Raw genomic sequence first — 56,120 nt, 5'->3', positions numbered from 1 at the left:
GGAGTAGATGATGAGTCCGTCACCGCTGGGGACCCTTTCCGGCTCGCCTCCGGTGATCGGCACGCGGTAGAGGTCGCCGCCCTCAGTGGACCAGAAGACGTGTTCCGCGTTCGACCCGATCCGTACGATTCCGGCGCTCGCGCCCTTCACCAGAGTGACCCGGGTGGCCTCGCCGCCTTCCCGGGGCATCACCCAGATGTCGGCCCAGGCGGTGTCGTCGTTGGGGGTGGTGCCCCACCAGGCGAAGTGGGTGGGCCCGATGTCGACGGCCTGGGCGTAGTAGCCGGGGATCCCGGCGGGGGCGCTCATCTCACCGAGGATGGTCGTACGGCTCGACGCGGTGTCATAGATCTCCAGGCGTCCGGCCTTCTCGAAGTCGGACTCGGCGCTGAGCAGGATCTCCGTCGGGCTGAGCGCGGTGACCGGGCGATATCTCCACCCGTCGGCCGCCATCGCCGGAATCGTGCTGACCGCCTCGGGCCACACGTCGGCCGCGACCGGGACGGCGGCCTGAGCGGGGAGTCCGGGCCGCAGCGCGACCTCGGAGGTCGCCTGGCCGCGGAAGCCGGAGGCCGTGCCGTCGCCGGTTCCCGGCCTGGCGGCGATCGCCGCCGCGCGCTCTTCGCCGCCCCCGTGGGGGAAGAGCCGCCCGCTGAGCGCCGTGCCGCCGCCGACGATCGCGGTCACGGCCATGACCGCGGCCAGCGCGGCGAGGGCCCGCCTGCGGCGGCGCGTACGGCTCTCACCGCGTTCGCGCACCAGCGTCACCAGGTCGCCGTCGGGCACCGGGGCCCGGTCGGCCATCACGGTCAGGAGTTCGGTGAGGTCCCGTTCGGTGAGGTCCCGTTCGATGTGCTCTCTCATGATCGGCTCCCGGTGTCGCTCACGCCGGCGATGTCACCGCAGGTGATGTCGCTGAGGAACGCGGCTCTGCTCGGCCGGCGCACCCGCAGTTTGGACAGGGCCCGGGACGCCTGGCTGCGGACCGTCCCGGCGGAGATGCCGAGGGTGGCGGCGATCTCGTCGTCGGAGAGGTCCTGGTAGTAGCGCAGCACGAGAACCGTCCGCTGCTTCCTGGGGAGTGCCCGCAGTTCCTGCCACAGCGCCGAGCCGGCGCTCTCCTCTACCCGTTCGAACCGGAGGTCCCGGTATCCCACCTCGGGGACCTCGCTGGTCAGGTCCTCCCTTCGGGTGCGGCGCCACCAGCTCACGTGCTGGCGGGCCATGATCGTGCGCACGTAACCTTCGGGATCGTCTTTCTTACGCACCCGCGCCCACGCTCCCTCCAGCCGTAACAGCGCCTCCTGCACGAGGTCGTCCGCGTCGTCGGCGTTACCGGTCAGCACGAAGCCATATCGGTACAGCGCGCCGCCGCGTGCGCGCACGAACTGCTCGAATTCCACATAATGTGGACGCACCACGGACCCCTTTCTGTTGCAAACAGGTGCGATGTGCACAATGGGGCGTGCCATCGATTTTCCTCATCACCGGGATCCAGGCGTCCGGTAAGTCAACCGTCGCGGAACTGCTGGCCGGATCCGATGCCCTGCCCAAGTCCGTCCATATCCGGGGTGACCTGTTCCGCCGGATGGTGGTGAACGGCCGCGCCGACATGACGCCGGACCCGTCGGCCGAGGCCGTCGCGCAACTGCGGCTGCGCCACCGGCTGACCGCCGAGACGGCGAACGCCTACTTCCGCGCGGGCTTCGACGTGGTCGTGCAGGACGTGATCCTCGGCGAGCACCTGCCCGCCATGGTGGCCGCGATCGACGGCAGGCCGCTGCACGTGGTCGTGCTGGCCCCGAGCGTGACGGCGGTGGCCGAGCGCGAAGCGGGCCGGGGCAAGGACGCGTACGACGAGTGGACCGTCCGGACGCTCGACCGCGTGCTGCGCGAGGAGACCCCTCGGCTCGGGCTCTGGCTGGACACCTCGGCCCAGACGCCGGACGAGACCGTGGCCGAGATCCTGAAGAAGACGACGCCCTCCCCATAAGTCCGCGATTCGGTGACCTCTCTGTAATGCGCGGTCAACCGTTGACCCTGGCCGGACGTCTTTCCGGCGAGGGATGCCTGCCCTATGGGAGGCCCGCGATGCACCACCTCGCGAGCGACCTCCTCGACGCGGAGACCCGTCTGGAGCTTCTCCTGACGTGGGCTCTGCACGAGGAGGCCGAAACACTGCTCTCCGGGTGACCGAGGCCCCGGGTCCCGCGAGGGGGGACTCGGGGCTGGGTGTCTCGGCTGGGTGTCTCGGCCGGGTGTTCTGCTGGGCGTCTCGGCCGGGTGTTCTGCTGGGCGTCTCGACGTCTCGGCTGGGTGTCTCTCCAGGATCGCTCTGGCGGTCACCGGCGCTCTGCGGCATCGTGGTCGGAAACCCCGGCCCCGGCCGGGGAACCATTGACATGAGGATGGACATGGCCGTGACGAGTGGGATGCGTGAGGCGCTCCTCGCGGAGATCCGGCGGCGCACCTCCGTGGACGACGCGGTGGCGGAGGCGTTCCTCAAGGTTCCGCGACACATGTTCCTGCCGGAGACGCCGGTCGACGAGGCGTACCGCGACGAGGCCATCGTGACCAAGCGCGCCCCGGACGGCCTGCCCACCAGTTCCTCCTCCCAGCCGACGATCATGGCCGCCATGCTCGGCCAGCTCGGCGTGCGGCCGGGCGACCGCGTGCTGGAGATCGGCGCGGGGACGGGCTTCAACGCGGCGCTGCTGGCCACGCTCACCGGGCCGGAGGGCGAGGTGGTCAGCGTGGACATCGATCCCGACCTGGTCGCGGGGGCCCGCACCCACCTGGCGAACGCCGGGTTCACCGGCGTGAACGTGGTGGCGACGGACGGCGCGGAGGGGTTCGCGGCGGGCGCGCCGTACGACCGGATCATCGCGACCGTCGGCGCGTGGGACCTCGCGCCCGCCTGGCTGGAGCAGCTCGCCCCGGACGGCCGGCTCGTCGTCCCCCTCGACCTGTACGGCGTGCAGCGGTCGGTGGCGCTGGAGCGCGCCCCCCGCCAGACGTCACGGCGCTGGCGCAGCGTGTCCGCCGTTTCGTGCGGGTTCATGCGGATGCGCGGCCCGTCCGCCGGACCGGAGCGCTACGAGGTGCTCGACCCGAAGACCGGCCTGATGGTCTTCCTGCCCGACGGCCGGGACGCGGACGGCGTGCTCACCGCCCTGGACGGCCCGATCGCCGCCCGCGCGGTCGGCACCGGCCTGCCGTCCGACCCGGGGCCGCTGTTCGACGGGTTCACCCTGTGGCTCGCCGTCCACGAGTCGCGCTGGTGCACCCTTTCCGAGACGTCGGGCACCCGTCTGCCGTCCAGCCCGCTCGAACTGCACGGCGTCTCCCCCTCGCTGGGCATCCTGGACGGCCGCAGCCTCGCGGTCCTCACCACCGACCGGGGCGAGGTGGTCGCCCAGGGCTACGGCGCGGACGGCAGGCGGCTGGCGGACGAGCTGGCCGAGCACGCGCGCGCCTGGCGCGCCGCCGGACGCCCGATGACCGACACCCTGCACATCGACGCCTACCCGGCGCCCTCCGCGGTCTCGACGGCCCCGCGCACGCCGGTGATCGAGAAGCGCCACACCACGCTGGCGATCACCTGGCCGTGACCGAGCCCCGGTCTCAAGGCACGACCTCAAGGCACGACCTCAAGGCACGACCTCAAGCTGGGCCATCATGCCGAGCGAGGAATGGTCCAGGAAGTGGCAGTGGTACACGTACTTGCCCAAATACTCGGTGAACCGGACCTTCACCCGGGCCGACTGCCCCGGCGGAACGTAGATCGTGTCCTTGCGCCCCCGGTCGCTCGGCCACGGCGCCGCGCCGTCTCTGTCCAGCACCCGAAACTGCTCCAGGTGCAGGTGGAACGTGTGGTTGATGCCACCCAGCTCGACGTCGGCGTTGTGGATCCGCCAGATCTCCGTGGTCCCGCGCCGGACCCTGAAGTCCACCCGGTCGTGGTCGAACACCTGGTCGTTCATCAGGTACTTGGGCTGCGGCGGGGTCAACTGGAGGTCGAAGACGACATCGCGGGTGACCGTCGGCTCCGGCAGGTCCGGCAGCGGGCGCAGTTCGTCCGGGACGCGGCTGGGGTCCTCCACCCGATGCACCACGTCGAAGCACATCACCGCGCCGCTCGTGTCGTACATGACCACCCGGCGTCCCGGGCGGAACCGTCCGAAGTCCACCACCACGTCGGCGCGCTCGCCCGAGCTGATCAGCAGCTCGCGCATCTCCTGCGGTGCGGGCAGCAGCCCGCCGTCCGAGCCGATCTGGATCATCGGCACGCCGCCCAGGTTCAGCCGGAACAGGCGGTGCGTGGTGCCGTTGAGCAGCCGAAACCGGTACTTCCTCGCGGCCACCCGGAAGTACGGCTGCGGCCGTCCGTTGGCGAGCAGCATGTTGCGGGTGTCCGGCACGTCGTAGGCCAGCTTGCCGGTCGGCGTGATCAGCGCGTCCCTGATCATGATGGGCACGTCGTAGCGTCCGGAGGGCAGGCCGTACCGCCGCTCCGACGGGTCGTGGATCAGGTAGAACCCGTGCAGGCCCGCGTAGACGTGCTGGGCCTCGGTGTGGTGGCTGTGGTCGTGGTACCAGAGCGTGGCGCCCTGCTGGCCGTTCGGATAGACGTACTCGCGCACGCCGCCGGGCTGGATCACGTCCATCGGATGGCCGTCGCTGCTCGCCGGCACGTGCAGGCCGTGCACGTGCACGTTGGCCGGTTCGTCCAGCTCGTTGCGGTACTTCACGATCACCTTGCGGCCCGTCCTGGCCATGATCGTGGGGCCGACGAAGCCGCCGCCGAACGACATCACCGGCGTCAGCAGCCTCGGGACGACCTCGACGCGCGCATTCCTGATCCGGATCCGGTAGACGTCGGCGTCCCGCCGTACCGCGACGGGCCGCGCGACCGGCGGCAGCGGCATCTCCACCGAGAACGGCGGGACATGCACCCGGTCGTCGGGGCGCGAGCCGCGCCGCCGCCGGGCAGGGTCCCCATCGGGTGCGAGGGCGGCGACGGCGGCGTCGGGGGGGAGCAGTATCGACGCGCCGGTGAGTCCGCCGAGCGCGAGCATGTTTCGCCGGTTGAGCATCTGTTCCCCAATGAGACGGCCGAGCGCACGGAGCTTCCGGCGCATACTCTGCCTGTCCAGGCCATGCCCGGAAATTGCGACCCGGACGGCACGGCAATCATTGGCGAACACATTGAGCTTTGGACACCGTCCCCGCACCTAACCCGCGCCGCTGTACCGAATCCGCGCCGCCGCGTGGAACGCGTAGCATGAGTCGGTGAAGGCGGCGGATCTGGCGGCGGCGCGAGAGCGCACGCTCGACGACGTGATCGGGTCCGGCACCCGTGTCATGTTCTGCGGCATCAACCCCGGCCTGTACTCCGCCGCCACCGGATGGCATTTCGCCCGCCCCGGCAACCGGTTCTGGCCCGCGCTGCACCTGTCCGGCTTCACGCCGAGGCGGCTGCACCCGGCGGAGCAGCACCTGCTGCCGTCCTACGGCCTCGGCATCACCAACCTGGCCCCGCGCGCCACCGCCAAGGCCGTCGAGCTGACGGCCGACGAACTGCGGCAGGCCCCGGCCCGCCTCGCCCGCCTGGCGGACGAGGCCCGGCTGCAGGTGATCGCCGTGGTCGGCGTGACGGCCTACCGGACCGCGTACGGCAGGCCCAAGGCCCGCATCGGCCCCACCGAGCACACGGCGGGCCCGGCCCGGCTATGGATCCTGCCCAACCCGAGCGGGCTCAACGCGCACTACACACTGCCCGCGCTCGCCGAGGAGTTCCGCGCGCTGCGCGAATCACTCGGCTGAGCGCCGCGTTCGCCGTCAGATGTGAAACCAGTGGATACGACGGCAGACCGCGAACTTGACCCTGCCGATGCTCGGCGTCCCCTGGTCCGTCATGCCCAGATGCTAGCCAATCGCCTCGCGTGCGATCCTTGGTAGAGACCCCCGGAAAGGGGGTCGGCGTGCCCGTCGGGCGGATCGACATCGGCGGCGTCATCTACACGACGCGCGCGGCGCCAGGCGACAGCGCGTACACGCGCGCCCTGGCCCTGCTGCGCGCCACCGACACCCCACGGGGCCGCAGGATCGTCGCCTCCCTGGTGGTCGTCGAGGCCCGCCTCGGCTCCGCCTCGCTCAACGAACTGCTCGACCGGATCGACGACGAGGCCGACCCGCTCGACTGGTCCGCCTTCCTCACCGCCGCCAGCCGTCTCGCCGACGACGGGGCCATGCCCGGGTGCGGACGCAACTGAGCGCACGCGCGCTACGCGTTGCGGCGGGCGATGGAGGCGTTGAGCGCGGTGGCGAAGGCGGTCCACGCGGCGTAGGGGAGCAGGAGCGCGCCCGCCGTCCGATCGGATCGGGCGGCCCGGCGCACCAGCGCCGCGTTCGACGCGTTGAGCAGGGTGATCTCGGCCAGGGCCAGCCGGGGCGAACGGGCGCGGAAGAACAGCGCGGGCCAGGCCGCGTTCAGTACCAGATTGGCCGCCAGGGCGCGGGCGAGCCCGGCGCGTTCGGCGTCGCGGGCGCCGTCCAGGGCACGGGCCCCGCCGTAGGCGATGAGCCCGTACAACGGGGTCCACACCAGCGGGAACGCCCGGCTCGGCGGCTGCCAGGACGGCTTGCGCAGCCCCTGGTACCAGGCGGTGCGCGGGGTGGTCCCCAGGGAGCCCGCGAGCGCGGCGGCGCCGGTAGCGAGGGCGGTGAGGAGGAATGTCTTCTTCGTGGTTCGTTTGCCGCGTGCTCTCATAGTGCGTGTCCTGCCCGATGTGGATGGGGTCAGGCGGGAATGTGGTGGCGCAGCCCGAGTTCCTCTGGGTAAGGCGCGAAGTAGGTCTGCTCCCTGACGTAGGTCGCCGCCTCGCCCCTCGCGTGGTGGCGCAGCAGCGCCAGCGGCACGCTGAGCGGCACCTCGTGGGCCCCGTAGGCGTCGATGACCTCGGCCAGGTCGGCGCGGCGCACCGGGTCGAGCCGGTCGCTCACCATGCCCAGGCAGTGCTGCAGGACGTTGACGTTCCGGCCCACCGACGCCCGTACGGCCAGCGCCGCGCGGAACGCCGCGCCGTAGGCGTCCAGCACGCCGGGACGGTCGGGCCCGCCCGACTGGGCGACCAGCCGTCCGGCCTCACGGTAGCCGTCCGGGGAGTGGGCCAGGAGCTGCATCTTGTGCCGGGAGTGGAATTCCACCAGGTCACGCGGGCGGGGCTCCCGCCGCAGCAGCTCCCGCAGCCGGGCGTGCGCGAACACCCGCTCCACGAACGCCTCGCGCAGTACCGGATCGCGCAGCCGCCCCTCGTCCTCGACGGGAAGCCCCGGGTACGCGCGGATGACGGCGTCGGCGAACAGGCCGCGCTGCCGCCGGTCCACTGCGTTGTCTCCCACGTAGAGCGGAATGCCGTGAATGCCACAGCTTGGGCTCTTCGCCTTGAACACATACCCGTCGACCTCGGTGAGGTTCAGGCCGGCGATGCGTTCCGCCGCCAGCGCGGTCATCTCGGACGTCAGATCGCGATGGCTCCGCCGCGTCATCAGCCGCGGCCCCTCCGGCGACCGCTCCAGCCGCAACGACTCGCGAGGCGTCCCCAGCCCGATCTCCATCTCCGGACAGATCTGGACCCAATCCACGAACGGCGTCAGCGCATCCGTGAGGAACCGGTCACGACTGTGATTGCCGTTGTGCCGTACCGGCTCCCCCAACAGGCAACTCGACGTCGCCACCCGCGGCCTGCCGTAGCCCACCCGTCACCACTACCCTGACCGATGGTCATCACGCGCTGTCATACCTCCAAACTACCGCGCGCATCGCGTGGACCCGTGCCGGTGGCCGTTCTGAACGGGATACAGTCATCCGCCATGACCCATGCCCCCACCTACCTAGCCGAAACGGCGCAAGCCTACGACGCGATCGCCGTCATCTACGAAGAGTTCGTCAACGGCTCGCTCGACCGCCTGCCCCTCGACCGCGCCATGGTCGCCTCGTTCGCCGACATCGTGCGGACGACCGGCGGCGGCCCCGTCGCGGAGGTCGGCTGCGGCCCCGGCTACATGACGGCGCACCTGCGCGACCTCGGCCTGGACGCCCACGGCATGGACCTGTCCCCCACGATGATCGACCTCGCCCGCGCGGCCTACCCCGACCTGCGCTTCCACGTCGGCTCGATGGACGCCCTGGACCTGGCCGACGGCGAACTGGCCGGGCTGGTGTCGTGGTACTCCGTGATCCACACGCCGCCGCAGGAGCTGCCGTCGTACTTCACCGAGTTCCAGCGCGTACTGGCCCCCGGCGGACATCTCCTGCTCGGCTTCTTCGAATCGGAGGGCGGCCCCGTCGTGGCCTTCGATCACCGGGTGACCACCGCCTACCGCTGGCCCATCGACGAACTCGCCGAACTCGCCCGCGAGGCGGGCTTCACCGAGCTCGCCCGGATGCTGCGCGAGCCCCTGGAAGACGAACGCTTCCGCCGGGGTCACCTCCTAATGCGCAAGGGGTAGAACTGCCTGGCGCGGCGTTTTCGGATCGGCCGGCGTTGGAAAATTAAGAGAACCGAAATCGCGCGTCCGTAAAGTGTGGCACCCGAAAGCGACTCAAGATCATGGGATGGTCATGCTGAAGAAGCTCTCCGGTGCCGCCGTAACGATGTTCGCCGTCATGCTGGCCTCGTCGCCCGCCACCGCCGCGACGTCATCACAGACCACGAGACTCGCCTGGGACTGCGCCAACGAGTTCGAGCAGAACGACGGTGACGCGGGCGGCTCCTCCGGCGAGGTCAGAGGCTATTGGACGGGACTACCGGCGACGCTGACTGCGCGGTTCCGGGCCTACGGCGAGGTCCTCACCGTGAAGAATGATTTCGCCCCCAGATGGGTGAACGTCACGCTCTACCGGCTCACTCCCAATGGGAACATTCTAATCGCCGACGCGACAACGGACCAGGAGTCCAAGACCCGTGACCTGAACCTGGCGGAAGGACTCAAGGTCTTCATCCGGATGTCGTACAACGGCAACCGATGCAACAGCAACGTATTCACCACCTGAGCAGGACGCGGCCGACCTGATGGGAAATCGCCCGCACGGCCGAGGCCCCCGCCGACCGCACCAGGTCGGCCGGGGCGGGTGCATGAGCCATGACCGCTACGCCTTGGCGTCATCGGGCCCAGCCGACGAAAAGCCGCCGAACATCCGGCCCTTCGCGCTCGCCGGCGCGTCGAGCGCGTGCAGCGCCCGCCCAAGCGCACCTTCCTCATAGCCGAAATGGGCCTTCATGTTGGCCTTGATATTGTTGATCTGCAGAAACAGCTCCTGCGGCGTCGCTTCCGGCGACTCCAGGCTCCGCTGAAACTCGGCGAGCAGCCGCGCGAGAATCTGATGCTCACGCCTCAACCGCGCGATCTCGGGCTCCAGCTCCGGCATCCGCTTCAGCAACGCCGGAAAGAATTCGGCGTCCTCACTGCGGTGATGGCTCCCCAGCGCGGAACAGAACGTGTAGCAGAAGGCGAGCAGTTCGCCATTCAGCGCCTGGGCCCGCAACCCGGAACGAATCGCCTTCCGAGCGTCCTCCAGCGCCTTCTCCAGCCGATGATGCACATTCTGCAGCTCAAGGTGCCAGGCGAAGACCCGATCACGGAACATGGTGGTCACTCCGGCTCCGCTCGGGCAGCGCGAGCACGAGCGCGAAGGCGACGATCACGAACGCGACGCTGACGACCATGTTGGGCGGGATGAAGAGCCCGCTGCCGACACCGCCGGCCAACAGCGGTACGACCAGGATGCCGGTGAACGCGGCGAAGTAGACCAGAGCCGGCACGACACCGCCGGTGAAGGCCCGGCTCCTGAAAAGCCGCGGCGGAACCAGGGGTTCACCGCCGCGCCCGGCCACCCGGCGCTCCCACAGGGCGAAGCAGACGAGCACCGGCGGGCTGGAGAGCATCAGCAGGTACGACCACAGCGGCCAGCCCCGCTCCTGCCCCTGGATGAGCGGGACGAGCATGCTCACCAGGCCGGTGGTGAGCAGGACGAACCCGATCCAGTCCGTGCGGACGCGCCGCTCGTTCCGTGGAACAGGAGGAAGCAGCCACAACGCTGCGATGACGGCGAGAACGCCGATCGGCAGGTTGACGCCGAAGATGTAGCGCCAGCCGTCCCGTGCGCCGAAGTGCTCGCTGATGAGACCGCCCGCGAGCGGCCCCAGAGCGGTGGAGACGCCGATGGTCGCCCCCATGACGGCGAAAGCCCGGCCGCGGAGCTCTCCGGGGAACATCAGCTGGATGAGCGCGGTGATGGCGGTGTAGAAGATCCCGGCCGCGAGCCCCTGGACGGCACGGGCGAGGATGAGCTGCAGGTCGTCCTGGGCGAGCGCGCAGGCCGTACTGGCGGCCGTGAACAGGATCAGCCCCGCGAGAAAGACCGGCCGGTGCCCGTACCGATCTCCGACGCGCCCCGCCGGGACCAGCGCGAGACCGTACGCGAGCAGGTAGCCGGAGAACACCCACGACAACGTGGACCCCGACGCCCCCAGCCCGGTGTACATCGCGGGCAGTGCGACATCGACGATAGTGGTGTCCAGCAGCGCCATGAGCGCGCCCGTCAACAGGACGGCCAGCGCGAGCCGGGCGGAGCGCGGCGCCGACCGTAACTCACTCGGCTCGGTCATGGGTCCCCCTCCGCGCCTTCTCGTCAACGATCACCTCGGCCAGCCGCCCCGCCAGCCCCTCATGCCAGTCGACCTCCGCCCGCAGGCGGACCACCCGGTGCTCCATGGCGAGCGACTCGGCCACGGAGAGGTAGCGGGAGATCGCCCGCATGAGCGTCTCGTACTCGGTGAGCATCGCCTTCAGCGACGTGACCCGAGCATCGATGACGGCCGGCAGATCATCCAGATGCTCCGGCCCGAGCCGGGTGAGGATGAGGTCGAATGGATCGGGTTTCAGAACGATCTCCCGCAACCCACTCAGCCGCAGCGCCGACAGCGTATGCGCCCCGTCATCGGTGATCCTCCAGACCTTCCGCTGCGGATACAGCCCGACCTGCTCCGTCCGCACCTCCTCGATCAGCCCCTCCGCGTCGAGACGCTTGAGCGCCCCATAGAGCCCTCCAATGGTGATGTCGGTCCACAGATCGAGATGCTCCTCCTCCGCCAACAACCGCAACTGATGCCCATGCATCGGCCCACGCCTCGCGAGCGAGCCCAGGATGAAGATTCGAATTGACGACACAGGACTAGTCTTGCAAGAGTAGTCCTCCAAGGGCAACCCCGGCCATCGATCCCCCACACCCTCGAAGATCGAAAAGGCCCTCGCCCCGAAGCCGGGAGAGGGCCTTCGAAGTGCGGAGGCTCCTGGAATCGATGGTCTCTCTAGAACAGAGTGGTGCGACGATTACCGCAACCAGCGCGTCTAAACCAACCGTTCCTGAATCTGGGTGAACCCTCCGCCGGAGAATCCCGAAAGCGACGACCAGGCGCCGTTGGTCGCCCAGTTACCGTTGTGCCATGTGCATGAGCCGGGACGGCAGTACTCGGCTTCCACTCGATAGGTCTGGCTCGTCGCGCACGACACTCGGGCGTACGTCACCAGGTCGGACCGCCGCTCGCACGGCTGGTCAGCCGAGGCGCTCACCACCCGGATACCGGCGATGTAGGTGGAGGAGGCCGATGCCGAGGCAGGGGCGGCAAGCGAAAAGGTTGCGGCGAGCGCGACGATTCCCAGGCCGAGACGACTTGACATAGCTAAATCTCCGTTCGAAACGGGTCTTGTCGACCTCCTGTATCGTAAGCAGGCAAAAGGTAAGACGTACCTTCTCGCGAGGAGTTTGGCGGCAAACATGAGACTTCTGGCAGGAAACATGCGATTGCGAGTTTCTCGATTCCAGAGTTCTGCGACGATATAAATGGCAAAGACGCGAGTTTTGGGCCTCGGCCTTGGCCTCGGTCTTGGACACGATGGTCGTGCGATCGAGGTGAGACCCGACAAGAGCGGCCGGCCTCAATGGCGCTTGGCGGGCTCGCTACAGCGCGCCGCCCGGCCCGGACGGCAAGCGCCGTCAGCCCTGACTCGGCCCCTTCAGCACCGAGGATGAAGCGGGTAAGCCCTCCGCAAGGCGTCCCCGTACTCAACGAGGACGGCATCGTTCCCGACCGGAGCCTGACCTTCGGCGTCCTGCGCCAAGCGGAACCGCCTGCTGCGGGTGGCCCAGTGCCGTGCGGGCCGGTACCTCGCAGAAGAGCCGCCGTCACCCCTGAAGATCGAAAAGGCCCTCGTCCCCGAACAGGGGAGAGGGCCTTTGAAGTGCGGAGGCTCCGGGATTTGAACCCGGGATGGGCGTGAACCCAAACCGCATTAGCAGCTCGCCACCCACCCATCCCAACCCATCCCAACACGTCCCACCTGGACGAACTCGCACTTGGTGGGCTGTCTGGAACCTGGTGGTACGGAGCGGAACTGCAACCCAAACTGCAACCGCGACGATCTTTGGCCGCGCCAACGAACACCCCGCCGTCTGATCACCCCGCCTACCTCGACCTGCCGCAAAGTGGCAGACCGTCGACGGAGGGGCAAGCCTGTCTTCGCGGTGTCCGTTCACCCGTCGCCGTTCCTCGGTCATGGGATGCCAACCGTCAAAGCCGAGTCCGAGCCGGAAGGTCGGCCTGCTGGGCTTGCCTGGATCACAACAGACGGAATTAACAGGCCCACCTCCGCTAAATGTGGCTCCGCGATGCGCTCTAGCCCCCATTGGTCCCCTCCGAACGGGCACGCAGGTCCACGGCCTGTCATTCAACTATTCCACACCGGCGCGTTTCGTCACCCTTGGTACACTTTATCCCTTATGTACGACTTGTGTGACTATTGCGTGGCAGAGACAGATCTGAAAACCCATGACTAGCACGGGAGGCGCGGATAGGCTTGTCGTATCGGAACTTCGTACGGTTGGTGGAAGGTTATTACATGTCGTTCATTGAGGGGATTATAAGTGGTCTCATTGTAGAAGCGGCGACTCTGATGGGTCGGCGCCTGAGGGTGGCCATAAGAAGCACAGGAAACGCACGCAAGGCGGACCTGGAAGTTGTGCGCTGGTTCGATACCTACAAAATGGTGAACTCTGGACCGGAAATCACGGTTGATGAAACTTTCACCCAACAGCTCGCGCAAGCACTCCGTTCGTCCACCGTTCACGCAATCATCCACGAACTACTTGCGGCGCGTCTAACAGATGCTCCAGAAAATGAAGTAGAGCGGTTGGAGGTCGCACTACATGACGCGCTCTCAGCCGAGGGGTGTGGCGAAATTTCGGAAAGTGTATTTGCTTCCTTCGATCATCATATCTGTACACTTGTCGGCCAACTGTCCACTGATAAAAGCGGTGCACTAGCGCAGCTTCGTCAGGAGGCTTTCCTGGGTAGATTGAACGCTACCCTGTCAGCTATTGAGCGCCACGCAGCGGTACTGGCACGGCGGCATGACCCCGAGGCGGCCAGACAGTTTATCGCCCGTTATCGCCGCCAGGTTCGGGAGCACCATGGAAAGCTAGAGCCTCCTGACTTCCAGCGTCGCCGCCGAGTGCCACTAGAGCGTCTCTACGTTCCGCCAAAGATTGTGTTCACGGAGCCCAACCCAGGCGAGTCGAGCGGAATCGACGTGCAGGCGCTCGACGAGCTAATCGACCGTGTTGTCCTGCTCGGTGATCCTGGAGGCGGCAAGACGACCTGCACTCAATTTCTAATGCATAGGCACGCGTCCGATGAACTTTCACTGGTGCCATTGCTGGTCACACTGCGAGACTTCGCGGCGGATGACCCGCCAGCCCGATCCGTCGTGGGATTTTTGGAGCACCGACTTGAGACGTTTTACCAATGCCGTCCCCCGGAAGATCTAGTAGAAAGGCTACTGCTCGATGGCGCAGCCCTGGTCGTGTTTGATGGACTGGACGAGCTCGTGGACACCACGCGTCGGGCGGAAATCGCCTCGATCGTGGAACTTTTCTGCTCTGAGTTCCCATTGACGCGCGTGCTGGTGACTTCGCGTGTAGTCGGCTACGAGCAGGCTCGGTTAGACCCAAAACAGTTCACAACGTATAAGGTCGCTGGATTCGATGAAGGTCGAGTCAAGGACTATGTGCTGCGATGGTTCGGAGAGGAGGACAACACCACGCCAGAGCGAGCGGCCGAGCTGGCCAAGGTGTTCATGATCGAGAGCGCCAGCGTACCCGACTTACGCGCCAACCCATTGATGTTGGCTCTCATGTGCATCCTGTACCGGGGTGAGGGCTCGATCCCGCAAAATCGACCAGAAGTATATGAGGAATGCGCCAAGTTACTGTTTACAAAATGGGACGAACGCCGAAAGATTCATATGGAACTGCAGGCTAAGCACCTCATCGAGCCTGCCCTTCGCCATCTGGCCTATTGGCTGCTGACTAGGGATGAGGCAAGGGCTACAGTATCGAAGCGGCAACTTATCGACGAGACGACGCAATTTTTGGGCAGCCACCGGTTTGAAGATCCAGACCAGGCACTGGCGGCGGCCGACCAGTTCGTAGAGTTTTGCCGCGGACGCGGATGGGTGTTCAGCGACGCGGGCACGACTGCCCATGGGGAAGAACTCTACACCTTTACACATCGGACTTTCATGGAATACTTCGCAGCTGCACATTTGGCTGCTGACTGTGACACGCCCGCTGACTTGGCTAAGCGGCTTGCTCCGCGCGTCGCCAGACAGGAGTGGGATGTGCCGGGCCAGCTCGCAGTACAAATAAAGAATAAGAACACCAACCGTGGTGGCGAGCGAGTAATAGAGGCCCTACTTAACGAGCGTCGCTACCGCGCTGCTGAGGGCAGGGGAAATGTGCTCGGCTTTCTGGCTCGATGTCTATCATTCATCGACCCGCCACCAAGGCTCGTGCGTGCGCTGACCGATAGAATTCTTGACCATGCATTGCGCGACACATACTCAACTGATTTAACAACTCCTCTACAGTGGCTTCTTACAAGCGCCGACTCAACGAGAGTTGATGTATCCACTCAGATAGAAAGCTGGCTTTCCGCCATCCTTAAGACGACGGATGAAAATAAGCGCATTAACGGCCTCCGACTTATTTTCGCTATTGAAATTCTCGGCGAAGGTCGCCATTTGCAGGACTACTGGCGCGAACAGAAAAGCGCTCTATGCGTTCAGCATCGCTCGACACTCATCTCATACGCTCACATCCCTGAAATCGCTGTGGGCACCTGGCACGAAGAGCAAATTTCGGCAGAGGCAGTCCTGGCAGCACACGACAATAGATTAGACTTCCTGTTTCAAATGCCGAATATCGGCATCCGCAATGTGCGCTGGATTAGTATTGCCTGGTCTTGTCTTCAGACTGTACTCAAGGATGAGAATGTTACAGAAAATGTCCGCGTCTGCGAAGCGCTAAATATTATACAACGCCGCATATCGGACCCCTCCGAGATTCCTAGGTTTGATTTTACGCTCCCAGTGAGCTCTTTGAGTTTACTACTGAATGAGCGACTTGAACCTGCTTCCTACATTCTTCCAGCCGAGCTGTACGGGCCTGCAGCGTTTATTGTTGCGATTACGGTAGAGTTATCGGACAAGAGGGAGGATATTCCACCTTCACTCCTCGGACCGTTGAGTGATTTCTCGCCATACCTTGTCCGGCGTGTCGCCAACGGCCATACTGGCGAGCTTCCTCCGCTACCTATTGACATGCACTTACAAGAACTTCTCGCCAGTTGGGCTCGCAGGGAGATTGACTTAACCGGCGCTGGCTGACTTAAAATGCGAGGCGGCGCAGAGAGCCCTATGTAGCCCGGTGGGCCAGGGCTGAGGAACGAAGCTCTGGCCCTGCGATCGCCCCCAACCACGACAAGAGCTCGGCCACTCCGTGGCGATCGTCGTGCTGCATGGTGCGGTGGCGTGACCAGTGTGTCGGTTCCTCGGGACCAGTCGGCGTGTCGGCCGCAGCGCGGCCCGAGCTGCTGGCGGCTGGGACCGGCCTCCAGGCCGCATGCCCGGCCGCCGAGCGGGCGTGGGGCCGCGCGGCGGCGCGGAGCGCTGCCGCCTTGATCTACATGAGGGGAATTCGGCAGTATCCGAGCACTGGCTGGTGGATGCCGTGTACGGAGGGTGGCTCAGCCGGTAGCTTCGCGGTGTGGCTTCCAATGAAGAGCGGTCGCGCTGGGTCGTCCATGGGGAACGGCTGGTCTATGACAACCGGTGGATCCGGGTGGGGCTGGCTGATGTGCAGATCCCGGATGGGGAGCGGTTCGAGCACCATGTGGTGCATCTGGATCGGGCGGCGATCGCGGTGGTGGTGGACGAGCAGGAGCGGGTGCTGATGATGTGGCGGCATCGGTTCGTGTTCGACCGGTGGGGGTGGGAGCTGCCGGGCGGGCTGATCGACGGGGATGAGGACGCGCTGACCACTGCGGCACGGGAGGTGGAGGAGGAGACCGGGTACCGGCCCAAGGAGGTCGAGCATCTGGTGACCTATCAGCCGATGGCCGGGATGGTGGACGCGGAGCATCACATCGTGTTGTGCCGTGGGGCGGACCTCATCGGGGCGCCTACCGGGGATGAGGTGGAGGCGGACCTGATCGAGTGGGTGCCGATGGCGGAGATCCCGGGCATGGTGGCGCGCGGGGATGTCTGGACGTCAGGGACCTTGATCGGGGTGTACGCGGCTCGCGAACGGCTCAACGCAGAGCGCGGTTGACCGCCTGGAGCAGTTCGTCCACGCGTCGGCGGAAGCGGCGGGAGCCGGTCATGTCGGCGAGCTGGCGGGCGCGGTGGATGTGCGGTTGGGCGGCTTCGGCGTCACCGGCGGCGAGCAGGGCGAGGCCCAAGTCGCAGCGAAGGCCGGCTTCGGCGCGGTTGTAGGTGCCGTCCATGCCCGCCAGGGACGAGCGGAGGTCTTCGACGGTGGCGGCGTCGCCGAAGTTGATGAGGCAGGCACCGCGCCAGCGGCTCAGATGGTGGGCGTTGATCGACAGGTAGGGCATGCCGGGGTCGGCGTCGCCTTCCGGCAATAGGGCGGCGGCCTGGTCGAGTGCGCTGCGACAGGCGGCCTCGTCTCCGAGGATCGCGGCGGCTTCGCCCTCTGCGGCCGACATCCAGGTTCGCAGCCTGGCAGGGATCCGGTCGGCGTGAGATCGGTGGACGTGGCGCAGTACTTCCGCGGCTTCGCCGGGCCGTTGCAGCTCCATGAGCACGTAGGCCTGTTCGCCGGAGACGTAGGCCAGGACGGCGGGGTCGTCGGCTTCGCGGGCGGCGGACTTGGCCTGTTCGTAGAGATTCCAGGCGTCGTTGAGCGCGCACCGGTGTGGATGGCCTGCCATCCGGCCAGTGAGGCGGTCTCGGCGTAGACGTGCGCGAGGCTGCTTCGAATGCCGGGCCGTACGGCGTGGCGGTGGGCGCGTTCGATCTGGTTGAGCTGAGCGCGCATCTTGTCGGCGATGGCCGCTCCCCCGAGGCGACGGTCCATGAGCCGCAGGTTATTGGTCTCGGTGGTGAGGATCATGACCATGGTCGGGTCGATGGCGGCAGCGGCTTCGAGGCGGGCGGTCAGCTCGGTGCTCTGCTCCTGGTGGGCGTTGGCGTGATCATCTCTGGGTGAGGCGATATCGCGCGGGGCGAGGCCAAGCAGGATGCGCGCGTGGTCGGGTAGTCCGAGCCCGGTGGCGATGCGATCGAAGACCTCCAGCTCGCTGATGGCGAGGTGCCTGCGCATGATCTGGCTGACCCGCCCTTGAGACAGGCCGGTCGCCGTGCCGATGCGGACCTGGCTGGCACCGCAGTACTTCGCCACAAGCCCGAACAATCCGCCTATATCGCGGCTCTTCAGAATTTCCCGAGTATCATCGCGATCCCATAGCCAATCCGGCAGATTAAGCGGATCGAAAGCATTATGCTGCATTCGACCCTCCCAAATGCCGGTTTCCGCAGGCACGGCATCGCCTCACTCCTCTTTATATCTCACCGTGCAATATCACCGTGTAATTGGCGGGCCTGTGCGCCGCGTTCATCCTTTACGGCATGAGCAAGCCGATCAAGTGCACCACATGCGACGGACGCGGGTGGATGATTGTCATGCGTCGCGGATCTGTGGGAGCGGCAAGTCTGGGCATCGCCCCGTCCTCGCGCGAGGACTGCCTGTACTGCGATGGTCCGGCTGAGCACCCGTGCGAGATGTTCGAGTGGGAGGTCCAGGTCATCGTCGGGAACCCGGTCGGCCTGGGGGCATGCGGGGCCAGTTCTGGGCACGCCACGGCGATGGACGCCCTCCGTACCGCCCTCCGTAAGCTCGACCCGGAGACAGTGGCCTGGGGCCGGATCATCCACCGCGTCTACGAGTTCGGGGCGGCTCCGGACGGCTGGCGCAGACAGGTGATCTTCCACGCGAGCAGAGGCCCCGCCGGCACGGTTGTTTTCGACCGCATCCAGACATGAGCGCCCGTATCTGGTTTGAGGGTATGGAGTGCGTGGCTCCGCACCCTTCACCACCTAAGCCAAATTACACGCTTCTGGCATGGCATGAATTCTGCCGCTTCACCCACATTCATGTGGTCAAATGGACGTGCCACGAGCACCGCACTACGTTTTACGAGTTGTGCACTTCTGGTGGATTGGGATTCATTCGCCGGACCACCGTGCGCGACGGACGGCGGACCGTGGCCTATAGCGACGCATGGTCGCTCGCCAACTGTGAAACGGTCTGGACTTTCCTGCTGATGGGATTGGCGAGATAGGTAGGCACCTCTGCCTGCACAGCCCATGACACACTCACGGTCAACCGCTAGTCTGCTTATGCAGACAAGTGCAAGAGCGATCGGGCGGTTGACATGAGCATGGAGTTCGCCCCACCGAAGTACGCCCAGGTGATGACCGCGCTTCAGCGGCGCATCGAAGCGGGCGAGTACTCCCCCGGTGACATGCTGCCCTCTGAGACGCAGCTCGTCCGGGAGTTTGGTGTGGGAAGAACGACCGTCGTCCGGGCCCTTCAGACACTTGCCATGCAAGGGTGGATCGAGCGTGAGCACGGGCGCGGGTCCTTCGTGAAGGGCCGCCCGGAAGCCGCCGTCGATCGGATCCGCCCCGGCCTCGGTACTGCGGAGCGTCCCGAGGACCAGACGAACGTCATGGATGTCCGGCGCGTGGCCGCCCCGCGCCACATCGCACGCCTTATGGGAGTCGCCGAACGAACGCCCGTCATCGCCCGCACGCGCGTGGCCATGCAGGGCGGCAGGCCCTCGGCCGTGGAAACGCTGTGGTTCCCGCTTGAGATCGCGGTCGGCACCGACGTGGACAAGCCCGCCCCCTTGCGGCAGGGCATCCGGCAGCACCTCCAGGCGGTCAAGCATCTCCGTTTCGACCACATCACCGAACGGCTGACCGCCCGCAAGCCCACCGAGGAAGAGGCGGAACTGCTGGGAAGCGCCAACGCCGTCCTCGGAGTCCTGGCGACCGTGCATGATCCATCAGGAGCCGTGGTGCTGACCTTGAGCATTGCCTTGCCCGGCTCCCTCCATGAGCTGGAGGACGTCTACCAAGTGAGGTAGATCTTACTTCTCCGACACGCTCAATCACTTGTCCGGACGAGTCCCGTTCAGCTACTCTCAACTTGTCCGCACAAGCGGATGACCGCACAAGAATGTAAGGAGACAGATCATGGCCATACAGGGCCCCATCCCGGTCGCCTTCGACCAGGTGTTCCCGCACGGCTGCTACATCGTCGGGGAGGTCGAGAAGGTCAAGGACTTCGACGCCTCCACGCGGGAGCGCTTCGTGCAGGCACGCGACAAGCAGAGCGGTGAGCCGGTCTGGCAGGTCGCGGTCATGGACGCCGATCCTGCGCTGAAGGCGGCTCAGAAGACGGTCGCGGTGAAAATCCTCGGTAGCGACGAGCCGACCGTTCCACCGGCGGCCCCGGGATCGCCGTTCACGCCGGTCGAGTTCGACGGCCTCACCGTCACGCCGTACGTCAACGCGGCCGGACGGCTCGCCTACTCCATCCGGGTCCGGGCGATGCGCGCGCCGCGCACTGCCAAGCCCGTCAAGGAGGCGCAGTGACCGCCCGCGAGCCGTACACCTACGTCACGGTGTCGCTGCGCGAGGGCGGCGAGACGGACGTGTCCGTCTCCTTCCTCACGCCCGACATCAGCGTCCGCGCGCTCGTCATCGACGATGCCCGGCCGTACCTGAGCCTCAGCACCACGGAGGCCAACGTGTCGATCTCGACATCGGGCGGCGGACAGGTCAGCGCCCATGACGTGGCGCTGGCCCGGGAGATCGCGGACAACGCGACGCGCTACCTCGCCGACTGCGAGCGGCTCCACATCCAGGCCCCTCCATGCGACGAGGCGGCCTGAGAGACAAGGCGGGGCCGCTGGAAGCGGCTACTTCCGGCGGCCCCTGGTTTCTCCCCTGATGCGATCACGAGAGAGGTCACCAGCTTATGCTCAGGAAACTTCCGGGAGACGAGACCCGAAATCTCGTCTCCACCACTCCCGACACGGCCGTGGTCTTCCGCCCGGCCGTCGTCCGGACACCCACGATCGTCGTCGTCACCGTCTTCGTCTGCCGCGCACTGGCGGCCGTCGTCCGCACGGTGTGGCGGCATCCTCTCGCCTCGACCGGGGTCGTGGCGCTCATGTCGGTGTCGATCCTGTACGGCTGGCGGTGGGGCCTCGGCCTGGCCGTCTCCCCCATCCTCGGCCTGGCCATCTGGAGCCTGGTCGACCGGGCCTCGTTCCTCCGGCTGACCGGCTGGCGGCTCCTGGCCTTCTGGCGCCGCTTCCGCATCTACCGGCGGCACTGGCAGCCGGTCATGGTGGTCTCCGGCCTGGGAAGACACCTGCGTGGCCGGGACTACCTTCCGCACCTGGTGGGCGTCACGTGCACTTCGTGGGCCGACCTGGTCACGGTGCGAATGCTGACGGGGCAGTCGGTCAAGGACTGGACCGATCGCGTCGATCACCTGGCGCACGGCTTCGGCTCCCGGAGCTGCCGCGTGGCGATCGCTCGTGCCGGTCGGCTCGTCCTGACCTTTCCTCGGCGGGATCCGCTCGCCACGCCGCTGCCCGCCGTACCCATCTCGGATGTGGTCTCCGTAGGTCCGGTAGAGGTCGGGGCACAAGAGGACGGCAGGCCGTGGCGGCTACGCGTCCACGGAACCCATGTCCTCGTCGCGGGTGCGACCGGGGCCGGCAAGGGGTCGGTCATCTGGTCGCTGATCCGTGGGCTGCTGCCCGCCGTCCGGGCAGGGCTGGTTCAGGTATGGGCGCTGGACCCCAAGCGGATGGAGCTGTCCTTCGGGCGGGCGCTCTTCGGTAAGCGTTACGCCGCCACCCCGGCCGAGTGCGCCGACCTGCTTGAGGCGGCCGTGGCCGTCATGCAGGAACGAGCCGACCGGTTCGCGGGCCGTCAGCGTACGCACACACCCACCCGGCACGACCCGTTCGTGCTCGTCGTGGTGGACGAGGTGGCGTTCCTGACCGCCTACCAGTCCGACAAGGGCCTCAAGCTGCGGATCTCCGCCGCGCTGGCCACCCTCACCACCCAGGGCCGCGCGGTGGGCGTGGGCGTCCTCGCCGCCCTCCAGGACCCGCGCAAAGAGGTCATGAACATCCGCAACCTGTTCCCCGACAAGATCGCCCTCCGGCTCGACGAGTCCGAGCAGGTGGACATGGTCCTCGGCGACGGCGCACGGGATCGCGGCGCACTGGCCGACCACATCTCTCCCATCCCGGAACAGGGCGCGGGCATCGGGTACGTGCGGCTGGAATCCGAACCCGACCCAGTGCGGGTGCGAGCGGCCTACGTCTCCGACGAGGACATCGCAGCCATGGTCGCCGAGTACGCCCCTGCCCAGCAGGCGGCTCCGGATGTTCGGAAGGGCGGCACCCGTGGTTGAGATCGGGCACATCCTGACCGGCCTGCGCTGCGCGGCGTGCGGCGCGATGGACACGCTGTGGTTCGACCTGGCGCGCCTGCTCATCGAGTGCCGTGAGTGCGGCACCGGAGCGCTCCTCGACGTCGGCGACGAGGAGGTGGACGAATGACCGCGCTGACTCGCGCCGAACGCCAGGCGATGCCGCTCGCGCTCGATGTCGCCGTGGAGGTCGCCAAGCAGCACGGTGTATGCGTCCGCCCGGTCACCGTGCGACGCCTGGACACCCTGACGGGGACGTCAGAGAACATCGACATCCCGTGCGGCGCGACCCTGGACGCCAAGTGTCCCTCCTGCGCCAAGCGGAACCGCCTGCTGCGGGTGGCCCAGTGCCGTGAGGGCTGGCACCTCGAAGAAGAGCCCGTCATCACTCCCGATGAGCCCAACGAGGAACAGCGCTGGCTCGTCGCCTTCCGAGCGGACACACAGGCCGAACGGGACATCGCCGCTGCGGCCGGGCAGGACACCTCCGAGCTGGACGAGCTGATCAGCGCGCTGGACGCGGAGATGCATACGGCGGGCCTGCGCGGCAACGTGCTCGGGCGTACGGCGGGCAAGCGCTCCCGCTCGACCAGGCGGCGACAGGACGCCCCCGACCTTCCGCGCCGGAAGATGACCGACTTCACCCTTGGCCGGACCTACGCCAGCCCCGACGGCAAGGTCTACCGGCCATCGCTGTTCGTCACGCTCACCCTGCCGTCCTACGGCAAGGTCCGCGAGGGCGCACCCGTCGATCCCGGCACCTACGACTACGCGCGAGCCGCCCGGGACGCGCTGCATTTCTCCAAGCTGGTGGACCGGTTCGTGCAGAACCTGCGGCGGGTGGCGGGCTATGACGTGCAGTACTTCGCCACCGTCGAGCCACAGAAACGGCTCGCGCCGCACCTGCACATGGCGATCCGCGGGACGCTCCCCCGCGCCGAGCTGAAGCAGATCGCTGCGGCCACCTATCACCAGGTCTGGTGGCCCGCCGTGGATCGGGTGGCGTTCGAGGGCGATCACCTGCCCGTCTGGAGCGACGACGTCGGCTACCTCGACCCGGCGACCGGCGAAGTCCTGCCCACCTGGGAACAGGCCCTCGATGACGTCACCGACCCGATGCACGTCCTGCGGTTCGGTGACCAGCTCGACGTGCAAGGCGTGCTCGCCGGAACACCGGACGCCGACCAGTGCATCCGGTATCTGTCCAAGTACCTCACCAAGTCGATCGGCGACACGCTCGACTCCGATGACATCAGGAGACGCGACCACGCGGCCCGCCTGATCGAGGCGCTGCGCTACGAGCCCTGCTCGCCGTCCTGCCCGAACTGGCTGCGCTACGGCGTCCAGCCCAAGAACGCCAGCGCGGGCATGACACCGGGCCGCTGCCGTGGCAAGGCGCACAAGCCGGACCACCTCGGCTACGCGGGCCGCCGCGTCCTGGTCTCCCGCAAGTGGTCCAACAAGACCCTCGCCGAACACCGGCAGGACCGCCGCACCTGGGTCATGGAAGCCCTCGGTCTCGACCGGGAGCCGACCGACCCGCACCGCTACACCTGGAAACCCGTTCCGGCCGGAGACGCCAGCCTGCCACCCCTTGCCCTGCGCCTGCTGCGCATGGTCGCCGAACGCCAACGCTGGCGCGCGAGCCTCCAAGCCCTGGAGTCACGGGCCGGGCTTTCGGCAACCGGCGCTACGGAGAGGCGGGTGGCCTGAGATGGAGAAACTCTTCTATCGCCCCAAAGAGGCCGCCCTCGCGCTCGGCATGAGCCGTACGGCCGTGTTCCGCCTGATCAAGTCCGGTGAGCTGCGGTCGATCAAGTACGAGGGCTACCGGCTCGTACCTGCTGCCGCGCTCGAAGCGTTCGCGCGCGCCTTGGAAGGGGTGGCGTGATGGGCGACCGGAAGCCCAACGGACGCTCCTCCATCTACCTCGGCGCGGATGGCTTCTGGCACGGCTGGGTCACCGTCGGTCTCAAGCCGGACGGCTCACCTGATCGTCGCCACCGCAAAGGCAAGACCGAGGCGGACGTAACGGCGAGGGTCGCCGCCCTGGAGCGACAGCGGGAGTCCGGGAACGTCAGCAAGCCTGGACGGGCGCCCACCGTCGCCGAGTGGATGGGCGAATACCTCGACGTCATCTGTGAACGGCTGGTGGCGTCGGGCAAGATGGCCCCTCGAACGTTGGATGACTATAGATCGAAGACCCGCCATTGGGTCATTCCGCTTCTCGGCAGGCATCGCCTCGACAAACTCGCGCCCGAACACCTGGATCAGGCTTACACGACCATGCTGGAGCGTGGGCGTTCGTCGAGCACGGTTCTCAAGGTCCACCGGATCATCGCCCGAGCGCTGAAGATCGCCCTGCGGCGTGGCAAGATCACGCGGAACGTCGCGACACTGGTGGACGCTCCGGCGGCCAATGATCCCGATCTCACTCCGCTTACCCGGGAAGAGGCACGGAAGATCCTGGAGACCGCGAAGTCCAGGAGGAACGCGGCACGCTGGTCGGTGGCGCTCGCGCTGGGCATCCGGCAGGGAGAGGCGCTTGGGCTCCGGTGGTCGTTCGTCGATCTCGACGCGGGCGTGATCAAGGCTTGGTATCAGGTGCAGCGCAAGCCGTGGGAGCACGGTTGCGAAGACCCCCATGAGTGTGGCAAAGGCTGGCACCGCTGGCCGTGCAAGGCAAGCTGTCGCGAACACCAACACCACGCGGGCTGTACCAAGCAGTGCAAGCGGCATGGGCACAACTGCCCTACACGGACGTGCCCCAAGGGCTGCACCGGGCATGCCGACCGATGCCCCAAGCGCACGGGCGGGGGCATGGTCTTTCGGCAACGCAAGGGGAAGAGCAAGCTCACTCTTCAGTGCCCGCCCGAACTCCTGCCTGTCCTGCGCCAGCACCGAGCCGAGCAGGCGGCCGAGCGCGGCAGGGCTGGTGATCAGTGGGAAGATCATGACCTGGTCTTCGCGACGCGGCGCGGCAGGCCGATGGAGCGGAGTGAGGACTACAAGGCATGGAAGGCGCTGCTCAAGCGGGCCGGTGTCCGTGACGCCCGACTACACGACGCACGGCACACCGCCGGGACGCTGCTCGTCGAGCAGGGTGTTCACATCCGCGTGGTGCAGGAGATCCTCGGGCATGCCCGGGTGACCACCACCGAGCGATACGCCCATGTGGCGAGTCCCCTGATGCATGACGCGAGTGCCCGCATCGGGGCTGCTCTCTGGGGCGATGCCGAGCAACTGCAACCCGAACTGCAACCCTGACGGTATTGAAGATCGAAAAGGCCCTCATCCCGGAGACGGGAGAGGGCCTTTGAAGTGCGGAGGCTCCGGGATTTGAACCCGGGATGGGCGTGAACCCAAACCGCATTAGCAGTGCGGCGCCATAGACCTGACTAGGCGAAGCCTCCTGGTAGCCACTGTGGCTCACGACAGCGTACCGGCAGCGGGGCCGGGCGGCAAAGCGGATTGCCAGGTGGAGAGGGAAGTGAGGCGCGGAAGACCGTCAGGTGGTGTTGGCGAGGGGGTTACATGAGGTTTGCCCGGTCGTTGGGGAACCGTCCCGACATCCTTTGTCCACAAGCTGTGGACAAAGGATGTGGGTAAGCCAAGGGTGATCAGGAGGCCGCGAGCTGGGCTTCTCCCTCGATCTCGACCTTGACCTTCTTGCCTACGAGGACGCCGCCGGTCTCCAGGGCCTGGTTCCAGGTGAGGCCGAAGTCCTCGCGGTCGAACTCGGTGGTGATGGAGAAGCCCCAGACCTGCTGGCCCCACGGGTTGGTGCCGCTGCCGCCGTACTCGACGGTGAGCTCGACCTCGCGGGTGACGTCGCGGATGGTCAGGTCGCCGGCGACCTTGAACTCGTCGCCGGACTGGCTGATGAAGCGGGTGGTCCGGAAGGTCATCTCCGGGTACTTCTCCACTGCCAGGAAGTCGTCGCTGCGAAGGTGGCCGTCACGGTCGGCGACGCCGGTGTCGATGCTCGCGGTCTGAACGGTGAGTTCGGCGGTGGAGTCGACGGGGTTCTCCGCGATGGTGACGCTTCCGGCGAAGGTCCCGAAACTGCCGCGGACCTTGCTGACCATCATGTGCTTGACGACGAAGCCGATCGTCGTGTGGGCGACGTCAAGGTTGTAGGTGCCGGCGGCCGGGATCGTGAGCCCTTCCCAGGTACGGGTGCTCATGGTGTTCTCCTCGCGGGGACTGTTGCGGTGTGGATGGTTGCGTCAACAGATTTCTACATGAGGAATATTCCGCTCGTCAACTAGTGTCCCCTACACTATGAGTGTGATTCAGTTCGATGACCCCCGTCTGACCGCGATGGGCATGTTGACGGAAGTTCAGACCGGGCTGACCGCGAAGATGAGCCCGGCGTTCACCGCCGCGGGGTTGTCGGAGATGGACTTCGAGACGCTGATCCGGCTGGCCCGCTCGCCCGGTCACGGCCTGCGGATGAGCGATCTCGCCGGGCAGACCGGCCTGTCCACCAGCGGAGTCACCCGCGTCGTGGACCGGCTGGAGCGTGATGGGCTGGTCCGGCGGCAGGCGTGCGCGACCGACAGGCGGGCGTCGTACGCGGTGCTCACCGAGGTCGGGTCCGAACGGCTGGCGGCCGTGCTCCCCACCCACCTCGACGACATCGAGCGCTGGTTCACCGGCCTGCTCAGCCCGGAGCAGCTCGACGCGCTGCTGTCGGCGCTGCGCGTGATCCGCGACGTCGTACGGCCGTGCGCCACCGCCGGCGCGACCGGCCGGGACAACGGCGAGGGCGACGGCCCCTGCCCCGCGTGAACATCCACAAAGCAAGGCCCCCTCAGCGTGGGGAGCCCTGCGGTTCCGGTTCCGGGCGGCGCTGCGCCGGGACGACCAGGTCACCGCGCAGTTTGGCCATCGCCCGCGACACCGTGCTCTTCACCGTGCCGACGCTGATGCCGAGCGCCTTGGCGATCTCCGGCTCGGTCATGTCCTCGTAGTACCGCAGCACCACCGCCGCGCGCATCCGCTCCGGCAGCCGGTCGAGCGCCTGTTCCAGCAGCTCGTAGGCGTGCTCGTACTCGACGGGGGCGAACGCGGGCGGCTCGGGCAGTTCCTCGGCCGGATACTCCTCCAGCTTGCGCCGCCGCCACCAGGAGATGTTGATGTTGACCATGGCCCGCCGCACGTAGCCGTCCAGCGCCGCCCGGTCGTGGATGCGGTCCCAGGCGAGGTACGTCTTGGCCAGTGCCGACTGCAGCAGGTCCTCGGCGTCGGCGGGGTTGCCGGTCAACTGGCAGGCGGTGCGGAGCAGCGCGGGACCGCGCGCCTCGACGTACGCGCGGAACTCGTCGGTTTGCAGGTCCATCGCGATCACCAGCCGACAACAGAGGGGCTGCCCGTGCCGGGGCCGTGCCGGGCGACCGGCCCGTGTCGGGCTTTTGCCAGACACTTCCCTTGTGCTCAGAATCGCAGCTGGAGCACCTGATACGGCTGAACCAAAATCCAGGTTTCGCCCCTTCGACAGCAAAAATAGGCCAAGCTCGAAGACATGGACCGCAGGACCCGGTTCACCGATCAAGCCCGCCGCGCGTCCCGAGACGGTCTGCGCGGCGGCGCCGTATGCGGTGTCGCGTCGGCCCTCATCCCTTTCCGACGCTCTCGTCCATTCACCACCGCGCGGCGTGAGATCATCGAGTATCGCTGCGCCACAGGCGTTTCGGCGGCTTCACTCCGGGGTCGTCCGGGTACGCCGGGCGTCCGGTCATGGTCATTACCCGCCCTGGTCACGGTGCAGATTGCTGAGACCCGGTGGGCGTCCGCTAGCACCTGGGAACGGAAAACCGCACCCGCCGATACATCTGTCGGGAAATATCAGCAGAACACCCGAAGAACTCCCTCTGCCCGTGTGAGGCTATGCCCTACGAGGCCATGGAGGAGTCTCGCCCGCAGGCCTTCACCCAAAGGCCCGAACCAAGGGGTAGGCGCTCACCAGCACCTATGAAGGGGCCTCGCGGTCCGCCCGTCAACCAAACGGGAGCACCGCGAGTATGGACGACGAAGAGACGATTGGGACAGGCGAATGACCTACCCGACCACTGTTCACCGGCGTCGCACCCTCGCAGCAGCCGCACTCGGGCGTACCCTCAGTACCCCCGGTGCCCCTGATGCCCCCAGCGCCCTTGATGCCAGTAATGCCAGCGATGCCCGTGCCGCCCCTGGCGTCCGCGGCGATGCCGGCGCGTCCGCGGATGCCGTCGACGGCGACGGCCCGGAACCACTGCGTGCCGTCACCGGGCAGGTGCTCGACACCAGCCCGCACCTGATCATCGTCGAGACGCCGGAGGGAACCGAGGAGCGTCTGGTGGTCGCCCCATGGGCGACCACGTGGCGCGGCGAGAACGTCGCGCTGACCGACCTGCCCCCCAGGACAAACGTGATCATGCGCACCCTGCACGGCGGCAAGGTCGTGGACCGGGTCTGGGCGGACATCACCAGGATCACCGGCACGATCCTCGCCGTCGGCAAGGAGGGGCGCGACCAGCTCGTCGAGCTGGACGCCGGTCCGCACCGGGGGCGGCGCACGATCGTCATCCCCTACCGGGTGTCGGGACGGCTGCGCGTGCGGCACCCGATGTTCGAGCCCGGCTACCTGTTCGACGCCATCGGGATCCGCGAGGACGGCCGGGCCTCGGCGCGGCTGCCCGCCACCTCGCAGCCGCCGTACCGGGCGCGTGCCGTACCGGCTCCGCCTCCCGCCTACGGCGGGGCGCAGTCACGCGTCGCCGGCACGATCACCTGGTCGGACGGGTTCGACGAGGACGAACACGGAGCGGCCTACCCGATGCTGGAACGGTCCGACGTGGGGTGCCGGGACGCGGAGACGTCGTGCGTCGGCCTGCCGTACCTCGCGCTGGGCTCGATGCTGCACGTTGAGAACACCTGCACGGGACGCACTCAGGTCATTCCCATCGTGACCTGCGGTTGCGTCGCTGGGAGGTTTTGCGACCGCTGCGTGGAATGCGACACTTCACCGCGGGGCAGGATCGCGGAGGTGTCACCGGTCTCCTTCGTCGAGCTGGGCGGGGACCTGATCAAGGGTTGTTTCAATGCCAGGATCGGATTGGGGTGACATGCTGGCGACGATCGCCGCAGCGCAACTGCCGCTGATGGTGTTATTGCTGGTCATGGGGAGCGCCGCGAAAGTGGCCACGATTCGCGCCGACGCCGAGCCCGGAGGGCTGACCCGCCTCGGACCGGCCGTGCTGATGCCGGAGCGGCTGCGGGGGGCGGCGCTCGTGGTGTGCGCGGCCGGCGAGCTGGTGCTCGCCGTCGGCATCGCGTTCACGGCCTCTCCGCTGTTCCGGTGGGGGTCGCTCGCGTTCTTCGCGCTCTCCACCTATGTGCTGCTCGAACTGCGCCGACGCCGTCCCGATGTCGGGTGCGGCTGCTTCGGCGAGGTCAGCTCCCGCCCGATCGGGGCGCGATCGGTGGCCCGCACGGTGACGCTGGCGGTGATGGCCGCGGGCATGCTCTCGGTGCCGACGCCGGGCTGGCAGGTGGTCGCCGGCATCACCTGGACGACGGCCGGGTTCATGACGGCCGGGCTGGCGCTGCTCGTCGTCCTGTCGCCGGAGCTGGAGGAGGCCATCGACCGGGTACGCCACCGCGCGCCGTGCGAGCAGCGCGCGCTGTCGCCCGGCACCGCGCTGAGCCGCCTGCGGGCCAGCGCCGCCTGGGACGATCATCGGCCGCTGCTGACCACGCCCGAGCCTGCCGACAGCTGGCGGGAGCTGTGCTGGCGGTTCTTCGCCTTCGACGGCCGGACCCCGGACGGCGTGCCGGTGGACGTGGTCTTCGCCGTCTACCTCAGCGGTCGGCGCCCGCCGGTGCGGGCGGCAGTGGTCACGGCGGACGGCATGCCGGTGCTAGCCGAATCTATCGCCGTATCGGCATGACGCTAGACATGCGTATAGAAGCCGATGCGGACGGCTTGATTTAGCTCTATACGGCTCTCTAGCTTCCCCACTAGAGAGCCGTATAGAGGCATAGGCGTTCCTCACACGGGTTGGGCGCGGAGGAACTTTCCGAAGTGGGGCACTGTGAAGGCGATCAGGCCCCGCTCGGCGCTGTAGATCAGACCCTTCTTGATGAGGCTGTCGCGAGCCGGGGACAGGCTCGACGGCTTTCTGGTGAGGACCTCGGCGACCTGGGCGGTGGCCACCGGCTCGTCGCCGACGGAGGCCATCGCGTGCATGTAGTCTCGCTCGGCCGGGGTGGCGCGCTCGTAGCGGCTGCCGAAGAAGCCGACGGCCAGCTCCTCCTCGGCCTCGGGGGCGGCCAGCCGTACGTCGTCGGCGGTGATCGGTGACCGCAGCGCGAGATCCCAGGTGACCTTGCCGTACGCCTGGACGAAGTAGGGGTATCCGTCGGCTGCGGTGTAGAGCGCGTCGAGCGCTTCCTGGGTGAACTCGACGCCCTCACGCTCGGCCGGGGCGATCAGTGCGAGATCGGCCGCGGTGCGGTCGAGACGGTCGATGCGGGCGTAGCGGAACAGCCGCTCGGAATAGCTCTTGCTGGCACTGAGCACGCTCGGCAGGTGTGGCAGGCCGGCGCCCACCACGATCAGCGGGCCGCCGCTCTGCGACAACTCGTGACAGGCGGCGCACAGAGCCGAGACGTCGGGCGCCTGGACGTCTTGCATCTCGTCGATGAACAGCGCGATGCCCACCCCGAGGTCGGTGGCCACCGAGGCGGCGTCGACGAACAGCTCGGTGAGGTCGATCTCCAGGTCGCCGGAGTCGGCCCGGCCCCGCCCGGCCGGGACGTCGATGCCGGGCGACCAGTGCGAGGTGCCCTTCGCGGCCGACGGGTCGCGCATGGCGAACGCCTTGAGCACGCCGAGGAACTCCTCGATGCGCTCGGGCGCGCGGTGGCGCGGGGCCAGCTCACGCACCGCCATGTGCATGGCGGCGGCGACCGGCCGCCGGATGGACTGATCGGGGCGGGCCTCTATCTTGCCGGTGCCCCACAGGCGCTGCATCGCCATCGATTTGAAGGTGTTGAGCAGGACCGTCTTGCCGACGCCGCGCAGCCCGGTGAGGACCATGCTCCGCTCCGGACGGCCACGGGCCACCCGTTCCAGAACCACCTCGAACTGCTGCAGCTCACGATCGCGGCCCGCCAGCTCGGGCGGGCGCTGCCCGGCCCCGGGGGCGTAGGGGTTGCGCACGGGATCCACGCTCTCGGACTTTATGACGGAATATAGCGGCCGTCTTATATCTGCGTAGAAAGAGCTACGGCGTGTCGCGCGCCGCGAGGCCGACGAGCGGTGGACGGGCGCTCGCGCCCCGGCGGGAAGGGCGCTCGCGGGCATGCTGAAGGTCGCACTTCCCATGCCACACCCCTCGCCGATAAGATCGTTGGCCCGAACCCGTGTTCGATCCGATTGCCTTCAGACTGTAGCGCGGCCTCGAACACCTGCGCGAGATTTTCGCGGATTTCCAGGTAAAGATCTTGCCCGCGGCGTCAGCGTCGCATCGGCGCCCGCAACGGCGCTGGTCACAGCCGCCTAGCCCTTCACCACGAGTCCCATCGACCTCGCCGTGCCCGCGATGATCTTCTCCGCCTCGGCCGGGTCGTCGGTGTTCAGGTCGGACAGCTTCACACGCACCACGTCCTGAAGCTGCGCACGCGTGATCGTGCCCGCGGGCGTGTGCCCCGGCCGGGCGCTCCCCGCCGCCAGGCCCGCCGCGTGCCGCAGCAGCGACGCGGTGGTCGGCTTCTTCGTCACCATCTCGAACGAGCGGTCGTCGAAGACGGTGAGCACCGCCGTCACCACGAACCCGCGCAGGTCCTGGGTCGCGGCGTTGTACTGCTTGCAGAACTCCATGATGTTGACGCCCAGCGGCCCGAGGTCCTTGCCGACCGCCGCCGGGTTCGCCTCACCCGCCTTGGACTGGATCTTCACGACACGACTGATCTTCTTCGCCATGGACGGCACGCTAAAGTCTCCAGTAACAGGAGGCTCAAGCGAATATGTACACGATCGGCCAGCTCGCCAAGCTCTCCGGTCTGCCGGTGAAGACGATCAGGTTCTACTCCGACAGCGGGGTGCTCCCCGAACACGAACGCACCGCCGCCGGCTACCGCCTCTACCGCGAGGAGGACCGCGCCCGGCTGGAGGTCATCCGCACGCTGCGCGAGATCGGCGTGGACCTCGCCACCATCCGCGGCCTGGGCGACCGCGACCTGCGCGACGTGCTCACCCTCCACCTGCAGGCCGTCGAGACCCGGCTCCGCGCGCTGCAACGGACCCGCGCGGTGCTGCGCGCCACCCTCGACAAGGACGACCCCACCGACGACGACCTGCACCGCCTCAACGCCCTTGGCCGCTACGGCACCGAGGAGATGGGCCTGCTCCTCGACGACTTCATGGACGACGTCGCGGGCGCCAACGGCGCGCGTGAGGAGTGGCTCGAAGGGCTGCGCTGCGGCATGGCCGTCGAACTCCCGGACGAGCCCACGATCGAACAGCTCGACGCGTGGCTGGAGATGACCGCGCTGCTGGCCGACGACGGATTCCGCGCCGCGCTGAGAGGCCAGAGCTCGGACTTCTGGGAGAACACCGACCAACTGGACCTGGACGCCCTCCGGGAGACCACCATGCGGTCCATCGAGGACGCCATGGCGGCGGTACACGCGGGCGTGACCCCCGACTCCCCGGCGGCGCTCCCCGTCCTGGACGGTGTCCTGTCGCTGATGGCGAAAGGGCGCGGCGTGCTGTGCGACGCGGAATTCCGGAACCAGGTACGCCGCGAGTACGACCAGCACGACCAGCGCTCCGAACGGTACTGGGAACTGGTCTACGTCATCCGCGAGTGGTCATGGCCGCCCGAACAGGTCGTCGCCAACCGCTGGATCCACGACGCGCTGCGACACCACGATCACTTTCCGCCCTGATCCGCCGACGGATCGCTTAAGCTGACGTATGGCCTCACGTGGGAAAACGTCCGTGCCGGGAATCCGCCGCGCGCTTCCGGCCCTGCTCGTCTCCGGCTGCCTCGCGACCATCTCCGCCTGCGGCGACGCCGGCAACGCGACCACCCCCACCCCGGCTCCGCCGTCCACGTCACCACCCCCCACCCAGCAGCCGACAGCCGTACCCTCCCCCACCCCCACCGGCCCCCCGGCCTACACCTCGAAGGTCTCCCGCATCTCTCGCGACCAGGTCCCCTACTCCTGGCGCCCCGGATGCCCCGTCCCCCTCCAAGACCTCCGCATGGTGACCCTCACCATCTGGGGCTTCGACGACAAGCCCCACACCGGCCGCCTCGTCGTCCACAAATCCGTCACCGGCGACATCGAAAAGGTCTTCAAACGCCTCTACGACTGGCGCTTCCCGATCAAACGCATGGAACCGGTCGATGCCTTCAAGGGCAGCGACTTCGACTCCATCGAGGCCAACAACACCTCCGCCTTCAACTGCCGCCCCGCCACCGGCTCCTCCAACTGGTCCCAACACGCCTACGGCCGCGCCATCGACATCAACCCCCGCGAAAACCCCTACGTCACCGCCAACGGCTCCGTCGCCCACACCAACGCCCGCAAATTCGCCCGCCGCCCCATCAACGCCCCCGGCGTCATCAACCCCGGCGACCGCGTAGTGCGCGCCTTCGCCGCCCTCGGCTGGCAATGGGGCGGCTACTGGTCCGGCACCAAGGACTACCAGCACTTCTCCAAGGGCGGCGGCTGACCCCAGCCCCACTTCCAGCGGCATCGCTCTGAGCTGCAGTTCGGTCCTTCACCACTTCTCGGTGCTGCCGCGCGGCGGATTCTCACTCCGAGGCGTGAAGAATGGGAACGCTCAACAGTCTTGGCACGGAGGACCATTCGCGACCATCTGTGTCATTGGCTACGACCTCTGTGCCCCTCAGGGTTCCACAGGCCGTTCGTTGCGGTGGTTGGCCGCGTGGGTGGCGCTGGCCGCGACCGGCCGAAGAGCCGTGGTCTACGCGCCACCGCGCGGGAGCGCGCTCGGGAGCTTCCGATCGCTCACTGATCGTCGGCTGCGGTCGCTTCCTGGTGGGTGCCGCTCTGTCATCGGGGGTTCACGCGGTGGGGTGGGGGTGGTCGTTTGGGCGGCCTACCGTCCTGGCGGACGGCGTAGGTCGACGGGTCGGAGGTCGGGATGGATCGGCGGACTGTGTTGCGGACGGCTGTCATCGGTGCGGGTGGGGTGGCGTTCTCCGGGGCTTTGTGGGGGGAGGCGTTCGGTGCCACGGCGCAGCCGGGGGCGAGTCCGTACGGCGAGCTGGTGGGGGCGGACGCGAACGGCATTCAGTTGCCGGCCGGGTTCAGTAGCCGGGTGATCGCGCGGTCGGGGCGCAGTGTGGCCGGATACGTCTGGCATCCGGCTCCGGACGGCGGGGCCTGCTTCCCCAACGGCGCCGGGTGGATCTATGTGTCGAACTCCGAGGTACCGCTCATCGGGGGCGCGTCGGCGATCCGGTTCGCCGCCGACGGGACGATCCTGTCCGCGTACCGGATCCTGGCCAACACCAACGTCAACTGCGCGGGCGGGGCCACTCCCTGGGGTACGTGGCTTTCGTGCGAGGAGGTCCCGTTGGGGCGGGTCTTCGAGACGTGGCCGGGTGGTGGGCGGGCCGGGGAGGAGCGCACCAGGATGGGGCGCTTCACTCACGAGGCCGCCGCGTGCGATCCGCAGCGCCGGGTGGTCTACCTGACGGAGGACGAGTCGGACGGCTGCTTCTACCGGTTCGTCCCCGACACTTGGGGTGACCTGCGCACCGGCCGGGTGCAGGTGCTGTGCGGGACGGCCGGGCAGACCAGTGGGCCGGTGAGCTGGCAGGACATTCCCGACCGCGACGGTTTCCCGGTGCCCACCCGACGGCAGGTCGGGGCGGCCCTGCACTTCAACGGCGGCGAGGGCTGCTGGTATGACAACGGCGTCTGCTATTTCACCACCAAGGGCGACAACCGAGTGTGGTCATTCGACGCGGTCGACAACGTCATCGGCCTGGCCTACGACGATTCGCTGGTCACCGACGGGGTTCCCCCGCTCACCGGTGTGGACAACATCACCGGCGCGCCCGGCAGCCGCGACCTGTACGTGGCCGAGGACGGCGGCGACATGGAGATCAACCTGATCACGCAGAGCGGCGTGGTCGCCCCGTTCCTGCGCGTCCTTGGTCAGTCGTCGTCCGAGATCACCGGCCCGGCGTTCTCGCCTGACGGCAAGCGCCTCTACTTCTCCTCCCAGCGCGGGACCTCGGGCTCCTCTACCGGTATCGGCGGCATCACCTACGAGGTGCGCGGCCCCTTCCGCGACCATTCGTGAACCCGCCGGAGCGCCGAACTCGCCCAGGAAAAACACGCGTCACGAACTTCATATAGATCCACACAACACGTCATAGCGTGAGCAATGGGCACCGGGCCATAAACGGGGATCTCCTACTCCCAACCATACCCACCGTGCATGTCCTGTTTCTCAGCGATAAGCACGGGCATTAGCCTGATCCGGTAGAAGATTTCCACGGATACCGCTGCGCCGATTCAGTATCGCACACGGAGGGTAATCCAGCATGCCCCTGCTCACGCCCATCACCGAACTCGACCTGACGCGACAAGAAGGCAACGAAGGAGACCATCTCAAATTTATCAGAGCCATCCGTACCGCATTGACGAGGAACGGTGAGCTCAATTACGCGACCTACACATACGATGTCGAAAGCCGCAGGGTCTATCGCGTGGACGATGCGGCGAATCCGGCCCAGAGGGAGGGTCATTTCAGCGTCCGACTGACGGTGGGCCGCGGGGAATCCGTTCACCTCTACGTCCGGCGCGACAACCTCTACAGCATCGGCTTCGCCCATCTGGACGCCCAGGGAAACGCCCTCCGTTTCTACTACCTGGGCGGCGACGCCGACCGGCACAACTGGCATGCGATCAGCCTCCACCTGCGGCAACGCGGCGACAATCCGCTTCCCGCGGACAACACCCGGCCATTCCCACGCTGTCGGTCGGTTCGGCGACCTTTCGCAGCGCGTCGAGTTCGCGGCGGCCCTCGCCGTCATCTATCTGAAGAGCACTCCCGGCACCAGCGGCCGGAGCGGGCAGAGCGCAGCCGCCTTCCTGGCCGCGGACGACGGCGGGGACATCCGCTACCCGGTGATCGACGCGGCGCTCAACCGGAACGACGACGACCACACGGCGAATTTCTTCCAGGCCAACGAGATCACGACGTACGACCTGTCGGGCGACACCATCCTCAAAGGCCCATGGCCGATCGCGTACTCGTGGCCGGGACTCGCCGGCACCGATTTCGCCGCCGGAGTGAGCACCGCCACCGCCATTCCCAACGTCAAGGGCGTCGTCTGGCTGTTTCGTGGTTCGAAGTACGTGCGGTTCAGCGTCTCCGACGATCGCGTTCTGGTGGGCCCGAAGGAGATATACGACGGCTGGCCCGGGCTGCGGGGCACCACATTCATGGACTATATCGACCCGCCACCAAGGACCCCAGCGGCGCCAACACCGTCTATCTCTTCCGTGGCCCCGAAGTCGTTCGATACAACCTCGACGACGATACGATAACCGGCCCCGGTCTCATCCCGAACGTGCTGCCCGGCCTCGGGGACACCGGCTTCGACCATGGCGTCAGCGCCGGATGGCCCGGGTTCAAGTCCGCCGGCTTCGATCACATCGACGTTGCGGTTCCCGTACCGGGAAATCCCGACCAGGCCTGGTTCTTCAAAGACGACCAATACCTCCGTTACAGCATCGGCTCGGCGCAGATCGTGGTCAAACCGCGTGCCATCGAGGACGGCTGGACCGGTCTGCGAAACACGGGCTTCGCCCAGGGCATCGACGCCGCCGTCCGCTTCACCGGCCCCGACGAGCACCTGTGGCTGTTCTCCGGCAACACGTACGTCCGCTATGACGTCAACACCGACAGCATCGTCATCGGCCCGAAGGCCATCATCGACGGCTGGAACCTCGGCCTGCCGGTCGGCTGATCGCCGAAGTCATGTTCCCGCCACCGCTCGTCCGGGAGAAGGCATTGGCTCGTCATATGCGCACGATGAATGGTCGCATGCTCGCATGCCTGCGGCAATAGAGTACCGAAGCGTCCAGGAGGTGTTCCTGAGGCAATCCGCCGCCGACGTGCGCGGACGTGCCTTCGCCGCGGGGTGTGGGCCCGAGCCCAAGCGCAGAATTGTCATGGGCGCCGACTCACGCTTACTCGGCAGGGTATTGTCACAAACATGACAGTCTTGGACGCCGCTCTGTGGGGATTTCTGGGCAGCGCGGTCGCCGAGGCGCTGACGTTATCCGCACTGATGCGTCCGACTGGGCGTCGCCGGACCTGGCGTTGGCCCTGGGCGGCAAAGCAGGACCGCGGCACCGTGCTCTTCGCCGTCTGTTTACGGTTGTTCGCGGGGGGCGGGCTGGCCACACCGCTCGGCGTATCCCAGCAGATCGCCACCGAGTTCGGGCTATTCGTCTGCGGCGCAGCCGCACCGCTAATCGTCGCACGCCTGTTCCAGCTCATTCCGCTCGCCGACCCGTCGGATTCCGCCGCGGACGGCGGCCAGCTGATCAAAGTGGACGCCATCGGTTCTACGGAGCTTCAGAAGTAGGGCGGGGACGCAGTGCTGAGAACGGATAGCAGAACTGGGCGTCTCGTCCGCGCGCTGGCAGCGGTCCCAGCGGACGCGGAGAATCGAAAAGGGCTGGCCGGAGCCCTCGCGGGCGGCGTCGCCACGCGTCATCCCCGGGTTGAGGAAGAGTCCCCCGAAGAGGAGCCGCAACGCCGAAGAAGCAGTTGGGCGGGTTGGGGAATGCCGCTGCTGGCGGGCGCGGCCATCCTGCTGCTGGTCTTCTCGGCCACGCTCATGGCCAACGGGGGAATGACAGGCGGCGGAATCGCGACCAACGCCAGCCCGGAACCTCCGCCCCCGCACACACCATCGCCCTCGATGACACTGACCGGTGACGACCAATTGCTCTCAAAGCGCATCACCGGGTTCGGGCCCGGCCGGCAAACGGTCACCTGGCTGGACAACTGCCGTCCGGAGAGATTGCCCGAGAGCACATTCGCCACCCGATCGGTCCTCCGCTGCGCGGCGCTTCCCGGCAGTCCTGCCGAGAGCGCGCTCGCCATTATGTTCGCCGACCGGGAAAGCTTGGACGCTTTCATCCGGAGAGAGGCCGGCACGCTGCAGCCGGGCTCGGGGGAAGCATGTCCGATCGAGGATAAGTTCGATTACACGGGGGACTGGACGAATTCAGAGGGCATCCGCATAGGGCGCATCGTGTGCCGCGACACGGGGTCCGCTTATCGCCTGGTCTGGTCTTTCGAGAACGACGCGTTCGTGGACGCGAACCAGGTTCCCTTCGTGATCGTCGTGGACGGCGACGACCAGCGCGCGTTGGTGGACTGGTGGAAGAAGACCCCCGTCTGATCGGGCGCGGAGGTCGGTGGGTGTCGGTGGTCGCGTCTGACAGGGATGGTCCGGACGTCGGGGGATCTTCTCTGGGGACGGCGCGGGTCCGCCCGGGGCGATGATCGGGTCGGCGTTCCACTGGACGCCTTCGTCTGGGTCGGCCCTTGCCGGGGCGCTGACGGCCTACGCGGGCGTCTTCGCGGTCGGCATACGTGCTGTGGGCGTGGCCGACCGGATCTGCCGTCAGTGTCCGCGTGTACCCCTGACGCGAGCGGCGCGTGAGCCCCGGCACAAACGGCCTGTCGGCAGGGCGAAGGTTGCGGCCTTCTTCACAGTGCGTGCTACAGCCGGGGACACGGTCCTACTTTCCGCAGATCCCCGACGGTGGAGCGCACCACGCAGCGGACGGCAGGCGCAACGGCCCGAAGTCGGATGCCGCAGAAAGGGGCGCCCATCCGAGGGAAGGGGCGCGGATACGGGCTGTGTGCGGGCTTGTAGCGGCAGGGCGGGAGGCACATCAAGGCGCAGGTGGCGAGGGCGTCCCGTGGGGTGCGGCCGGCAGGGCGGGGCGCAAGGGCGCAGCGAAGACACCGGCCGAAGGACGAACCGGTGGCGGTGGGAGGCCTAGAAGGGCTACGGCGGGTTCGGGGGTGGGGATTTGGAGGGGGAAGTGGGGGTCGGGTCGGGGGTGAGGAGGCCTCAGTGGTGGGGGATCTCCTTGTTGTTGGGGTGCGCGCGGCTTTCGGTGATAGGCGTGGCAGAAATTGCAACGTGTTTCAATACCTGAACACTTACGCACACTTCTTCGAGCAGCTCTGTCAGGTCACCAGTCAGTAGGCCGATGTTCACCGGAGATTCGATAAACAAGCCTGACGAAGAGCCGGACCTCCGATCCCCGTGGACGTAACGAACTGATAACTACGGCAAGATGGTGGCCATGGCGGCCAAGGACGGAGACGGGTGGGCCCTGTGCGGGCGTGGGCATCGGCACTGGGGTGTTCACGGGGCGGCCGGGCTGCTCGCCGTCCATCACGACATGGCCGGGACGGCGCACGTGCTGATGCAGAAACGGTCCTGGTGGAGCCACTTCGGGGGCACCTGGGGGGTGCCCGGGGGCGCTCGTGACAGTCATGAGGACTCCGCGTCCACGGCGATGCGGGAGGCGCGTGAGGAGGCCGGGCTAGACGGTGACGGCCTGCGGGTGCAGGCGGTCTACCGAGACGACCACGGCGGGTGGACCTTCGACACGGTCATCGCGGAGGCGGTGGGGTTGCTCCCGGCCGCGCCCACCAGCGGGGAGAGCGCCGAGTTGCGGTGGGTGCCCGCGGGGGACGTGCAGGAGCGGCGGCTTCATCCGGGGTTCGCGGAGGCGTGGCCCGCGCTGCGGCCCGCGCTCGCCCCGGTGGTGCTGGTGCTCGACATGGCCAACATCGTCGGTGCGCGGGCGGAGCACGGCTGGTGGCGGGATCGGGCCGGGGCGGCTGAGAAGCTGCTCGCCGAGGTCAAGGGCATGATGGACGCCGGGGTGGGGGCCCTGCCCGAGGAGTTCCCCGACCTGACGTTGTCCTTTCCCAGGGTGATCGCCGTCGTGGAGGGCGCGGCCCGCGCGGCGGGCTCGCCGGGCGGGATCACCGTGGTCCGGGCGCCGGGCAGCGGAGACGACGCGATCGTTCAGACGGTCCACGACATCGTGGCGTGGGAACGCGTCCTGGTGGTGACCGCCGACCGCGAGCTGCGTCGGCGGGTCTCCGAGCTGGGCGCCTCCGTCGCCGGGCCGGGCTGGCTGCTCTCCCGGCTCTGAGACGACGCCCCTGACGGCCGTGCGCGGCGATAGGCCGCATAAAGGTCGGCGAGCACGGGCCGGGCACCGCTATCGTGGACCTGCACGGGAGGGTTCGCATAGTGGACTAGTGCAGCCGCCTTGAAAGCGGCCAGGCCAGCGATGGTCTCGTGGGTTCGAATCCCACACCCTCCGCTCAACGATCCCGACGACTCGGCCGCGATCAGTAGGCGGCCTCCGCGGGCACCGGGGCGAATCCGTCGCCGACCGAGGCGGCCAGGCGCAGGTAGGCGTCGCGGGTGCCCTCCTGCAGGCGTTCCAGGTCGATCTCGGCGCCTTCCTCCAGGTGCGGGTCGTACGGCACGCGCACGACCGACCGGCAGCGCGCCGCGAAGTGCGCCTCCAGTTTGTCCAGGTCGACCGTCGACTTCGAGCGCGGGCGCACGCTGCACAGCACCACGTTGGCGTTGCGCACCAGGTCCTCGTAGTGGTGGGCCTCCAGCCAGTCGAGCGTGGCGGACGCGGCCCGCGCGCCGTCCACCGACGGGGAGCTGACCAGCACGAGCTGGTCGGCCAGGCCCAGCACGCCGGCCATGGCCGAGTGCAGCAGGCCGGTGCCGCAGTCGGTGATGCAGATGGAGTAGAAGTTCTCCAGGACCTGCGCCACCGCCTGGTAGTCGCCCGCGCTGAATGCCTCGGACACCGAGGGGTCGCGGTCGGAGGCCAGGATCTCCAGGCGTGAGGGGGCCTGCGAGGTGAACGCCCTGATGTCTACGTATCGCTTGATCTGCCCGCGTTCGTTGAGCAGGTCGCGCACGGTCGCGGCGGTCTCCAGCTCCACCTTGTCCGACAGGGTGCCCCGGTCGGGGTTGGCGTCGACCGCGATCACCCGGTCGCCCCGGATCTGCGCGAGCGTCGCGCCCAGGCCCACCGTCGTTGTGGTCTTGCCCACACCGCCCTTCAGGCTGAGCACGGCCACGCGGTGGTGGCCGCTGGCCACGGGGGTGCGGGCGCGGGTGATCAGCTCCCGGCGACGGCGGACCTCGGCGGGCTCACCGGGCTTGATCCACCCGGCGGAGGCCCGGTAGATCAGCTTGCGCCAGCCCCCGGAGGGGCCGTTGCGGCGGCCGCGCAGCAGCGAGTCGGGGTCGAGGCTGTCGGCGGTCGGACGGCCGGACAGGTCGGCCAGCCCAGACGACGAGGATCTCCTGGCGGGACGCGTGGGCGCGGCGAACGACGGCCCGGTCTGGGACGCGGACGCGGTCTCGCCGGACGATTTGCCGTGCCTGCGGCGCGCCTGGTACGGCTGGCGCACCGCCGGATCGGACGCGTCGCCGGTGTCCGGAGAGGTCGCCTCGGGTACGGCGGTCTCGCCCGTGGACCCGGACTGAGCGGCGAACCCACCCGACGGGGTCGAGAAGCCGCCCGGCGGAACCGAGAACCCCTCGGCGGGCGTGGTGAAGCCACCGGACGGCGACGGCGTCGAGGACCACTCATGGGCCGTGGGCTCGGACGCGGACCACTCGGGCGTCAGCGACGGGCTGGACGTGTTGGACGAGCCGGAGGAGCTGGAAGGACTCCAGGAGTTCCACTCGCCCGCCCCGGGGGCGGCCTGCGGCTCCTGGGCCTCCTCGGACAGCGGGAAGCGCAGGGCTCCCGGCGGCGAGGTCTGGTTGCCGAAGACGGAGGGCAGCGACGGGGAGGTCGACTCCGCGGTGCCCGGCCGGGCCGTCTCCTCAGCAGCGGCGGCAGGGGGCGGCGAGGACGGCGCGGCGGGCTCTTGCTGCTCGCCGGACGAGCCCGACGAGCCCGACGAGCCCGCGCCGCGCTCCGGGGGCTCGAACAGGCCGCGTTCGCCGGGACGGCGCGGCAGCGTGGCCCCGAATTCGTGGTCGCCCGTCGCACTGGCGGCAGACGTCTCACCAGTCTCGCCCGGCTCCTGAGAAGAGCCGGCCTGCGGGCCGCTCTCCTCCTGCGGGGCGGGACGCAGCGGCGCGAGGAACCCTTCGTCGCCCTCGTTCCGCGCGGTCTCGCCACCCTCGGAGCGCCCGCCCGTGACGGCCGGCGGCAGCGTGAAGTGCCCCGTCACCTCGGCGGCGCGCTTCCACTCCTCGGCGGTGTCGTCAACCGAAACGGAACCGGAAGCGGAACCGGCAGCCGGTGCGGCCGCGACCGCAGGAGCCTTAGGAGCCTCAGGAACGGACGGGGCGGCGGGCGGCGCCTCGGCGGCGGCCGCGCGCGACAGCGCCCCCGGGTCCGTCTCGCGGGCCGCTTCCAGCCAGGGGTCCTTCGGGTAGGGGGAGGCGGTGGTGTCGTCCACGGCCGTGGCCACGACGCCTGCGGGCGCCTCCTCGTTCTCCTTGATCGCGTCGAGCCAGGCGAGCTGTTCTTCGAGCGAGTGGGGATCCTCACGATCGTGTCGTGCCACCGTTTTCCCCCTAGGGGCTGGGCATATCAGGTGCAGCAAACACATTGCAGATTATCGCCCCGCGTTCCAACCAACAGGGCAACGGTCAACTTCCCGTCGTCACGACGTCACGGATCGGGCCTCCGGCGCCTGCCAGGGGCGCGGCGATAGGTTGGCCGCATGCATGCGATTGTCATCTCCAAGCCCGGTGGACCCGACGTGCTGACCTGGCAGGAGGTGCCCGACCCGATTCCGGGGCCGGGCGAGGTGATCGTGGATGTCGTGGCCTCGGCCGTCAACCGGGCCGACCTGCTGCAGCGCCAGGGCTTCTACGACCCCCCGCCCGGGGCCTCGCGGTACCCGGGCCTGGAGTGCTCGGGCGTCATCTCGGAGATAGGGCCGGGCGTGGAGGGATACGCGACCGGCGACGAGGTGTGCGCGCTGCTCGCGGGCGGTGGTTACGCCGAGCGGGTCGCGGTCCCGTGGGAGCAGCTCATGCCGGTGCCGGAGCGCGTCTCGCTGGTGGAGGCCGCCGCGCTGCCCGAGGTGGCGTGCACGGTGTGGTCCAACGTGTTCATGACCGCCCGGCTGCGCCGGGGCGAGACGCTGCTGGTGCACGGCGGGGCCAGCGGGATCGGCACGCTGGCCGTCCAGCTCGCCAAGGCGTACGGCTCGCGCGTCGTGGTCACCGCGGGCTCGGAGGAGAAGCTGGCCAGGTGCCTTGAACTGGGCGCGGACGAGGGCGTCAACTACCGGACGGCCGACTTCGCCGAGTCGGTCAGGGCCGATGTGATCCTCGACATCATCGGCGGCAAGTACCTGCCGGGCAACGTCAAGGCGCTCAACACCGGCGGCCGGATCGTGGTGATCGGGCTGCAGGGGGGCGCCAAGGGCGAGCTGGACCTGAGGCGGCTCCTGTCCAAGCGCGGCGCGGTCCACGCCACGTCGCTGCGTCCGCGCCCGGTCGACGAGAAGGGCGTGATCACCCGTGGCGTCGTCGAGAACGTGTGGCCGTTGATCAGCGCGGGGGCGATCCGTCCCGTGATCGACTCGACCTTCCCGCTCGCGGATGCCGGGCGGGCGCAGGCCGCCCTGGAGGAAGGCTCCCACTTCGGGAAAATCCTGCTGGTCCGGTGAGCTAGGTTGAGATTCATGAATGCTGAGGAGAGCACCCCGCACATCGTGGTCGTGGGCCCTCAGGGCGTCGCGGCCCAGCATGACGACAACGAGTCCGACGAGCGGTCGGTTACCGAGTTGGTGGAGCAGCCGGCGAAGGTCATGCGCATCGGCAGCATGATCCGCCAGCTTCTTGAGGAAGTGCGGGCCGCTCCGCTCGACGAGGCGAGCCGCAAGCGTCTGAAGGAGATCCATCAGAGCTCCATCAAGGAGCTTGAGGACGGCCTTGCCCCGGAGCTGGTGGACGAGCTGGAGCGGTTGTCCCTGCCGTTCACCAACGGCGAGGACCAGTCGCCGCCGAGCGAGGCCGAGCTGCGGGTCGCGCACGCCCAGTTGGTCGGCTGGCTGGAGGGCCTGTTCCACGGCATCCAGACCACCCTTTTCGCCCAGCAGATGGCCGCCAGGGCGCAGCTTGAGCAGATGCGCCGCGCGCTGCCCGGTGGGTTCCCGCAGGGTGACGAGCAGTCGCAGCAGCAGCACCGGGCCTCCGGCCCCTACCTGTAAGTCCTCCCCACCTGTAAATCCTCCAGTCCCCAAGGGCTCTCACTCGGGGGCGTCGTAGAGCCTTTCCAGGACGACCGCGACGCCATCGTCGTCGTTGGCCGCCGTCACGTGATCGACGGCGGCCAGCACGCCCGGGTGCGCGTTGGCCACGGCGTACGACGTGCCGGCCCACGCGAGCATGGGCAGGTCGTTGGGCATGTCGCCGAACGCCACCGCCTGGTCGGCGGTGATGCCGTGCCGGCCCGCGAGCGTGGCGAGCGCCGACGCCTTGGTGACGTCCCTGGCGCTCATCTCGATGATCCCGTCGCCGCCGCTGGAGTGCGTCGCGGTGACCAGATGGCCCACGACCCCGTGTACGGCCGACAGCAGGTGGTCGGGGGCCACGGTGAGGTCCTGGGCCAGCAGCTTGGCGCACGGCCGCGTGAGCAGCGTCTCAGGGCCGCCGTGGGCGCCTCCGCCGGCCCCGCCGTCCCTTCCGTCGGGCTCGAAGCCCGACTCGCGCGCGTATCCGCCCGCGTATTCCGCGCAAAACGACAGTCCCGGCATATCGCCGCGCAGCGCGCGCACGACCTCGGCGAGGACGTCCGGGTCGATCAGGTGTGATTCCACGACCACCTCTGTGTGCAGGTCGTAGACGAGTGCGCCATTGGCGCAGATCGCCAGTCCGCGGTGGTGGACGGCGCCCGCCACACCGCTCATCCAGCGCGGCGGCCGGCCGGTGACGAAGACGAGCAGAGCGCCCGCCTGTTCGACCCGCGCGAAGGCGGTGGCCGTTCGCGGGGAAATGGTTCCATCAGTGCGCAGTGCGGTGCCATCGAGGTCGGTGGCGACGAGCCGGGGTCTAGTCATAACACGTTACAGTCTGCCCGCTACGAGCCTCAACGAGGAAACTTTGCGATGGCGGGAACACCACGGCCCCAGATGGTGTTAGATGTGTTGACGTTGTATTAGCTGATCCCGTTGTGAATACCAGCTTGACTGTCTGAGCCACCCCGGGGCTGCGATGTACGACACACCGGGATTCACGAGGTGTGGATCCCAAGTTTCATCATCCTGAGGGAGAGCTTTAATGGCTCAGGGAACCGTCAAGTGGTTCAACGCTGAGAAGGGCTTCGGCTTCATCGCACCGGACGGCGGCGCGCCCGACGTTTTCGTGCACTACTCCGAGATCGTCGGCAACGGCTACCGCAGCCTTGAGGACGGCCAGCGGGTCGAGTTCGAGATCACGCAGGGGCAGAAGGGCCCGCAGGCTTCGCAGGTGCGCGCTCTCTGAGGTCACCGGCTTCGCCGTAAAAGGCGAGGTTCGCTCAAAGCGAACCTCGCCTTTCGCGCGTCAAAGGGCAAAACTCCCGTCACTCTAATCAGACGATTGTTCGGCCGGTCGCTATCGGCCTATCGTCTCGCCAATCACGCTCACCCCTCCGCCGGAGCCCTTCCCGAAGGGGCTGAAATGGCCGCTGAGCCCTCCACGCCCCTAAAGGGATCCGGGAGTATCGCGCGGACCAAAACAAGCCGTGGGGACGACCTGAAGCCCGCGCATGGCAACTGGGCCCGCGACTGCCGGTTACGAAGCGCTGTCGGGCGATTCCGGGTCGTACAGGAAGGCGTGCTGGATGTCACCAGGAAGCGACCGAGGAAACGCACCGTGAACGCTCGCCAAAGCCCGGAGAAGCCAGAAGAAGCCCAGAGAAGGCCGGAGAAGGCCATCCCGGTTGCCCTATCTGTTTCGCGCTATCCCCTCGCCGGTTCGAGGACGTCGAGCCCCACGTAGGGGCGCAGCGCGGCCGGAACGACCACGGAGCCGTCGGAACGCTGGTGGTTCTCCAGGATGGCCACGATCCAGCGGGTGGTGGCCAGGGTGCCGTTCAGCGTGGCGACCGGCCGGGGCCCGCCATCCTTGTCGCGGAAGCGCACCCCGAGGCGGCGCGACTGGAACTCCGTGCAGTTGGAGGTCGAGGTGACCTCGCGGTAGCGGCACTGGGAGGGGATCCACGCCTCGCAGTCGAACTTGCGGGCCGCCGAGGTGCCGAGGTCGCCCGCCGCGGTGTCGATCACCCGGTACGGCAGCTCCACCTTGGCCAGCATCTCCTTCTCCCAGGCGAGCAGCCGCAGGTGCTCCTCCGGCGCGTCCTCGGGACGGCAGTAGGAGAACATCTCCACCTTGTCGAACTGGTGGACGCGGATGATGCCCCGGGTGTCCTTGCCGTACGAGCCCGCCTCACGGCGGAAGCAGGACGACCAGCCCGCGTAGCGCAGGGGCAGCGCCGCGCCGTCGAGGATCTCGTCGGCGTGGTAGGCGGCGAGCGGTACCTCCGAGGTGCCGACCAGGTAGAGGTCGTCGTCGGGGAGGCGGTAGATCTCCTTGTCATGCGCGACCTGGAAGCCGGTGCCCCGCATGGCCTCCGGCTTCACCAGCACCGGGGTGATCATCGGGATGAAGCCGTGCTCGACCGCCTGGTTCATGGCCATGGTGAGCAGGCCGAGCTGGAGCCGCGCGCCGACGCCGCGCAGGAAGTAGAACCGCGCGCCGGAGACCTTGGCCCCGCGCTCCACGTCGATGGCGCCGAGCCGCTCGCCCAGCTCCAGGTGGTCGCGCGGTTCGAAGTCGAAGGACGTCGGCTCGCCGACCTCCTCCAGCACGACGTAGTCTTCCTCGCCGCCGTGCGGGGCGGCGTCGTCGACGATGTTGGGCACGCCCTCGACCACGGCGTCGAGTTCGGCGGCGAGGCGCTCGGCCTCGCCCTCGGCCGCCCTGACCCGCGCGGCGAGCTCCTTGGCCCGGCCCAGCAGCTCCGCCTTCTCCTCGCCCGACGCGGCGGACACCGACCTGCCCACGGACTTCTGCTCGGAGCGCAGGCTCTCGTAGGAGCCGAGCGCGGCACGACGGCGGGCGTCGAGGTCGAGAAGGGTGTCGACGACGGAGTCGTCTTCACCGCGCGCGCGCTGCGACGCCCGCAAGCGGTCGGGGTCTTCACGAAGGGTTCGCAGGTCGATCACAGGAAAAGGCTACCGGGGCCGGAACACCGCCCTACGTGCCGCCGAGCCCCTCACCCGGCGCTCGGTGCTCGCGAAGGGCCTGCGCTCAGACCAGGCCCTCGCGGACCTTGGCCAGCCACCGGCCCGCCTCGTCGAAGTCGGTGTCGGCCACGCCCCGCCTGATCTGCGGCGCGAGCCCGTCGGCCCGCGGGTAGCTGCCCAGGAACCGCACGTGGGCGCTGATCCGGTGCAGGCCCGCGACCGCCTCGCCCACCCGGGCGTCGGCGACGTGGCCCTCGAAGTCGAAGTAGAAGAAGTAGCTGCCGATGCCGTTGCCGGTGGGGCGCGACTCGATGCGGGACAGGTTGACCCCGCGCACCGAGAACTCGGTCAGCATCTCCAGCAGCGCGCCCGGGTGGTCGTCGCCCAGGAAGGCGACCAGGGAGGTGCGGTCGGCGCCGGTGGGCTCGGGCAGCGGCCCCGGCCTGGCGGCCCGCACGAAGCGGGTGACCGTGTCGTCGCGGTCGCCGATGTTGCCGGCGATCTCGATGAGGCCGTAGTGCTCTCCGGCGATCGGCGCGCTGATGGCCGCGTCGTACGGCGAGCCGGGCAGCGACACCTCCTGCGCGGCGGCGGCGGTGGACGCCGAGGCGACCACGACGGCGTCCGGCAGCTCACGGGCGATGAAGCCCCGGCACTGCGTGTGCGCGGCCGGGTGGGTCAGCACGCGCTTGATGTGGCCGATCTCGGTACCCGGACGGGCCAGCAGCGAGAACCGGACGGGGAGCAGCACCTCGGCGGTGAGGAGCAGCGGCTCGCCGCGCACCAGCTCGTCGAGGGTGGAGGTGATGCCGCCTTCGAGGGAGTTCTCCAGCGGCACGACGCCGGCGTCGGCCACGCCCCGCCGGACCGCTTCGAGCGCCGCCTGGACATTGGGGCACGACACACGCTCGGCCTCCGGCTCCAGGAGCCGCAGGGCCTCCTCGGTGAAGGTGCCCTCGGGGCCCAGATAGGCGAGTTTCGACATATCACCAGGGTAGCCACTGTGCGGCGTGCTGACTGCGCATTTCCACAGGGTCCATCGTCCAAGCTCGTCAAGGACCGGCCCGCCCGCGTTCCCGGCGCCGGGGCAGCCACGAGCCGAGCAGCCAGACCAGTCCGAGCGCCCCGAGCCCGAAGGCGTTCTGCACGATCCGGCCGATCACGGGACTCACCACAGGTATCTCGGCGGCCCGGATCGTCACGCCGTACCAGGGGATGGGCACCACGTAGTAGAGCCACACCCCGGCCGCGACCAGCAGGCGCACCCGGTCGCGCCCGGCGCCGACGAGCGCGCCGAGCACCACGACCACCCACGCCAGGTGGTGGATCCACGCGACCGGCGACAGCAGCACCGCCATCAGCGCGGCAAGGGCGACCGCCGTGGGGGTGTCTCCGGCGGCGTACGCCTCCTTGGCGCGGCGGAAGCCGTACCAGCCGACGACCGCCACAAGCGCCGCCCACAGGAGCGTGCTGAGCGGCTCCGGCCAGTACAGGCGCAGCAGCATGCCGCGCATGGACTGGTTGGTGGTGGCGGTGTTGGCCCCCACCCGGCCGTTGTCGAGCAGCGCGGAGAACCAGAACTGGGCGGCGTCCTGCGGGATCACCAGGAACGGCAGGACGCTCAGCAGCCCCGCCGTGAGCACCGCGACGTAGAGGGCCTGGCGCTGCCCCTTGTCGTGGTCGCGGCCCCAGCTCGTCACCAGCAGGTAGATCAGGAAGACGCCGGGCGTCAGCTTGACGGCGGTGGCGATCCCGATCAGCAGCCCGCGCGGCCACCACGGACGGCGGGCCAGGCAGTCGGCCAGGCAGAGCGCGACCAGCAGGATGTCCACCTGGCCGAACCTGACCTGGTCGCGGATCGGCATCAGGTACGTGCACGCGACCATGAGGACGGCGAACAGCAGCGGCGCGGCCCAATCCCGGCTCTGGCCGGTGCGCTCAAGGAGCGGGCGGAAGGCGTACCGGACGGCCAGCGCCAGGGCAAGGAAGACGCCCGCCGTCCACACCCACTGCGCCTCCACCCAGGACATCCACGCGAGCGGGACGGCGAGCAGCGCCGCCACCGGCGGGTACGTGAACGGCAGTAGCTGCGGGGCGGGCGTGATGAAGTCGTATACCGGACGGCCGTCCAAGACCGCCTGGCCCCCGGTACGGTACACATCGAGATCGACCAGCCGCTGATCGTCCGCGTTGAACAACCAGTACCCGACCAAAGGGGCGGCCGCGGCGACGACGACCAGCACGGCGAACGCGGCGGCGGGCAGCCATGACCGCCACCGCCGCACGGCCTTCGCGGCGGTGGGTTCGACCGTGGGCACCTCGCCAGTCTTCACGACGTGGGAGGTTACCGTGGAGCCCCGGGCCGATGCGGACGCCGAAGCGGACCACCCCCGGGAAACGCAGAGCACGCAAGCCAGAACGAGCCCGAGAGCAACGAGCACGAGAGCAAGGAGCGGCATCACCATGCATCGCACGGACGGCCTCACCGCCGACGGCCCCGGTCCCACGCCCCCCACGGCGTACCGGGCCCCGCGCCGGTGGGGGCTGCTCGTGTTGCTGGTGACTCTCGTGTCGCCGGTGGTGCTCATGGGGGCGCTGACGCCCGCGGCGGCCCAGGCGGTCGCGAAGCCGGAGTCCGGGCCCGCGCGGGTGGCGGTCATCGGGGTGCCCGGGCTGGAGTGGTCGGACATCGATCGGGTCAATACCCCGAACCTGTGGCGGCTGGCCGCCGAGGGGGCGTCGGCGTCGCTGTCCACGCGGGCGATCCCGCCGCCTGACCGGGCCATCACGTGCCCGGTGGCGGGCTGGCTGACGGTCTCGGCGGGCCAGCGGGCCGGGGCGCCGGGCGCCGGGTGCGGCCTGCCGCCGCTGCCCGAGCCGACCCCCTTCGGCGGGGCGCGCATCCCCGGCTGGAACAACCTGCTGGCGTTCAACGACGCGCAGTCCTATCGGGCGCGGATCGGCGCGCTCGGGCAGGCGGTGAAGGACTCCGGCGGAAAGGTCGCGGCGATCGGGCCGGGCGCGGCCCTCGGCGCGGCCGACAAAGCCGGAAATATCGCCAAATATGCTGCCACCCCGCAGACCATCGGCGACCTCACCTCCTACAACCTGATCGTCATGGAGGCCGACGAGCCCGCCCGCGCCTGGATCGACCGCGGCGTGGACGGCTCCGGCGAACCCATTCCGCCCACCCCCCAGGCCAGGGAGCACGCCGTCGCCACGGCCGACCGCGAGATCGGCGTCCTGCTGGCCGCGCTCCCGCCCGGCACCGCCGTCCTGGTCGCGGGCGTCTCCGACAGCTCCACCGCCGCCCACCTGCACGTGGCCATCGCGCACGGCCCGTCGCCGAGCGGCGAGCCCTACCGGGGACGGCTCACCGCCTCCTCCACCCGCCAGGACGGGCTCGTCACCATCATCGACCTCACCGCCACCGCGACGGCCCTGGCCGGGCTGGAGCCGCCCGCCGGGCTGGTGGGCCGCCCCTGGCAGGCCGGGTCCACCGACCGCGTCACCGTGGAGGAGCTGGCGGACGCCGACCTGGCCAGCCAGGTCCTCCGCACCGTCCGCACCCCGTTCTACATCGCCCTGGTCATCGTCCAGGTGCTCTTCTACGCCGCCGCCGCCGTGGCCCTGCGGCGCGGCAGGGGCGGGTCGCGTCTCCTGGCCGCGACGCAGGTCGTGGCCGTGGTCAGCGCGTCCGTGGCGGTGTCCAGCTTCCTGGCCCAGCTCCTGCCGTGGTGGAGCCTGGGCAGCCCGATGGCCGGGCTGATCACGACGATCCTCGGCTTCGCCTGCGCCATCACCGGGCTGGCCTTCGCGGGGCCGTGGCGCCGGGCGGTGCTCGGCCCGCTGACCGTGGTGGCCGCGATCACCTCGCTCGGCCTGCTGCTCGACGTGGTGACCGGCTCGCGGCTGCAGATCAACGCGGTGACCGGGTACGAACCGGTCACCGGCGGGCGCTTCTACGGCTTCGGCAACATCGCCTTCGCGGTGTTCGCCACCGGGACGATCATGTTCCTGGCGGGCGTCGCGCACCCCCTGATCGCACGAGGGAGGGCCCGCCTGGCGCTCGCGCTCTGCGCGGGTTACGGCGCGCTCGCGGTGTTCGCCGACGGCTGGCCGTCCTGGGGGGCCGACTTCGGCGGGGTGCCCGCGTTCGTCGCGGGGGTCGCGGTGTTCCTGATCCTGCTGTCCGGCCGCAAGGTGACGGCCCGCCGGCTGCTCCTGACCGGCGCGGGCGCCGCCGTGCTGCTCACGCTGATCGCGTTCATCGACTGGCGGCGGCCCGCCGACCGCCGCACCCACCTGGGCGCGTTCTTCCAGCAGGTCCTGGACGGCGAGGCGTGGCCGGTCCTCGGCCGCAAGCTGAGCGCCATGATCGGCACCCTGGGCAACCTGCCGCTGACGATCCTGTCGCTGGCCGCCCTGGCGTTCCTCTTCCTGGTGCTGGCCAGGCCGTCGAACTGGGGCGCCTCGGCGCTCGAACTCGTCTACGCCCGCGCGCCCAGCCTGCGCGCCGCCCTGTTCGGGGTGCTGACCTGCGCGCTCGCGGGCTTCCTGCTCAACGACTCGGGGGTGGCGATCCCGGCGATGGCGCTCACGGTCGCGGTGCCGCTGACACTGGCGGCGTCGGTGCGGGCGCTGCAGCTCCTCGCCGGGCCGACCGCCACGCCCACACCGCCAGGGCGGCTGTCACAGCCAGCAGGATCCACGGCACCACCTGCGGTCTGACGACCGTTCGCAGCCAGATCAGGCTCTCCGGCTGGTCCACCACCCGCGCGGGCAGGTACGCCAGGGAGAGCGCCACCAGCCTGGTCACCAGGAATCCGTCCAGCGCGGAGGCCGGGATCATCGCGACCAGCGCGAACGCCAGCCCGTCGTACCAGGGCAGCGCGTACGGCGCGGTGAACAGGTACGCCACCACGACGGCCGCCGCCACGTGCGCGGCCCCGAGCTCGGGCATCGCGCGAAGCAGCAGAACGGCCAGAGCGGCCATGAGGACCAGCGACCCCACCTGGATCCAGATGACGTAGCCTCCGGGCCCCAGCAGCGCCTGCAGGCCCGCCTGGAGCATGTTCCACGGGGTCGCCTGGGACACCTGCCGCCCGGCGCGTTGGAGCTGGTCGAGGGCGTGCGGCCCGGCCATCGCGTACGCGCCGGCCAGGGTGGCGGTGGCGACCCCCGCCACGAGCGCCAGGCGCCGGGGGGCGCGGCGCATCACCCACGCCGGGCCGAGCGCGACCAGGCCCGCGTTGACCTTGACCGCCATCGCCAGGCCCAGCAGCGCCCCGGTGCCCGCGCCTCGCGCGGCCGTGGTGACGCCGAGGGCAAGGGCGGCGACCACGGCGACCACGGCGAGGGTGTCGACGTGCATCCCGGCGGCCAGGTGGTAGAGCACCAGCGGGTTGGCCGCCCACAGCAGCGCCGCCCGCGCGTCGCCCCGGGTCAGCCGGTGCAGCAGCACGGCGGTGCCGACGAACGCCAGGGCGTTGACCGCTTCGAGCGCGAACACCGTCAGGCGGACCGAGCCGCCCCCGGCGAAACCGGCGAGCATCTGCACCGCCGTCGCCACCGGGCCGTAGACGCTCGGGGTCCTCAGCCACTCCTGGACCCACCCGGCGACCTCCGGCAGGTCGGCCGCGGAGGTCACGTAGGGGTCGTGTCCGAGCGCGGCGATCCGCCCATATGCCGCGTAGTTCAGGTGGTCGGAAGATCCGGAGGGCGGCAGCAGGGCCAGCACCACCGCCGCGACGCACCCGGCGGTGGTCAGCCAGACCGCCGAGACCGGCAGCCGCCCGAGGCGCGCGGCCCGCAGCGCCAGCGCCAGGCCCGCCGCGCCGAGCACCAGCGCCACCGCCGCCATCGCGATCACCAGCGGCCCCGCCGGGCGCAGGCCGAGCGAATAGGGCGGCTGCCAGGCGGGCCCTTCGAGCACGGGCACCATCGCCGACGGCCCGAGCAGCCCGATCACGACGGTGAGCAGGACGCTCGCGCCGACCAGGGCCAGCGGCGACCTCACGAATGCCATCCCCGAATTCCAGCACAGCCCGCGTACGCTCCGGACCTCCGGCTCCCCCACCTGCGGAAAGAGCGGCTCTGCGAGATCAGCGAGAGGTCGTGGGAGTGGGCAGCGCGCGGCGGGCCAGCAGGGCCCGCGCGACGTCGCGGAACTGGCGGGCGCGGTGGAGCTGGGCGTGCCAGTCGCCGCCGGTGGCGCGGTGGGACATCTCCACCTCTACCTCGCGGACCCGGAATCCCCGGCGGAGCAGGTCGATGGTGAGACCCGTCTCGACGCCGAAGCCGTGGGCGAGCGGGCGGGCCGCCTCGAAGGCGGTTCTGGTCAGGCAGCGCTGGCCGTTCAGCGGCTGGGCGGGGGTCCAGCCGGTGGCCTTCTTGATGCCCTCGCGGGAGAGGTTGACGACGAAGCCGTGCCCGCCCAACTTGACCCGGGTGGTGAACACGGCGATGGTCATGTCGGCTTCGCCGGCCAGTACCGGTTCGACCAGCGGCGCGGCGGCCCCGGCCGTCTCGCCCAGGTCGGCGTCGAGGAACAGCAGGTGCCTGCCCGGCCCCTCTTCGGGGTCGAGCAGCCGGACCGCCTCGGCGCCGGTCTCCATGGCGGCGGCCTTGCCGCGGTTGCGGCTGTGGCGGACCACCCTGGCCCCGGCCGCCCTGGCCACGCGCCCGGTGGTGTCGGCCGAGCCGTCGTCCACGACGACGACGAGATCGACGCCGGGCAGCGCGCGGGCCGCCGTGACGGTGGCACCGATCCGCTCGGCCTCGTCCTTCGCCGGGATGATCACCGCTGTCTCCATGGTGACCGATGCTAGCCGCGCCCCGTGGCTCAGGACTCGGAGATCAGCATCTCCCTGGGCACGGACTCGTGCACTGTGAAGACCGAGTCGAGGCCGGTGACCTGGAGAATCTTGCGGACCGCCGGGCGCGGGGAGGCGACCTCCAGCGCCCCGCCGTTCTCCTTGAGCCGCTTCAGCGCGGACAGCAGCACGTTCATGCCCGTCGAGTCGCAGAAGTCGACACCGGACATGTCGATGACCACCCGCGAAGGCCCGCCCTCCAGCAGCCGCGTGAACTCGGCCTGCAGGCGGGGCGCGGTATAGAGGTCGATTTCACCGGCGACGGCCATCACGGCGTGACCGGCATGTGATCGAGTCGAGACCTTTAGCTCCACAGCGGGCACACTAACGCCGCGACGGCTCCGGGTCACGTTCTCTCGCCGATCCGGCCCCTCGGGGAGTCGTCCGGCCTTTGTCCCCGATTCCCGCCCCACGGAAACTCTCGGTGCGCGAAGATTGACTCTGTGCGATATTGCCTTGGCCGGCAGCGGGGATGCCAGGGGCCTTCCCATCCTGCCGTGCCGCACTCAACCGAAGGGCGGGCGTCGGGCGGTTTTTCGGCCCTCGATCAGTGATGAGAAGCGAACCAGAGGATCCACAGTGTCTGCGGCTCAAGGAACTCCTTCGGGTGATCCTTGAGCGCACCGAGAAGGCCACGCCGTGGCGTGAGCGCACGATCCCACTCCGCCCGCTGGTCAACCGCGAGGGTGTGGTGCCCGTCCGCACCCAGCTCTCCGCGCACGATCTCGACTTCCTGGAGGTCGCGCGCGAGGAGATGCTCTGCTTCGCCGAACTGGGGCTCCGGCTGCTCGACCTGCACCGGCCGCGCGACGCCGGGGGCATCACCAGCGACGCCGCCAATCCCATCATGCGGTGCCGCAGTTGCATGTGGCGCTGGCCGTGCCCGACCTTCCGCGCGGTGGCCGAGACCCTCGACTCGCCGTGGTGGGACCGCCGCGCCCAGCCCATCGACCGCCCGCAGGCCGCTCAGCAGGCCGATCCCGGCGAGCATCCGCGGCGCGATTCCGGCGACGGTCCCGACCCCGGTGACATGCTGTCGATAGGTGCGCCCGCCTGAGTTATCCACAGATTACTTGTGGATAACAAACGCCTAGGGAATTGGCGCTAAATGTCCCATTACCCCTAGTTTCTAACGCTCATCTCCGCGTGATCGGGCCAATGGCGCGCCGCAGCCCACAGGGTTATCCACAGGGTGCCTGTGGATAACGGAAGCCTCGAATTCACCCCCGGCCGCCCATCGGCTCGTACCGGTAACCCACTCCCCAGACCGTGACGATGCGGCGCGGGGCGGTCGGGTCGGCCTCGATCTTCTCGCGCAGCCGCCGCACGTGGACGGTCACCGTGGAGGAGTCGCCGAACGACCACCCCCACACCTGGTCGAGCAGCGCCGAACGGCTGAACGCCTGCCGGGGATGGCGCATCAGATGGGCCAGCAGGTCGAACTCGCGGGCGGTGAGCGTGATCGGCCGCCCCGCGAGGGCCACCTCGTGCGCCCCGACATCGACCCGCAGGTCGCCGTCGGACAGCACCCCCGTGACGGCCGGCGCGGTGGCCCCGCGCACCCGGCGCAGCACCGACTGCACCCGCAGGGCCAGCTCGCGCGGGCTGAAGGGCTTGGTGACGTAGTCGTCGGCGCCGATCTCCAGCCCGGCCACGCGGTCCATCTCCGCGCCGAGCGCGGTCAGCATGATGACCGGGACCGAACGGCGCTCGCGCAGCCTGCGGCACACGGTCAGGCCGTCCAACTCGGGCAGCATCAGATCGAGCACCATCAGATCAGGCGGATCGGACAACGCCCGGCGCAGCGCCTCGGCGCCGTCGCCCACGCAGTCGACCGAGTGGCCGTCGCGTTCCAGGTATCTGGCCACCACCTCGGCGACCGTCGGATCGTCCTCCGCGACGAGGATGCGGGCCACTGCGGCGTTCATGCCTCCACCGTACGGGTCCGCCGGGGATCGGCACCTGATCGTTA

Annotated in this window: 57 protein-coding genes and 2 tRNA genes (1 of these 59 cut by a window edge); 34 read left to right on the top strand and 25 right to left on the bottom strand. The window is 68.6% G+C overall.

The window, feature by feature from the left end; translation table 11 throughout:
- Both P3X83_RS10610 and P3X83_RS10605 read right to left on the bottom strand, forming a co-directional pair.
- A protein-coding gene (locus P3X83_RS10610) for a hypothetical protein (RefSeq protein WP_277304763.1) crosses the window boundary here: on the bottom strand, positions 1-864 show its 5' portion. 504 nt of this gene lie to the left of the window's left edge; the window shows 864 of its 1,368 coding nt (coding positions 1-864); the start codon lies at positions 862-864; the stop codon falls past the left edge of the window.
- Positions 861-1,418, bottom strand: coding sequence for a SigE family RNA polymerase sigma factor (locus P3X83_RS10605; protein WP_277304762.1), 558 nt, complete (start codon positions 1,416-1,418; stop codon positions 861-863). Before P3X83_RS10605 ends, P3X83_RS10610 begins: the two co-directional genes overlap by 4 nt.
- Positions 1,419-1,465: 47 nt before the next feature.
- Between P3X83_RS10605 and P3X83_RS10600 the strand changes: the two genes are divergently transcribed.
- Together P3X83_RS10600 and fxlM are read left to right on the top strand one after the other, a co-directional pair.
- Positions 1,466-1,993 carry an AAA family ATPase gene (locus P3X83_RS10600; protein ID WP_277304761.1) on the top strand — a complete coding sequence of 176 codons (528 nt, stop codon included), beginning with the start codon at positions 1,466-1,468 and terminating at the stop codon, positions 1,991-1,993.
- A gap of 421 nt (positions 1,994-2,414) precedes the next feature.
- Positions 2,415-3,611 carry a methyltransferase, FxLD system gene (gene fxlM / locus P3X83_RS10595; protein ID WP_277304760.1) on the top strand — a complete coding sequence of 399 codons (1,197 nt, stop codon included), beginning with the start codon at positions 2,415-2,417 and terminating at the stop codon, positions 3,609-3,611.
- Between the two features lie 39 nt (positions 3,612-3,650).
- On the opposite strand, the gene P3X83_RS10590 is transcribed toward fxlM, so the two are convergent.
- Entirely contained in the window at positions 3,651-5,096 is a 1,446-nt protein-coding gene (locus P3X83_RS10590) for a multicopper oxidase family protein (RefSeq protein ID WP_277304759.1), read from the bottom strand.
- Between the two features lie 196 nt (positions 5,097-5,292).
- Here P3X83_RS10590 and mug point away from each other — a divergent pair, with 196 nt between their 5' ends.
- Both mug and P3X83_RS10580 read left to right on the top strand, forming a co-directional pair.
- Positions 5,293-5,826: a G/U mismatch-specific DNA glycosylase gene (gene mug / locus P3X83_RS10585; protein WP_277304758.1), complete on the top strand. Its 534-nt coding sequence runs from the start codon at positions 5,293-5,295 to the stop codon at positions 5,824-5,826.
- A 158-nt stretch (positions 5,827-5,984) separates the two neighbouring features.
- Positions 5,985-6,275, top strand: a complete 291-nt coding sequence (locus P3X83_RS10580) for a hypothetical protein (protein ID WP_277304757.1) — start codon at positions 5,985-5,987, stop codon at positions 6,273-6,275.
- An 11-nt stretch (positions 6,276-6,286) separates the two neighbouring features.
- Here the strand turns inward: P3X83_RS10580 and P3X83_RS10575 are convergent, their stop codons facing one another.
- Together P3X83_RS10575 and P3X83_RS10570 are read right to left on the bottom strand one after the other, a co-directional pair.
- Positions 6,287-6,772 (bottom strand): TspO/MBR family protein, encoded by a 486-nt coding sequence (locus P3X83_RS10575; protein WP_277304756.1) that lies wholly within the window; start codon positions 6,770-6,772, stop codon positions 6,287-6,289.
- A 29-nt stretch (positions 6,773-6,801) separates the two neighbouring features.
- Entirely contained in the window at positions 6,802-7,740 is a 939-nt protein-coding gene (locus P3X83_RS10570; RefSeq protein ID WP_346742699.1) for a DUF523 and DUF1722 domain-containing protein, read from the bottom strand.
- A 135-nt stretch (positions 7,741-7,875) separates the two neighbouring features.
- On the opposite strand from P3X83_RS10570, the gene P3X83_RS10565 reads away from it, so the two are divergent.
- Entirely contained in the window at positions 7,876-8,514 is a 639-nt protein-coding gene (locus tag P3X83_RS10565) for a class I SAM-dependent methyltransferase (protein WP_277304754.1), read from the top strand.
- Positions 8,515-8,626: 112 nt separating this feature from the next.
- The gene (locus P3X83_RS10560) at positions 8,627-9,058 is read left to right on the top strand and encodes a hypothetical protein (RefSeq protein ID WP_277304753.1); all 432 of its coding nucleotides are present in this window, start codon (positions 8,627-8,629) and stop codon (positions 9,056-9,058) included.
- 96 nt (positions 9,059-9,154) lie between these two features.
- Here the strand turns inward: P3X83_RS10560 and P3X83_RS10555 are convergent, their stop codons facing one another.
- The 4 genes from P3X83_RS10555 to P3X83_RS10540 all read right to left on the bottom strand — a co-directional run bounded on the left by P3X83_RS10555 (position 9,155) and on the right by P3X83_RS10540 (position 11,745).
- A complete protein-coding gene (locus P3X83_RS10555; protein ID WP_277304847.1) occupies positions 9,155-9,652 on the bottom strand; it encodes a hemerythrin domain-containing protein in 498 nt (165 codons plus the stop codon).
- Positions 9,642-10,673 (bottom strand): MFS transporter, encoded by a 1,032-nt coding sequence (locus P3X83_RS10550; RefSeq protein WP_277304752.1) that lies wholly within the window; start codon positions 10,671-10,673, stop codon positions 9,642-9,644. The genes P3X83_RS10555 and P3X83_RS10550 overlap by 11 nt, the downstream gene beginning before the upstream one ends.
- The gene (locus P3X83_RS10545) at positions 10,657-11,235 is read right to left on the bottom strand and encodes a PadR family transcriptional regulator (protein ID WP_277304751.1); all 579 of its coding nucleotides are present in this window, start codon (positions 11,233-11,235) and stop codon (positions 10,657-10,659) included. The genes P3X83_RS10550 and P3X83_RS10545 overlap by 17 nt, the downstream gene beginning before the upstream one ends.
- A 180-nt stretch (positions 11,236-11,415) precedes the next feature.
- On the bottom strand, positions 11,416-11,745 hold the full coding sequence (locus tag P3X83_RS10540; RefSeq protein WP_277304750.1) for a hypothetical protein: 330 nt from the start codon (positions 11,743-11,745) through the stop codon (positions 11,416-11,418).
- Positions 11,746-12,921: 1,176 nt separating this feature from the next.
- Between P3X83_RS10540 and P3X83_RS10535 the strand changes: the two genes are divergently transcribed.
- Both P3X83_RS10535 and P3X83_RS10530 read left to right on the top strand, forming a co-directional pair.
- Positions 12,922-15,789 carry an NACHT domain-containing protein gene (locus P3X83_RS10535; protein WP_277304749.1) on the top strand — a complete coding sequence of 956 codons (2,868 nt, stop codon included), beginning with the start codon at positions 12,922-12,924 and terminating at the stop codon, positions 15,787-15,789.
- Between the two features lie 379 nt (positions 15,790-16,168).
- Positions 16,169-16,732, top strand: coding sequence for an NUDIX hydrolase (locus P3X83_RS10530; protein ID WP_277304748.1), 564 nt, complete (start codon positions 16,169-16,171; stop codon positions 16,730-16,732).
- Here the strand turns inward: P3X83_RS10530 and P3X83_RS10525 are convergent.
- A complete protein-coding gene (locus P3X83_RS10525; protein WP_277304747.1) occupies positions 16,713-17,354 on the bottom strand; it encodes a hypothetical protein in 642 nt (213 codons plus the stop codon). The two genes, P3X83_RS10530 and P3X83_RS10525, sit on opposite strands and share 20 nt — an antisense overlap.
- A 29-nt stretch (positions 17,355-17,383) precedes the next feature.
- Between P3X83_RS10525 and P3X83_RS10520 the strand changes: the two genes are divergently transcribed.
- The 10 genes from P3X83_RS10520 (at position 17,384) to P3X83_RS10475 (ending at position 25,213) form a co-directional block, all read left to right on the top strand.
- Positions 17,384-17,632: a hypothetical protein gene (locus P3X83_RS10520; protein WP_277304746.1), complete on the top strand. Its 249-nt coding sequence runs from the start codon at positions 17,384-17,386 to the stop codon at positions 17,630-17,632.
- 473 nt (positions 17,633-18,105) lie between these two features.
- Positions 18,106-18,465, top strand: coding sequence for a hypothetical protein (locus tag P3X83_RS10515; RefSeq protein ID WP_277304745.1), 360 nt, complete (start codon positions 18,106-18,108; stop codon positions 18,463-18,465).
- Between the two features lie 392 nt (positions 18,466-18,857).
- Positions 18,858-19,574: a GntR family transcriptional regulator gene (locus P3X83_RS10510; RefSeq protein WP_277304743.1), complete on the top strand. Its 717-nt coding sequence runs from the start codon at positions 18,858-18,860 to the stop codon at positions 19,572-19,574.
- A gap of 109 nt (positions 19,575-19,683) precedes the next feature.
- Positions 19,684-20,085 (top strand): plasmid replication, integration and excision activator, encoded by a 402-nt coding sequence (locus P3X83_RS10505; RefSeq protein ID WP_277304742.1) that lies wholly within the window; start codon positions 19,684-19,686, stop codon positions 20,083-20,085.
- Complete coding sequence (locus P3X83_RS10500) at positions 20,082-20,384, top strand: hypothetical protein (RefSeq protein WP_277304741.1); 303 nt, start codon at positions 20,082-20,084, stop codon at positions 20,382-20,384. Before P3X83_RS10505 ends, P3X83_RS10500 begins: the two co-directional genes overlap by 4 nt.
- A gap of 86 nt (positions 20,385-20,470) precedes the next feature.
- The gene (locus P3X83_RS10495; protein WP_277304740.1) at positions 20,471-21,928 is read left to right on the top strand and encodes an FtsK/SpoIIIE domain-containing protein; all 1,458 of its coding nucleotides are present in this window, start codon (positions 20,471-20,473) and stop codon (positions 21,926-21,928) included.
- Positions 21,921-22,076, top strand: a complete 156-nt coding sequence (locus tag P3X83_RS10490; RefSeq protein WP_277304739.1) for a hypothetical protein — start codon at positions 21,921-21,923, stop codon at positions 22,074-22,076. The genes P3X83_RS10495 and P3X83_RS10490 overlap by 8 nt, the downstream gene beginning before the upstream one ends.
- Positions 22,073-23,659: a replication initiator gene (locus P3X83_RS10485; RefSeq protein ID WP_277304738.1), complete on the top strand. Its 1,587-nt coding sequence runs from the start codon at positions 22,073-22,075 to the stop codon at positions 23,657-23,659. The genes P3X83_RS10490 and P3X83_RS10485 overlap by 4 nt, the downstream gene beginning before the upstream one ends.
- A 1-nt stretch (position 23,660) precedes the next feature.
- Positions 23,661-23,837, top strand: a complete 177-nt coding sequence (locus P3X83_RS10480) for a helix-turn-helix domain-containing protein (RefSeq protein WP_277304737.1) — start codon at positions 23,661-23,663, stop codon at positions 23,835-23,837.
- A complete protein-coding gene (locus P3X83_RS10475) occupies positions 23,837-25,213 on the top strand; it encodes a site-specific integrase (protein WP_277304736.1) in 1,377 nt (458 codons plus the stop codon). Before P3X83_RS10480 ends, P3X83_RS10475 begins: the two co-directional genes overlap by 1 nt.
- A 57-nt stretch (positions 25,214-25,270) precedes the next feature.
- On the opposite strand, the gene P3X83_RS10470 is transcribed toward P3X83_RS10475, so the two are convergent.
- Together P3X83_RS10470 and P3X83_RS10465 are read right to left on the bottom strand one after the other, a co-directional pair.
- A tRNA-Ser gene (locus P3X83_RS10470) sits at positions 25,271-25,359 on the bottom strand.
- A gap of 207 nt (positions 25,360-25,566) precedes the next feature.
- The gene (locus tag P3X83_RS10465) at positions 25,567-26,133 is read right to left on the bottom strand and encodes a YceI family protein (protein ID WP_277304735.1); all 567 of its coding nucleotides are present in this window, start codon (positions 26,131-26,133) and stop codon (positions 25,567-25,569) included.
- Positions 26,134-26,275: 142 nt separating this feature from the next.
- On the opposite strand from P3X83_RS10465, the gene P3X83_RS10460 reads away from it, so the two are divergent.
- Entirely contained in the window at positions 26,276-26,740 is a 465-nt protein-coding gene (locus P3X83_RS10460; RefSeq protein ID WP_277304734.1) for a MarR family transcriptional regulator, read from the top strand.
- Positions 26,741-26,762: 22 nt separating this feature from the next.
- Here the strand turns inward: P3X83_RS10460 and P3X83_RS10455 are convergent, their stop codons facing one another.
- On the bottom strand, positions 26,763-27,290 hold the full coding sequence (locus P3X83_RS10455) for a SigE family RNA polymerase sigma factor (RefSeq protein WP_277304733.1): 528 nt from the start codon (positions 27,288-27,290) through the stop codon (positions 26,763-26,765).
- A 933-nt stretch (positions 27,291-28,223) separates the two neighbouring features.
- Between P3X83_RS10455 and P3X83_RS10450 the strand changes: the two genes are divergently transcribed.
- Positions 28,224-29,054: a hypothetical protein gene (locus P3X83_RS10450; RefSeq protein ID WP_277304732.1), complete on the top strand. Its 831-nt coding sequence runs from the start codon at positions 28,224-28,226 to the stop codon at positions 29,052-29,054.
- A 1-nt stretch (position 29,055) separates the two neighbouring features.
- The gene (locus P3X83_RS10445) at positions 29,056-29,880 is read left to right on the top strand and encodes a MauE/DoxX family redox-associated membrane protein (protein WP_277304731.1); all 825 of its coding nucleotides are present in this window, start codon (positions 29,056-29,058) and stop codon (positions 29,878-29,880) included.
- 101 nt (positions 29,881-29,981) lie between these two features.
- On the opposite strand, the gene P3X83_RS10440 is transcribed toward P3X83_RS10445, so the two are convergent.
- Together P3X83_RS10440 and rplK are read right to left on the bottom strand one after the other, a co-directional pair.
- Complete coding sequence (locus P3X83_RS10440; protein WP_277304730.1) at positions 29,982-31,163, bottom strand: ATP-binding protein; 1,182 nt, start codon at positions 31,161-31,163, stop codon at positions 29,982-29,984.
- Between the two features lie 330 nt (positions 31,164-31,493).
- Complete coding sequence (gene rplK / locus P3X83_RS10435; protein ID WP_277304729.1) at positions 31,494-31,925, bottom strand: 50S ribosomal protein L11; 432 nt, start codon at positions 31,923-31,925, stop codon at positions 31,494-31,496.
- Positions 31,926-31,960: 35 nt separating this feature from the next.
- On the opposite strand from rplK, the gene P3X83_RS10430 reads away from it, so the two are divergent.
- The 3 genes from P3X83_RS10430 to P3X83_RS10420 all read left to right on the top strand — a co-directional run bounded on the left by P3X83_RS10430 (position 31,961) and on the right by P3X83_RS10420 (position 35,282).
- Positions 31,961-32,884, top strand: a complete 924-nt coding sequence (locus P3X83_RS10430) for a MerR family transcriptional regulator (protein ID WP_277304728.1) — start codon at positions 31,961-31,963, stop codon at positions 32,882-32,884.
- A gap of 52 nt (positions 32,885-32,936) precedes the next feature.
- The gene (locus tag P3X83_RS10425; RefSeq protein ID WP_277304727.1) at positions 32,937-33,677 is read left to right on the top strand and encodes a M15 family metallopeptidase; all 741 of its coding nucleotides are present in this window, start codon (positions 32,937-32,939) and stop codon (positions 33,675-33,677) included.
- A gap of 435 nt (positions 33,678-34,112) precedes the next feature.
- Entirely contained in the window at positions 34,113-35,282 is a 1,170-nt protein-coding gene (locus P3X83_RS10420) for an alkaline phosphatase PhoX (RefSeq protein WP_277304726.1), read from the top strand.
- A gap of 169 nt (positions 35,283-35,451) precedes the next feature.
- Here P3X83_RS10420 and P3X83_RS10415 read toward each other — a convergent pair whose 3' ends face one another.
- The gene (locus tag P3X83_RS10415; protein ID WP_277304725.1) at positions 35,452-35,886 is read right to left on the bottom strand and encodes a hypothetical protein; all 435 of its coding nucleotides are present in this window, start codon (positions 35,884-35,886) and stop codon (positions 35,452-35,454) included.
- Between P3X83_RS10415 and P3X83_RS10410 the strand changes: the two genes are divergently transcribed.
- From P3X83_RS10410 to P3X83_RS10385, 6 genes are all read left to right on the top strand, one after another.
- Positions 35,885-36,535, top strand: coding sequence for a hemopexin repeat-containing protein (locus tag P3X83_RS10410; protein WP_277304724.1), 651 nt, complete (start codon positions 35,885-35,887; stop codon positions 36,533-36,535). The genes P3X83_RS10415 and P3X83_RS10410 overlap by 2 nt on opposite strands.
- Before the next feature lie 23 nt (positions 36,536-36,558).
- Complete coding sequence (locus P3X83_RS10405; protein WP_277304723.1) at positions 36,559-36,957, top strand: hypothetical protein; 399 nt, start codon at positions 36,559-36,561, stop codon at positions 36,955-36,957.
- 249 nt (positions 36,958-37,206) lie between these two features.
- Positions 37,207-37,581, top strand: coding sequence for a hypothetical protein (locus tag P3X83_RS10400; protein WP_277304722.1), 375 nt, complete (start codon positions 37,207-37,209; stop codon positions 37,579-37,581).
- 201 nt (positions 37,582-37,782) lie between these two features.
- Positions 37,783-38,406, top strand: coding sequence for a hypothetical protein (locus tag P3X83_RS10395; protein ID WP_277304721.1), 624 nt, complete (start codon positions 37,783-37,785; stop codon positions 38,404-38,406).
- Between the two features lie 919 nt (positions 38,407-39,325).
- A complete protein-coding gene (locus P3X83_RS10390; RefSeq protein ID WP_277304719.1) occupies positions 39,326-40,189 on the top strand; it encodes an NUDIX domain-containing protein in 864 nt (287 codons plus the stop codon).
- 87 nt (positions 40,190-40,276) lie between these two features.
- Positions 40,277-40,363: transfer RNA gene (locus P3X83_RS10385), tRNA-Ser, on the top strand.
- 28 nt (positions 40,364-40,391) lie between these two features.
- Here the strand turns inward: P3X83_RS10385 and P3X83_RS10380 are convergent.
- Positions 40,392-42,596: an AAA family ATPase gene (locus P3X83_RS10380; protein WP_277304718.1), complete on the bottom strand. Its 2,205-nt coding sequence runs from the start codon at positions 42,594-42,596 to the stop codon at positions 40,392-40,394.
- 159 nt (positions 42,597-42,755) lie between these two features.
- Here P3X83_RS10380 and P3X83_RS10375 point away from each other — a divergent pair, with 159 nt between their 5' ends.
- Entirely contained in the window at positions 42,756-43,712 is a 957-nt protein-coding gene (locus tag P3X83_RS10375; protein ID WP_277304717.1) for an NAD(P)H-quinone oxidoreductase, read from the top strand.
- Positions 43,713-43,727: 15 nt separating this feature from the next.
- Positions 43,728-44,255, top strand: a complete 528-nt coding sequence (locus P3X83_RS10370) for a bacterial proteasome activator family protein (RefSeq protein WP_277304716.1) — start codon at positions 43,728-43,730, stop codon at positions 44,253-44,255.
- 39 nt (positions 44,256-44,294) lie between these two features.
- Here P3X83_RS10370 and P3X83_RS10365 read toward each other — a convergent pair whose 3' ends face one another.
- The gene (locus P3X83_RS10365) at positions 44,295-45,104 is read right to left on the bottom strand and encodes an HAD hydrolase family protein (protein WP_277304715.1); all 810 of its coding nucleotides are present in this window, start codon (positions 45,102-45,104) and stop codon (positions 44,295-44,297) included.
- A gap of 220 nt (positions 45,105-45,324) precedes the next feature.
- Between P3X83_RS10365 and P3X83_RS10360 the strand changes: the two genes are divergently transcribed.
- Entirely contained in the window at positions 45,325-45,528 is a 204-nt protein-coding gene (locus P3X83_RS10360) for a cold-shock protein (protein ID WP_277304714.1), read from the top strand.
- Between the two features lie 458 nt (positions 45,529-45,986).
- Here P3X83_RS10360 and serS read toward each other — a convergent pair whose 3' ends face one another.
- The 6 genes from serS to P3X83_RS10330 form a co-directional block, all read right to left on the bottom strand.
- Positions 45,987-47,252, bottom strand: a complete 1,266-nt coding sequence (gene serS, locus P3X83_RS10355) for a serine--tRNA ligase (RefSeq protein ID WP_277304713.1) — start codon at positions 47,250-47,252, stop codon at positions 45,987-45,989.
- 85 nt (positions 47,253-47,337) lie between these two features.
- Positions 47,338-48,258, bottom strand: coding sequence for a prephenate dehydratase (pheA, locus tag P3X83_RS10350; RefSeq protein ID WP_277304712.1), 921 nt, complete (start codon positions 48,256-48,258; stop codon positions 47,338-47,340).
- Positions 48,259-48,325: 67 nt separating this feature from the next.
- Positions 48,326-49,606, bottom strand: coding sequence for a glycosyltransferase family 87 protein (locus tag P3X83_RS10345; protein ID WP_277304711.1), 1,281 nt, complete (start codon positions 49,604-49,606; stop codon positions 48,326-48,328).
- Between the two features lie 2,264 nt (positions 49,607-51,870).
- Complete coding sequence (locus P3X83_RS10340; RefSeq protein WP_277304710.1) at positions 51,871-53,301, bottom strand: hypothetical protein; 1,431 nt, start codon at positions 53,299-53,301, stop codon at positions 51,871-51,873.
- A gap of 76 nt (positions 53,302-53,377) precedes the next feature.
- Positions 53,378-54,088, bottom strand: a complete 711-nt coding sequence (locus P3X83_RS10335) for a glycosyltransferase (RefSeq protein ID WP_277304709.1) — start codon at positions 54,086-54,088, stop codon at positions 53,378-53,380.
- 29 nt (positions 54,089-54,117) lie between these two features.
- Positions 54,118-54,462, bottom strand: coding sequence for an STAS domain-containing protein (locus tag P3X83_RS10330; protein WP_277304708.1), 345 nt, complete (start codon positions 54,460-54,462; stop codon positions 54,118-54,120).
- A gap of 293 nt (positions 54,463-54,755) precedes the next feature.
- Here P3X83_RS10330 and P3X83_RS10325 point away from each other — a divergent pair, with 293 nt between their 5' ends.
- Positions 54,756-55,205: a hypothetical protein gene (locus P3X83_RS10325; RefSeq protein WP_277304707.1), complete on the top strand. Its 450-nt coding sequence runs from the start codon at positions 54,756-54,758 to the stop codon at positions 55,203-55,205.
- Positions 55,206-55,368: 163 nt separating this feature from the next.
- Here the strand turns inward: P3X83_RS10325 and P3X83_RS10320 are convergent, their stop codons facing one another.
- Positions 55,369-56,076, bottom strand: coding sequence for a response regulator transcription factor (locus P3X83_RS10320; RefSeq protein ID WP_277304706.1), 708 nt, complete (start codon positions 56,074-56,076; stop codon positions 55,369-55,371).
- Positions 56,077-56,120: the final 44 nt, after the last annotated feature.

Origin of the sequence: Spongiactinospora sp. TRM90649, assembly GCF_029382225.1 — a bacterium.
GTDB lineage: Bacteria > Actinomycetota > Actinomycetes > Streptosporangiales > Streptosporangiaceae > Spongiactinospora.
This window is presented reverse-complemented; position numbering and strand designations above follow the sequence as displayed.

Excerpts from the sequence above, each read along its gene's own strand:
- P3X83_RS10505 (WP_277304742.1), top strand. The coding sequence starts at position 19,684 with ATGGCCATACAGGGCCCCATCCCGGTCGCCTTCGACCAGGTGTTCCCG.
- P3X83_RS10515 (WP_277304745.1), top strand. The coding sequence starts at position 18,106 with ATGCGTCGCGGATCTGTGGGAGCGGCAAGTCTGGGCATCGCCCCGTCC.
- P3X83_RS10340 (WP_277304710.1), bottom strand. The coding sequence starts at position 53,301 with ATGGCATTCGTGAGGTCGCCGCTGGCCCTGGTCGGCGCGAGCGTCCTG.
- P3X83_RS10415 (WP_277304725.1), bottom strand. The coding sequence starts at position 35,886 with ATGCCAGTTGTGCCGGTCGGCGTCGCCGCCCAGGTAGTAGAAACGGAG.
- P3X83_RS10365 (WP_277304715.1), bottom strand. The coding sequence starts at position 45,104 with ATGACTAGACCCCGGCTCGTCGCCACCGACCTCGATGGCACCGCACTG.
- P3X83_RS10510 (WP_277304743.1), top strand. The coding sequence starts at position 18,858 with ATGAGCATGGAGTTCGCCCCACCGAAGTACGCCCAGGTGATGACCGCG.
- P3X83_RS10390 (WP_277304719.1), top strand. The coding sequence starts at position 39,326 with ATGGCGGCCAAGGACGGAGACGGGTGGGCCCTGTGCGGGCGTGGGCAT.
- P3X83_RS10565 (WP_277304754.1), top strand. The coding sequence starts at position 7,876 with ATGACCCATGCCCCCACCTACCTAGCCGAAACGGCGCAAGCCTACGAC.
- P3X83_RS10410 (WP_277304724.1), top strand. The coding sequence starts at position 35,885 with ATGCGATCAGCCTCCACCTGCGGCAACGCGGCGACAATCCGCTTCCCG.
- P3X83_RS10360 (WP_277304714.1), top strand. The coding sequence starts at position 45,325 with ATGGCTCAGGGAACCGTCAAGTGGTTCAACGCTGAGAAGGGCTTCGGC.
- P3X83_RS10320 (WP_277304706.1), bottom strand. The coding sequence starts at position 56,076 with ATGAACGCCGCAGTGGCCCGCATCCTCGTCGCGGAGGACGATCCGACG.
- P3X83_RS10560 (WP_277304753.1), top strand. The coding sequence starts at position 8,627 with ATGCTGAAGAAGCTCTCCGGTGCCGCCGTAACGATGTTCGCCGTCATG.
- P3X83_RS10375 (WP_277304717.1), top strand. The coding sequence starts at position 42,756 with ATGCATGCGATTGTCATCTCCAAGCCCGGTGGACCCGACGTGCTGACC.
- P3X83_RS10475 (WP_277304736.1), top strand. The coding sequence starts at position 23,837 with ATGGGCGACCGGAAGCCCAACGGACGCTCCTCCATCTACCTCGGCGCG.
- P3X83_RS10495 (WP_277304740.1), top strand. The coding sequence starts at position 20,471 with ATGCTCAGGAAACTTCCGGGAGACGAGACCCGAAATCTCGTCTCCACC.
- P3X83_RS10395 (WP_277304721.1), top strand. The coding sequence starts at position 37,783 with ATGCCGCTGCTGGCGGGCGCGGCCATCCTGCTGCTGGTCTTCTCGGCC.
- P3X83_RS10465 (WP_277304735.1), bottom strand. The coding sequence starts at position 26,133 with ATGAGCACCCGTACCTGGGAAGGGCTCACGATCCCGGCCGCCGGCACC.
- pheA (WP_277304712.1), bottom strand. The coding sequence starts at position 48,258 with ATGTCGAAACTCGCCTATCTGGGCCCCGAGGGCACCTTCACCGAGGAG.
- P3X83_RS10370 (WP_277304716.1), top strand. The coding sequence starts at position 43,728 with ATGAATGCTGAGGAGAGCACCCCGCACATCGTGGTCGTGGGCCCTCAG.
- P3X83_RS10590 (WP_277304759.1), bottom strand. The coding sequence starts at position 5,096 with ATGCTCAACCGGCGAAACATGCTCGCGCTCGGCGGACTCACCGGCGCG.
- P3X83_RS10575 (WP_277304756.1), bottom strand. The coding sequence starts at position 6,772 with ATGAGAGCACGCGGCAAACGAACCACGAAGAAGACATTCCTCCTCACC.
- P3X83_RS10555 (WP_277304847.1), bottom strand. The coding sequence starts at position 9,652 with ATGTTCCGTGATCGGGTCTTCGCCTGGCACCTTGAGCTGCAGAATGTG.
- P3X83_RS10455 (WP_277304733.1), bottom strand. The coding sequence starts at position 27,290 with ATGGACCTGCAAACCGACGAGTTCCGCGCGTACGTCGAGGCGCGCGGT.
- fxlM (WP_277304760.1), top strand. The coding sequence starts at position 2,415 with ATGGCCGTGACGAGTGGGATGCGTGAGGCGCTCCTCGCGGAGATCCGG.
- P3X83_RS10420 (WP_277304726.1), top strand. The coding sequence starts at position 34,113 with ATGGATCGGCGGACTGTGTTGCGGACGGCTGTCATCGGTGCGGGTGGG.
- P3X83_RS10430 (WP_277304728.1), top strand. The coding sequence starts at position 31,961 with ATGTACACGATCGGCCAGCTCGCCAAGCTCTCCGGTCTGCCGGTGAAG.
- P3X83_RS10445 (WP_277304731.1), top strand. The coding sequence starts at position 29,056 with ATGCTGGCGACGATCGCCGCAGCGCAACTGCCGCTGATGGTGTTATTG.
- P3X83_RS10480 (WP_277304737.1), top strand. The coding sequence starts at position 23,661 with ATGGAGAAACTCTTCTATCGCCCCAAAGAGGCCGCCCTCGCGCTCGGC.
- P3X83_RS10460 (WP_277304734.1), top strand. The coding sequence starts at position 26,276 with ATGTTGACGGAAGTTCAGACCGGGCTGACCGCGAAGATGAGCCCGGCG.
- P3X83_RS10400 (WP_277304722.1), top strand. The coding sequence starts at position 37,207 with ATGACAGTCTTGGACGCCGCTCTGTGGGGATTTCTGGGCAGCGCGGTC.
- P3X83_RS10335 (WP_277304709.1), bottom strand. The coding sequence starts at position 54,088 with ATGGAGACAGCGGTGATCATCCCGGCGAAGGACGAGGCCGAGCGGATC.
- P3X83_RS10525 (WP_277304747.1), bottom strand. The coding sequence starts at position 17,354 with ATGGCAGGCCATCCACACCGGTGCGCGCTCAACGACGCCTGGAATCTC.
- P3X83_RS10540 (WP_277304750.1), bottom strand. The coding sequence starts at position 11,745 with ATGTCAAGTCGTCTCGGCCTGGGAATCGTCGCGCTCGCCGCAACCTTT.
- P3X83_RS10550 (WP_277304752.1), bottom strand. The coding sequence starts at position 10,673 with ATGACCGAGCCGAGTGAGTTACGGTCGGCGCCGCGCTCCGCCCGGCTC.
- P3X83_RS10485 (WP_277304738.1), top strand. The coding sequence starts at position 22,073 with ATGACCGCGCTGACTCGCGCCGAACGCCAGGCGATGCCGCTCGCGCTC.